A 57,671-nucleotide genomic window follows, 5' to 3' on the forward strand; every position below is an offset into this window, starting at 1 on the left:
GGACGTGCTCCGGGTGAAGCCGTCCTCGGCCAGCAGTCGGCCCATTGGACCGTCCTGCTCCAGCTGACCCATGTGCAGGAGTACGTCGGTCAGTCCCGCCGTACGGCCCAGCTCCGCAGCCTGTGCCGACGCCGTCGCCAGCAACCAGGCGGCGACCGCCGGATCCGCCGCGAACACGTCCAGGTCCACCTGTGCCCGGTTGCCGACCTTCACCGCTGTCGCACTGCCGACGAGCTCGTCGCCGTCGTGGACCAGCCAACTCCCGGTCGGCAGGTCGATCGCCGGGTCCCGCAGGTAGTCGGCGACGTTCTCGTAGCTGTGCTTGGGGAACCCGAGCAGGGGAGTGGTGTACGACGCCATCTGCGCGGTGATCGCAGGAGCGTCGGCGAGCTCGGCGGGCCGGACGGTGAGCCCGGAGGGCAACGCTGCGGTCATGCCCACATCGTCGGCACCCACGAGGTGCCTGTCCAACCGATTACTCCTCCGCCCTGGTCTGCAGGGCGGAGGAGCAGTCGACTACTTGGTCCACTCCGTGTCGGCGGTGACGGCCGAGCGCTTGCTCGACGGCGCGATCGCCGCCGGGGGCGCGGTGTCGGACCAGGAGGCGAGGGTGACGCCTACCGCGTCCTCCACCGGGCGTGGGCTGGTCAGGTAGTTGTTGCTGATCATCGAGAAGACCAGCTTGCGGTGGTCGGCGGTGGAGACGTACCCGGACAACGCCGTGACGCCGGTGAGCGAGCCGGTCTTGCCGTGCAGGTTGTTGGCGGCGGGAGTCCCGGCCATTCGCGAGCGCAGCGTGCCGCCGACGAAACGGTCCGGGTTGCCGGCGATCGGCAGAGCGTCGTACCACTGCTGGAACCACGGTTCCTTCTGCGCGGCGATCAGCAGATCAGTGACGCTCTTCGCGGTGACGTTGACCTTGCGAGACAGACCCGAGCCGTCCGACAAGCGGATCGTCGACGTGTCCACGCCGACGCTGGCGGCGTAGTCGGTGACCACGCCGAGCCCGGCCGACCACGTGCCACTGGCCTCGGCGACCGCGCCCATCGCCTTGACGAGCGTCTCGGCGTGCATGTTGTTGGAGAGCTTCAGGAACGGGTTCATCAGCTCGCCGACCGTCATCGACTCGTCCCGTGCGAGCCGCCGGGCCTGCGCCGGCGAGGCGGCGACCTTGATCCGCCCGTCGACCCGCACGCCCTCGGCGGCGAGTGCGCGCCGGAAGACGTCGGCGGCGTACACCTCGGGCTCCCACACGGTCACCCACTCCTGGCCGACGGACGCGCCGAGCGGAACCGATCCACTGACCCGGACGACGTTCGTCCCGTGGTCGCGCTCGATGGTCAACGTGTTCGCCGACCCCGCGGCGCCGGTCGTCGCGGTGCTGACCAGCTTGATCACGTTGGTGGCCGGGACCAGCTTCAACCCGACCGGCGCTCCGGCGGTGGCGCCCGGCCGGCTCTCGACGATCGCCGTCCCGGAGTCGTAGTCCGTGTTCGGCGCCAGCGTCAGCGCCGAGATCTGCGCGTTGTAGTAGAACGGCTCGTCGTCCCAGGCCCAGCTGTCGCCGAGCCGCACGTGGTCGAAGTAGGTGTCGTCGGCGACCAGGTCACCGGCGATCCGCCGTACGCCGGACTTGGCGACCTGCTTGGCCAGCGCCACGTAGTCGCCCTCGAGCGCGGTCGGGTCGCCGTACCCCTTCAGGTAGAGGTCGCCCCGCAGCTTGCCACCGCGCACCGGCGCGGTCGCCAGGACGTCGGTGTGGAACCGGTACGACGGCCCGAGCGTGTGCATCGCGGCGGTCGACGAGAACAGCTTGGTGTTGGACGCCGGCAGCAACCGGGTCGAGCCGTCGTGGTCGTACAGCGTCTCGCCGGTGGTCGCGTCGCGCACCACCAGCCCGACCAGCGAACCCTGGAAGCGCGCGTCGGACAGCAACGCGTCGAGCTGCTGCTGCAACCCGGTCGCCTGCACCTGCACCTGCGCCGGCCCGGCCACGGACTGACCGACCAGCCCGGCGGTCGCGGCGACCGCCGCGGCGGCGGCGAGCATCCCCCGCGGGGACACCTTTGGTAAGAACTTCACGGGAACTCCAACCCCTCTGGCGGAAAACAACTAAACGGAGTCAACACCCCGGCGCGGCCGGGGTCGAGGGATCACCGCAAACAAGCTCTCGCCAGCAAGGTGAATCGATGGAAAAGTAGCTGCCCACAGGTACCGCCCCACCTGAGGAGCCCAGAGATGCGCAGACGAGTCCTGGCCGCGCTGGTCGTCCTGACCGCGCTCGCCACCGCCATCAGCCCAGCCACCGCCGCCGAACAGCGAACGACCGCCGCGGTCTTCCCCGCCGAGGTGATCGGCGAGGACTTCCCCGATCCGGACGTCATCCAGGTCAACGGCACCTGGTACGCCTACTCCACCAACAACGGTCGCGGCCACGTCCCGACGGCCTCCGCCCCGAGCGCGAACGGCCCCTGGACGATCCGTGGCGACGCGATGCCCGGCGGCCCGTCCGCCGGCTGGGCCCAGTCCGGCCGCACCTGGGCCCCCGACGTCCACCCGAACCCCGACGGCAGCTTCACCCTCACCTACACCGCCTGGCACAAGGCCTCCGGCCGCCAGTGCATCGGCGTCGCGACCGCCAACTCACCGCTCGGCCCGTTCACCCCGGTCGGCAGCCAGCCGCTGATCTGCCCGCTCAATCTGGGCGGCGCGATCGACGCGAACACCTTCGTCGCGAACGACGGCACCCGGTACCTGCTCTGGAAGAACGACGGCAACGCGATCGGCGTCAACTCCACCCTCTGGCTCACCCGGACGACGAACAACGGCACCGCCCTGACCGGCGGCAACACCGCCCTGATCTCCTCCGGCGGCGTGATCGAGGCCCCCGACCTCGTCCAGCGCGGCAGCCAGTACGTGCTCTTCTACTCCGGCGGCAGCTACACCGGCTGCGAGTACCTCACCTCGTACGCCGTCGCGCCCAGCCTCAGCGGCCCGTGGACCACGGCGTACCGCCCGCTGATGACCACCGCCTCCTTCGACAACCACGTCTGCGGCCCCGGCGGCGCCGACTTCACCGGCGACAAGGTGTTCCTGCACGGCTGGGTCAACGGCTCCCGTCACCTGTACGTCGCCGATCTCGGCTGGGCCGGCGACTTCCCGGTCGTCCGCGGCAGCCGGGTCCGGACCGAGGCCGAGCGCGGCACCCTCAACAACTGCCGGGTCCGGACCGGCGCGGCCGGTGCCTCGCAGGGCGCGGTGGCGGCGTACATCGACTTCGCGGACTCCTGGGTCGAGAACACCTTCTACGCCCCGCGGGCGGGCAGCTACACGCTGTGGGTCGGGTACGCGAACGGCACCGGCAGTACCGCCACCCACGGTGTGGTTGTCAACGGCAACAGCCAGGGCGCGGTCAGCTACCCGGTCACCGGCTGGGACAACTGGCGCCAGTCGTCGGTGAACGTGACGCTGAACGCCGGCTGGAACACGATCCGGCTGACCAAGGGCAACTCCTACGCCGAGGTCGACTACTTCGAGCTGCAGTAGGGGTTCACCCCGCCGGGAGCTCAGGGACGACCCGGGAAGCACCCGTCCGTTGCGTGGCGCAGTGGGCGGGTCCCGGGCCGGGCCTCGTAGTCTCGTTCCAGTAGTGCAAGCGGTGAACTACTCGAACGGGGAGTCCGAAGGTTGGCCAAACCACCTGAGCAGGTCTCCGGCGACCGGCGCCGGCGACCGATCTGGCTCGACGTCCGCCGGACCACCCGCGGCCTGCAGGCGATGCTGCTGGGCGGTCTGGCGTCGCTGGTCTCGCTCGTCATCACCTTCTGGACCCTGCCGCAGATCAGCAGCGACGGGCCGCTGCCGGTGTTCCGCCTGGTCGTGCTGCTGGCCGTGATCGGGCTGCTGGTCAGGTGGGTGCTGGCCGGGCTCGCGATCCTGATCGGCTCGATCGGCGTGCTGGTCGGCGGGCTGCTGTCCCAGTTCGGAGTGGTCTACCTCGGCGTCACCCTCGACCCCGGCGTCAACCTGCACGGCGGCGTCGAGGCGCCGGTTCTGGTCTCGATCGTGATGTCGTCGATCAGCGCCTTCGTCGGCTGGGTCGCGTACGCCGGCAGTGACGACGCGTACGTCGCCGAGGTGATGCGCGGGGTCCGCCGCAAGGCCCGCCGGATCCAGCCCGCGCCGAAGACCGGGATGCTGATCATCCAGATCGACGGCCTGGCCGCGCCGCTGCTGAACTGGATGGTGATGTCGGGCAACCTGCCGCACCTCGGCGGCTGGATCCGCGACGGCAGCCACTCGATGCTCGGCTGGCACACCGGCGTACCGGCGACCACCCCGGCCAGCCAGGCGGGCATCCTGCACGGCGGCTCCGGGCAGATCCCGGCGTTTCGCTGGTACGAGAAGGAGACCGGCCGGGTGATGGTCACCAACCGGTCCCGCGACGCCGCCGAGATCGAGGCGCGGATGTCGACCGGCCGCGGCCTGCTCGCCGACGGCGGCGTCAGCATCAGCAACAACTGGTCCGGCGACGCCCCGAACTCGGTGCTCGTGTTCAGCCGGGCCGCGCTGCCGCCGACCCGCAGCCGCGGGTACGTCCGGTTCTTCACCAGCCCGCAGGGCGCCGCCCGCGGGCTGGTCCTGTGCGTCGGCGAGATGATCAAGGAGCTGCACCAGGCCCGGCGGCAGCGCCGGCGCAAGCTGGTCCCGCGGGTCAACCGCGGCGGCTCGTACATCTTCCTGCGCGCGATCTCGAACGTGCTGCTGCGCGACCTCAACGTCTCGCTGATCACCGACGAGCTGGTCAAGGGCACCCCGGTGATCTACTGCGACTTCGTCGACTACGACGAGGTCGCCCACCACGCCGGACCGACCCGGCCCGAGTCGCTGCAGACGCTGGAGGGTCTCGACCGGGTGCTCGGCGCGCTCGAGCGGATCATCGACACGCTGCCGCACTCGTACGAGATCGTCGTGCTGTCCGACCACGGCCAGAGCCAGGGATCGACGTTCCTCCAGCGGTACGGGCGGACGCTGACCCAGGTCGTCGACGACCTGGTCGACACCACCAAGGAGCCGGTCGCGGCGACCGGCCGGTCCGAGGGCTGGGGACCGGTCAACGCGTTCCTCACCGAGCTGAGCCTGCGCCGCAGCGTCGCCGGGTCGGTGACCCGGAAGGCGCTGCACGGCAAGGCCACCCGCGGCGAGGTCGAGCTCGGGCCGCGCGACTGCGAGCCGCCGGTCGCGGCCGACGAGCAGATGGTGGTCACCGCCTCGGGCAACCTCGCGCTGATCTACCTGGCGACCACGCCCGGCCGGGTCCCGCTGGAGGAGATCGAGCTGCTGCACCCACGGCTCGTTCCCGGCCTGGCGACGCACCCCGGCGTTGGTTTCGTCGTGATCGACTCGCTCGCCGAAGGGCCGGTCGCGATCGGCCGGGCCGGCGTGCACGTGCTGCGGAGCGGACGGGTCGAGGGCGAGGACCCGCTCACGCCGTACGGGCCGATGGCGCAGGCGTCGCTGCTGCGGCAGGCCGAGATGCCACACAACGGGGACCTCGTGGTGGTCAGCCGGCTCGACGAGTACACCCACGAGGTGGCGGCGTTCGAGGAGCTGGTCGGGTGCCACGGCGGGATCGGTGGCTGGCAGACCGAGGCCGTGCTGGTGCACCCGCGCCGCTGGGCGGTCGACGAGGCTCCCGTAGGCTCCGACGCGGTTCACGAGCTGCTGATCAGCTGGCTGGACCAGCTCGGCCAGCGCAAGCGCCCCGAGGTGGAGACCGTCGACGAGGACGCCGCCGGGGTCGCCGTGGCTCCGACGGACGCGAGTGTGGAGGCCTGAGGCGTGCGGATCACCTGGTGGGGGCACGCCACCACCACCATCGAGGACCGGGGCGCCAAGCTGCTCACCGATCCCGTGCTGACGGCCCGGATCGCGCACCTGCGCCGACGGCGCGGCCCGCTGCCGCTGCCCGAGGCGGGGGAGTGCGACGCCGTACTGATCTCGCACCTGCACGCCGACCACCTGCACCTGACGTCGCTGCCGCTGGTCTCGCCGGACGCCGCGCTGGTCGTCCCGCGCGGTGCGGCCCGGCTGATCCACGCCGAGGCGGGCAAGGCGTACTCGGACCGGTGCATCGAGGTTGCCCCGGGCAACCAGTTGAAGATCGGCGGGCTGGACATCACCGCGGTCACCGCCGACCACGACAGCCGCCGGCTGCCCTGGTCGCAGTACCGCGCCCAGGCCCTCGGGTACCGGATCGAAAGCTCGCCGAGCGTCTGGTTCGCCGGCGACACCGGCCTGTACGACGCGATGGCGGCCGAGGTCGGTCCGGTCGACCTGGCGCTGATCCCGGTCGGCGGCTGGGGACCGTCCCTCGGGGACGGACACCTGGATCCGGTTCGGGCTGCCGAGGCGGTTCGGCGGGTCGGCGCCCGGTACGCCGTACCGGTACATTTCGGGACGTTCTGGCCGATCGGCTGCGACTGGATGAAGCCCGACCTGTTCCTGCCGCCCGGCGACCGGTTCAAGGCGGAGATGGCGGCGGTGGACGCCGAGGTGAAGGTGGAGGTCCTGGTGCCGGGGGACTCGACGGAGGTGGTGCGGCCGTGAACGGTAGCGCCGATTTCGACCTCTGGTACCTGATCGTGCTGGCCGGTGCGGTGCTGATCGGCGCGGTGCTGCCCGTGCTGCCGACCGGCGCGGCGGTGTCGGCCGGGGCGGTGCTCGCCTCGCACAGCAACCCGATCGGCCTGGTCGGCGTACTGATCGCCGGTGCCGGCGGCGCGTACCTCGGTGACCTGATCGTGTACGCCGCCTGCCGTGCCGGCGGTGAACGGCTCGCCAAGCGGATCGGCTGGCTGCGCGAGAACGCGTCGCTCGACGCGTTGCGGGAGCGGCTGGCCAACCACGAGATCACCGTGCTGCTGACGTCCCGGCTGATCCCGGGCGGGCGGGTGCCGGTGCTGCTCGCGGCCGGACTGGCCGGGTACCGGTGGCACCGGTTCGCCGTCGTGGACCTGGCTGCGTCGTCGCTGTGGGCGGCGGTCTACATGGCGATCGGGCTGCTCGGGTACGCCCTGTTCGACAAGCCGTGGCAGGGCGTGGTGGCCGCGATCGTGCTGGTGCTGCTGACCACGGTGGTCAGCAGCCTGGTCCAGCGGCTGCGGAAGAAGAAGGCGGCCGCGGCGCAGCTAGAAACCGAATGACTTGGTCTGCAGCTGAGCGGTGATCTCCGGGTCGCCGTCGAGGTCGACCTGGGCGACGGACTGCCGGCCGAAGCAGAACAGCACCAGCTCGACCGGCGCGCCGGTCACGGTCACCGACCCCGCGGCGGTCGGCTTCTTCGCGACCGCTTCCCGCCCGTCCGGCAGCCGCAGCACGATGCCGCTCGGCGCCTTCCGGACCATCGACCGCGAGGCCAGCTTCAACCCCTTCCACAGGGCCTCCTGCTGCTCGGCCGGCAGCGCGCGGACCTGGAAGTCCGGGACCGCCCGGCGGACGTCCTCGTGGTGCACCAGGTACTCGGTCGTGTTCAGCTGGTGGCCGATCAGCGGCAGCGCGTAGATCGAGAACGACGGCGGCCCGCTGCGGATCTTGTCGACCAGCTCGGTGAAGGTCCACTTCGTCTTGACCGCGGCCATCCGCCGCTCGGTGGTGTCGGCCAGCGCGGGCAGCATGATGCCCGGCGCGGCGATCGGGTCCGACTCCCGCACGTACAGGTGAGCGGCCAGGTCGTGGGTCAGCCACCCCTCGCACAGAGTCGTCCGATCAGGCCCTACCTGATCGAAGAGGTCACACAGAGCGAGTCGTTCTGTCCGGCTGTAGTCGGTCACAACTCGATCGTAGTTGTCGGGACCCAATGGCAGAATGTCATTCGTTGTCAGCCTCGCCAGCTGCCTACACACCTGACACACCGTCGTGACGAAGGATGCCTCGTGCCGTTGCCGAAAGTCCCCAGCAAGGGGAGCGTGACCCGGCGCGGGTTCGCGGTCCTGCGCGTCGCGATCGCCGAGGAGCCGTGGGTCTTCGCGCTCTCGGTGCTGGCGAGCATGCTGTACGGCGCGATGACGGTCGCCGACGGCTGGGCGCTGGGCTGGGCCACCGACCACGTGATCCGCCCGGCCCTCGAGCGCGGCGACACCACCTTCGGCGCGCTGGCGTCACTGGTCTCGCTGTTCCTGGGCATCGCCGTGCTGCGCGCGATCGGCGTCGTCGGCCGGCGGGTCGGGGCGGGCGTGATGCAGTTCCGCCTGCAGGCGACGTACCGGCGCCGCGTCACCCGGCAGTACCTGAAGCTCCCGCTGGAGTGGCACCACCGGCACCCGACCGGCCAGCTGCTGTCCAACGCGAACGCCGACGTCGAGTCGACCTGGTACCCGATCGCACCGCTGCCGATGGCGGTCGGCGTGATCGCGATGCTCGCCTTCGCGACCGCCGCGATGTTCGCCGCCGACGTCTGGCTGGCGCTGGTCGGCTGCCTGGTCTTCCCGCTGGTGTTCGTCGCCAACGTGATCTTCCAGCGGGTGCTGCAGCCGCTCGCCACCCGCGCGCAGGAGCTGCGCGCTGACGTGTCCGAGGTGGCGCACGAGTCGTTCGACGGTGCGCTGGTGGTCAAGACGCTGGGCCGCGAGGCCGCCGAGACCGAGCGCTTCACCGGGCCGACGACGGCCCTGCGCGACGCGAACATCGCGGTCAACCGGGCCCGCGGCGCCTTCGACCCGGTGATCGAGGGCCTGCCGCGGATCGGCGTCCTGCTGGTCCTCCTGGTCGGCGTCGGCCGGGTGCGGTCGGGCGCCGCGGACGCCGGCGACGTCGTCCAGGTCGCGTTCCTGTTCACGCTGATCGGCTTCCCGATCCGGGCGCTCGGCTGGGTGCTCGGCGAGCTGCCGCGCTCGGTCGTCGGCTGGGACCGCGTCCAGCGCGTGCTCACCGCCGAGGGCGGGATGGAGTACGGCGACCAGAAGCTCACCTCGATCAAGGCCGCGCGCCTCGACGTCGAGAACCTCCGCTTCGGGTACCTGCCCGAGCGCGACGTCCTGGCCGGCGTCGACTTCACCGTCCAGCCCGGGCGGACGGTCGCGGTGGTGGGCCCGACCGGCGCCGGCAAGTCGACGCTGACCACGATGCTGACCCGGCTCGTCGACCCCGAGGAGGGCGCGGTCCGGATCGACGGCGTCGACCTGCGGACGCTGGCCCGCGACGAGCTGGCCGGGTCGGTCGCCCTGGTCGCGCAGACCGCGTTCCTGTTCGACGACACGGTCCGCGGCAACATCACGCTCGGCGGCGACTTCACCGACGACGACATCTGGGACGCGCTGCGGATCGCGCAGGGCGAGGGCTTCATCCGGTCGCTGCCCGACGGTCTCGACACCAAGGTCGGCGAACGCGGTACGACGCTGTCCGGCGGCCAGCGGCAGCGGATCGCGCTGGCCCGGGCACTCGTCCGGCGGCCGCGGCTGCTGATCCTCGACGACGCGACGAGCGCGGTCGACCCACAGGTCGAGGCCCGGATCCTGGCCGGCCTGCGCAGCGCCGTACAGGGTGGGCGGTCGGACACGACCGTGCTCGTGATCGCGTACCGGAAGGCGACGATCTCGCTCGCCGACGAGGTGCTGTTCCTGGCCGACGGGCGGATCGCGGCGCAGGGCACGCACCTGGAGCTGCAGGAGAAGTCGCTCGCGTACCGCGACCTGGTCGACGCCTACGAGAAGGACGCCGCGCGGCGCGAGGAAGAGGCCGAGCTGGCCGCCGAACTGGACGATCTGGACAGCGAAGGAGCAAGCGCGTGAGTGCCGCCGAGGCGACCCGGCTCGACGCCGGGGACAACGCCGGAGGACTGGAGACCCTGCGCCAGGGGATCCGGGTGTCGCCGGAGCTGGCCCGCGGGTGGTGGATCACCGGGCTGCTCGCGCTGACCATGACGGCCGGGCGGATCGTCGTACCGATCGCGGTCCAGCAGACCATCGACAAGGGGCTGTCCGGGCCGGGCGGTCCCGACATGTCGTTCGTGGCGTGGATGTGTGTGGCGTGCGCGGGCGGGATCCTGGTTACCGCCTTCGCGTCGTACCTGACCACCGTGCGGCTCGCGGTCAACTCCGAGAGCGGCCTGGCCACGATGCGGATCAAGGCGTTCCGGCACGTGCACGACCTGCCGGTGCTGACCCAGTCGACCGAGCGGCGCGGCGCGCTGGTGAGCCGCGTGACGTCCGACGTCGACACCGTGTCGCAGTTCCTGCAGTTCGGCGGGTTCATCTTCCTGGTCAGCATCGGGCAGATGCTGCTCGCGACCGTCGTCATGTTCGTCTACTCGTGGCAGCTCGCGCTGGTGGTGCTGATCTGCTTCATCCCGCTGTTCGCGAGCTTGAAGTCCCTGCAGCGGCTGATGTCCGCGGCGTACGGCGTGGTGCGGGCCAAGGTCGGCGAGATGCTGTCCGCGATCGCCGAGCCGGTGGTCGGCGCGCAGGTTGTCCGGGCCTACGCGATCGAGCGGCGCACCCAGCAGCGGATCGACGCGTCGATCGAGGACTACCGGCGGACGGCGACGCGGGCGCAGGCGATCACCGGGATCACGTTCTCGATCGGTGGTCTGGCGGCCGGCCTGGCGAACGCCGGTGTCCTGACGGCGGGCGTGCTGCTCGGCGTGGACGGGAACGCGACGCTGGGGGAGATCCTGGCCTTCATGTTCCTGGTCGCGCTGTTTTCCGACCCGGTGCAGATCGCCACGCAGGTGCTGACGGATGCGCAGAGCGCCTTCGCCGGATGGCGGCGGGTGCTCGGCGTGATCGCTACGCCGGCCGACGTGGTGGACCCGGGCGACGACGGGGTGACGCAGGCGCGCGGGCCGATCACGGTGGAGTTCGCGGACGTGAACTTCGCTTACCCGGAAGGGGAGCTGGTACTGCGCGACGTCAACGTGCGGCTGGAGCCGCACCGGCGGGTCGCGGTCGTGGGCGAGACGGGCTCGGGCAAGACGACGTTCGCGAAGTTGCTGACGCGGCTGATGGACCCGACGTCGGGCGCGGTGCTGCTGGACGGCGCGGACGCGCGGACGATCGCGTTCAGCTCGCTGCGGGAGCGGGTGGTGATGGTGCCCCAGGACGGGTACCTGTTCGACTCGTCGCTGGCGGACAACGTGCGGTTCGGGCGGCCCGACGTGACTGATGCCCAGCTGCTGGAGGCCTTCGAGTCGCTCGGGCTGACGGACTGGCTGGAGTCGCTGCCCGACGGGCTGAACTCGCCGGTGGGTCAGCGGGGTGAGTCCCTGTCGGCCGGTGAGCGGCAGCTCGTCGCGCTGGTGCGGGCGAACATCGCGGATCCGGACCTGCTGGTGCTCGACGAGGCGACGTCCGCTGTCGACCCAGGGACCGAGGTGCGGGTCAACGCCGCGCTCGAGCGGCTGATGGCCGGCCGTACGTCGGTGACGATCGCGCACCGGTTGTCGACCGCCGAAGCCGCCGACGAGGTGCTGGTGTTCGACGAGGGCCGCGTGGTGGAACGCGGTCCGCACGCGGAACTGCTGGTGCTGAACGGAATTTACTCCCGCCTGCACGCCAGCTGGATCGCCCAGCGTTCGGCCGGCTGACAGGGCCTGCGCTGATCCCGGCGGGCCGCCTCCTCCCTCGCTTTCCTTCCTTCCCTTCCTGAGACGTGCGACAGGGCGGTCCGGAGAGGGAGGAAAGAGGCTCCGGGACCGCCCTGTCGTTCAGGGGGCCGTGCTGTTGAGGCAGCACGCCCAGCTCATGGTGCTACGACGGCGTCGGCGCGGCGCCGTTCTCCTGCCCGGCCCCCGGCTGCGGCACCAGCAGGAACTCCACGCCACCCTTGTCGTCCACGGCGGCGTCCAGGATCTTGTCGTCCAGCGTGCTCGCCGCGTTCTGCTCCAGGAACACCCGCGCGCCGCTCTCCTCGACCACCTGGTCGCCCGGCGCCGGGGCCTCGGTCGTCGTCACCGCCAGGGAGGGGTCGGTCGGGTTCTCCTGGGAGATCCGCACGCCGGCACCCTCCGGCGCGCCGTCGACGCCGGTGATGGACTTGATGACCAGAGTCGCGTTCTCCGTCAAGGTCAGCACAACTACTCCTCGTTGTCGATCAACACGGTGAGCCCGCCCCGTGCCCGATGCCGAATTCACCAAACACGAGGGGTCCGCTGTGCGGACTCGCGCGGCCCGAACCGTCCGCAACGAGCCGAACCCTCCATCCCCCAGCCCCCTATCCCGCCACGCCCTCACCCCTCCGAATCGGACTTTGTGCACCGCCCAGCCGTCCGAATCGGACTTTGTGCACCGCTCGGCCACGAATTCCGCCGTACGGCGACTGGCTGGTGCACAAAGTGGCGTAGACGGCGAGGTCCGCCGTGGTGGTGGTCGGCGTGGGCGTGGGGGCGTTGCTACTGCGACTGGTGCGCGGATGGGGCAGACCAGACCGGAGGTTCGCCGGTACGGCGTTCGGCTCGGGTGAAGGCAGTTCTCAGGCGATGGATCAACCGGCCCGGGTCGCCGGCGACGTCCTCCCAGCCGAAGTGCACCAGCTCGACGTCGCGGTCGCTCAGCCGCTGGTCGCGGAGATGACCACGGCGTAGCTGCCAGCGGCGGTCCTCGGCTGTGGAACCGTCGTACTTGGCCAGCCCGTCCGCTTCGGCGACAGTGCGAAACTCCGGCCACCAGAAGTCGACCCGCTCGGGCATCCAAACGGAGCCGGTCCAGAAACTCGCCTGCAGGATCGGTGCCGGTAGCCCGCCGCTCGCGAAGGCAGCACGCGCGATGGATTCGAGTGCAGATTCGGATCTGGCGTCGGCGAAGGCGATCGTCTCGCGGGCACGCCGGACGCCCGGCCACTGGTGCTGGCGATCCAGGACGAGTTGCAATGCGTCTGGATCCACACCACGACGCAGGGCGTGGTCGGCGGTGACGACGGCCTCGCGGAACGGTAGCTCCCGGGCGAGGTCCACGACCGTCCTGGCGGTCGTCGTACGAGGAAAGTCGAGCGCGCCGAGCTGTTCGTCGCGGGGAAGGCCGGCCCGTCGTACGACGATGTCGCTGCGCCGTTGATTCCGGCGCGCTGCGGGCTGCCTCGTCAGCCAGATCGCGCCGACCGCTGGTGCACCGGGCCGCCGCTGATCGCACCAGACGGACAGACCGTCCAGCTCCGCTGCTGTGAAATGGCTGATCACCGAGCCGGAGTACGCGGCCTGGGCACACGCGGCGCGGGCGGTCAGTTCATCCCATCCGCCGTCCAGGTAGTGGTGGTGAAAGCGACGGAGTCGTTCGTTGCGCACCAGCCGTCTCAGGTCGTGATCCCGCAGCCCGAACTCCCACAGCGCGGCCCGCCCCTGCGGCACCGCCCGTACTTCGGCCAGCCGCGACCGAACTTCGTCTTTTAACCGTTCCATACCTACAAGCTGCCGGGCCGCCGTCACTGCACCCCGCCGACTTCCTCCACTGTGGACAACGTCGCGGCGGTGTTCGCCTACCCGCTCGGGTTCACTCGGTCGTCATCTCGACTTTGAGCACCCCTCAGCCACGTCTTACGTCGTACGGCGACCGAACCGTGCTCAAGGTGGGTTGAGAGGCAGGCCGCGCTGGGCGAGTTTGAGCACGACTCCGTCATGTCATCGGCGGTTTGGTGGCTGGCCGGTGCACAAAGTCGGGATGTGACGAGGAGCGGAGCGAGGCGAAGGGTGGTGAGGGTTCGGGGGGCGGGTTGTCGGCGAATCCGTGCAGATCTCCTCGGGCGGCTGGCGGACAGTCGCGTGCGTTTTGGGGACGCGTGGTGTGGGATCTGGGGATGACTATCGAGGTGGAGACTCCGGCGGTGGGTGGGCTGGAGCTGGTGGTGGCGCGGTTGGCGGAGTGGCAGGTGGACGGCGGGGCGGTGCAACTGCATCCGGGGGATCTCGGGTGGTTCTGGCGGTACGGCGCTGAGCAGACCGCGGCGGCGGTGCGGACGTGGGCCCGGGACGGGGAGTTGCTGGCGGTCGGGATGCTGGACGAGCCGGATCTGTTGCGGGTGGCAATCGCTCCGGGCGCGCAGGAGGACGAGGAGCTGGCGCGGCGGATCGCCGCGGATGTGGCCGACCCGGCGGCCGGCGTACTGGTCGAGGGGAAGGTGTACCTGGAGACGCCGAACGACTCCCGGGTGCGGGACCTGTTGTTCGTCGCGGGGTGGGAGCTGGATGATCCGTGGCAACCGTTGGAGCGGGACCTGGCCGAGCCGGTGGAGGACTCCGGGCTGGCGGTCGAGATCGTGACGGCCGAGACGGCGGCGGTGCGGGTGGGGGTTCAGCGGGCGTCGTTCGACGGGTCGACGTTCAGCGAGGAGCGGTGGCACGCGATGGCCGGCGGTACGCCGTACGCGCGGGCGCGGTGCCTGATCGGGCGGGACGCGGCCGGCGAGGCGGTCGGGGCGATCACGGTGTGGTCGGCGGGGAAGGGGCGGCCCGGGCTGATCGAGCCGTTGGGGGTCCACCGCAACCATCGCGGGCACGGGTACGGGCGGGCGATGACGCTCGCCGGGGCCGCGGCGCTGCGGGAGCTCGGCGCGTCGAGGGCGCAGGTGCTGACGCCGTGCTTCAACGAAGGGGCGATCGCGACCTACCGCAGCGCGGGCTTCGAGCTGCTCCCGCAGCGCCGGGACCAGTACCGGAAGGCCTAGCCGGAGACCTCGTCGGCCGCGCGCAGGACCCGCAGGATGTTGCCTCCAGCAAGCTTCGCCAGGTCCTGGTCGGACCAGCCGCGGTCGGCGAGGGCGTAGAACAGCGACGGGTACGACGCGACATCCGGCAGCCCGACCGGGAACTGCGGGCACCCGTCGTAGTCGCCGCCGAGACCGATGTGGTCGATCCCGGCCACCTCGCGCACGTGCTCGACGTGCGCGACCACGTCCTCCAGGGTCGCCTTCGGCGCCGGCTTCGGGTGGGCCGCCGCGATCTTCTTCTGGTCGGCCGGCTTCAGCGGGTCCAGGTCCATCGACTCGGCCAGCTCACGCGCCTCGGCGACCCAGTCGACGAAGGGCTGCGAGACGAAGTACGGCACGAAGGTGACCATGCAGACGCCCTCGTTCCCGGCCAGCGTGGTCAGGACGTCGTCCGGCACGTTGCGCGGGACGTCGCAGACCGCGCGTGCCGACGAGTGGCTGAAGATCACCGGCGCGGTGGTCACGCGCAGCGCGTGCCGCATGGTGTCGGCGGAGACGTGCGACAGGTCGACCAGCATGCCGATCCGGTTCATCTCGGCGACCACCTGCTCGCCGAACTCGTTCAGCCCGCCGAGCACCGGCTCGTCGGTGGCCGAGTCGGCCCAGGAGACGTTGTTGTTGTGCGTCAGCGTCATGTACCGGACGCCGAGCGCGCGCATCACCCGCAGGACGCCGAGCGACTCACCGATCGAGTGCCCGCCCTCCATCCCCATCAGCGACGCGATCCGGCGCTCCTTGAACGCGGCCTCGACCTCGTCCGCGGTCGGCGTCAGCGCCATCGACTCCGGGAACCGCGCGACCAGCCGGTGCACGAAGTCGAGCTGCTCGAACGTCCGCCGTACGGCGTCGTCGTCCTGCGGCACCCACAGCGACCAGAACTGCGCCGCCACCTGCCCGAGCCGCAGCCGCGGCAGGTCGGTGTTGAGCTTCGGCACCGAGACGCTGAGGTCGTAGGCGTCCAGGTCGTAGTCGCACAACTCGTAGAACGCGATCGGCAGATCGTTGTGCCCGTCGATCAGCGGATGGTTCTGCAACAGCGTCTGCACCCGCGCCACACTCGTCGTCATTCCCACATCCTGTCAGCCCGGCGCGCGGCTGTCAGGCCGACCTCGGCGTCCGGTCCTGACCTCCTGGTCAGGCTGCCACCCGGGCTGAGGGACAATGGGGCGGTGAGTATCGAGGAGCTGACCTTCGACGCGGCCGGGCTGATCCCGGCGGTGGTGCAGCAGTACGACACCCGCGAGGTGCTGATGGTCGGCTGGATGAACGCCGAAGCCGTCCGCCGGACCGCCGCGACCGGGCGGAGCACGTTCTGGTCGCGCAGCCGTCAGGAGTACTGGGTGAAGGGCGAGACCAGCGGGCATCGCCAGCACGTGAAGCAGATCCTCGTCGACTGCGACGCCGACACCCTGCTGGTGCTGGTCGACCAGGAAGGTCCCGCCTGCCACACCGGCACCCGCAGCTGCTTCGAGCACGGCGAGATCGAGGTCACGGCGTGAACACTCCGACCATCGAGACCTTCCGCGAGTACGCCAAGGACCGGCGCGTCATCCCGGTGACGCGCCGCCTGCTGGCCGACGCGGAGACGCCGATCGGTGTCTACGGCAAGCTCGCGGCCGAGCGCGAGGGCACGTTCCTGCTGGAGTCGGCGGAGAACGGCGGCGTCTGGTCGCGGTACTCGTTCATCGGCGTCCGCAGCGCCGCGACGCTGACCGAGCGCAACGGCGAGGCGATCTGGACCGGCAACCCGCCGGTCGGCCTGCCGGAGACCGGCGACCCGCTGCAGGCGCTCCGCGAGACCCTCGAGATCCTGCACACCCCGCGCCTGCCCGACCTGCCGCCGCTGACCGGCGGCATGGTCGGCTTCCTCGGGTACGACGCCGTGCGCCGGCTGGAGAAGTTGCCCGACACAACGGTCGACGACCTGGGCCTGCCCGAGCTGACGTTCCTGTTCGCCACCGACCTGGCCGCGCTCGACCACGAGACCGGCGAGATCTGGCTGATCGCGAACGCGGTCAACTGGGACGACTCCGACGAGCGCGTCGACGAGTCGTACGCCGACGCCGTCCGCCGCCTCGACGCGATGGAGCGCGACCTGGCGCGGCCGACGCCGTCGTACGTCGTCCGGGCCGATCGCAAGATTCAGGCGGACCCGCACCGGCAGCGCTCCAGCGCGGAGTACCGGGAGGCCGTCGAGCACGCCAAGGAGGAGATCCGGGCGGGCGAGGCGTTCCAGATCGTCGTGTCCCAGCGCTTCGAGCTGGAGACGACCGCGAGCGCGCTCGACATCTACCGGGTGCTGCGCCGCTCGAACCCGAGCCCCTACATGTACCTGGTCCGCCTGGACGGTTTCGACATCGTCGGCTCCAGCCCCGAGGCACTGGTCAAGGTCACCGACAACAAGGTGATCCTGCACCCGATCGCCGGCACCCGCCGCCGCGGTGTGACGCCGGAGGAGGACCACGCGCTGGAGGAGGAGCTGCGCGCGGACGCCAAGGAGCGCGCCGAGCACCTGATGCTGGTCGACCTGGGCCGCAACGACGTCGGCCGGGTCTGCGCGCCGGGCACGGTCGAGGTGGTCGACTTCATGGACGTCCGCCGGTACAGCCACGTGATGCACCTGGAGTCGACGGTGACCGGGCGGCTCGCGGCCGGCAAGACCGCGTTCGACGCGCTGACCGCGGCGTTCCCGGCCGGCACGTTGTCCGGGGCCCCCAAGCCGCGGGCGATGCAGATCATCGACAAGCTCGAGGTCACCCGCCGCGGCGTGTACGGCGGCGTCGTCGGCTACCTGGACTTCGCCGGTGACGTCGACACCGCGATCGCGATCCGTACGGCGGTGCTGCGCGGATCGACCGCCTACGTCCAGGCCGGCGCCGGCATCGTCGCCGACTCCGACCCGGCCGCCGAGGACGCCGAGTGCCGCACCAAGGCCGCGGCCGTCCTGAACGCGATCGCCGTCGCGGGAACCTTCACCGAGGTCTGATGCAGAAGCCGCAACGACTCGTCGACCTGCTCGCCGTCGTGGCGCTGGCGCTGCTCGCGCTGTCGGCGTACCTGACCTGGTCGACCGCCGACCCCGGTGGAGGCCGCCCGTCGGTCGACTTCAACGGGTACGCCGTCACCCGCGCTCCACTGACGATGGGACTGGCCGCCGTGGTCGCGGTGGTCGTCGTCAAGCTCGCCGGTACGGCGGTCCGCCGGATCCTGTCCGTCCTGGTGCTGCTGATGGGGGTCGCCGCCGTCTGGGTCGCGCTGCAGGTCCGGCCGAGCACGACCGAGCTGGGCCGCATCCGTCCCGAGCTCAGCCAGGCGGTCACCGACCACGTCGGACTGAGCACCGGACCGGCTCCCTGGCTGGCGCTGGCCGGGGGCGTGGCGCTGGTCGCGGCGGGGCTGGTCGGCGTACTGACGGCGCACCGGTGGCGGCGCCCGACCCGGCGCTACGAGCGTGATCCGGCCGCCACGCCCGCGGATCAGTGGAAGGCGATCGACGCGGGTGAGGACCCGACGATCTGATCGCGGCGGGCTACCGCCACAATAGGACGGGACGACGACGAGGAGTGGCGCAGGTGACGGATAAAACCAGCACGGAAGTACCGGCGACGTACGAGAGCGAGGACGCCCACGCGGGCGGCCTGCACGGCAGCACTCCGGCGGCCTGGACCGCCGTGGTGATCGTGCTGGTCGGTTTCACGCTCGGCGCCATCGCGATGGTGATGGGGCCGAACTGGGTGCTGTTCTGGATCTCCGCCGCGATCGCGGTGGCCGGCGGTCTGGTCGGCAAGGTGATGCAGTTGCTCGGCTTCGGTGCCAAGTCCAGCGACCACTCCTGACGGACGGACCACGACATGACTGTGCTTGACGACATCCTCGCCGGGGTCCGGGAGGACCTCGCGGAGCGCCAGGCGCTGGTCAGCCTGGACGACCTCAAGCTCGAGGCCCAGCGGATGCCCGACGCCAAGGACCCGATGCCGGTCTTCCGCGGCGACGGGATCGCGGTGATCGCCGAGGTGAAGCGGTCCAGCCCGTCCAAGGGCGAGCTGGCCGAGATCACCGACCCGGCCGCGCTGGCCGGGGAGTACGAGCAGGGCGGTGCGGCGGCGATCTCGGTGCTGACCGAGAAGCGGCGCTTCAACGGCAGCCTCGACGACCTGCGCGCGGTCCGTGGCCGGGTCGACGTACCGGTGCTGCGCAAGGACTTCGTGGTGTCCTCCTACCAGCTGTGGGAGGCCCGCGCGGCCGGTGCGGACATGGTGCTGCTGATCGTGGCGGCGCTGGAGCAGGAGGCGCTGGTCTCGTTGATCGAGCGGGCCCAGTCGATCGGCCTGTGCCCGCTGGTCGAGGTGCACGACGAGGAGGAGACCAAGCGCGCGGTGGACGCCGGGGCTCAGCTGATCGGCGTGAACAACCGCAACCTGAAGACCCTCGAGATCGACCGGGACACCTTCGCCCGGGTCGCGCCCGGCATCCCGGCCAACCTGGTCCGGGTGGCGGAGTCCGGTGTCCGCGGCCCGCGTGATGTAATCGAGTTCGCGCGCGCCGGGGCCGATGTCGTCCTCGTCGGTGAAACCCTGGTGACCGGCAGCGATCCCCGCTCCTCGGTCGCCGATCTGGTCGCTGCCGGATCGCACCCCGCCATCCAGCAGCGTCACTGAGACGTAGAACCCTGCTTCGGCAGGGTCCTGTGACCGTCCGCGGGCTCAACTCCGGTTGAGCCCGCGGCGCGGTTTCCGGGCCTTGGCCGACCCGGGGTCGGAAGGCGAAGAGATGACTGCACTGCTCCCCGACCAGCTCGGGCACTTCGGCCGCTTCGGCGGCCGGTTCATGCCGGAGGCCCTGATCGGCCCGCTGGACGAGCTGACGGCCGCGTGGCAGGGCGCCATGGCCGACAAGTCCTTCACCGACGAGTTCGAGCGGATGCTGCGCGAGTACGCCGGCACCCCGAGTCTGCTGTACGACGCGACCCGGCTGTCCGACGTCGCCGGCGCGCGGATCCTGCTCAAGCGCGAGGACCTCAACCACACCGGCGCCCACAAGGTCCGCAACGTGCTCGGCCAGGCGTTGCTGACCAAGCGGATGGGCAAGACCCGCGTGATCGCCGAGACCGGCGCCGGCCAGCACGGTGTCGCGACCGCGACCGCGTGCGCCTACCTGGACCTCGAGTGCGTGGTCTACATGGGCGAGGTCGACACCGAGCGCCAGGCGCTGAACGTGGCCCGGATGAAGCTGCTCGGCGCCGAGGTGATCCCGGTCAAGACCGGCTCCCGGACGCTGAAGGACGCGATCAACGAGGCCCTGCGCGACTGGGTCTCCAGCGTCGACAACACCCACTACCTGCTCGGTACGGCGGCCGGCGGCCACCCGTTCCCGGCGATGGTGCGCGACTTCGTGCGCGGCATCGGCGACGAGGCGCGGGCCCAGTCGCTCGAGCTGCTCGGCCGGCTGCCCGACGCGGCGATCGCCTGTGTCGGTGGCGGTTCGAACGCGATCGGCCTGTTCGCCGCGTTCGTCCCGGACACGGACGTGAAGCTGTACGGGATCGAAGCCGGCGGCGACGGGTACGAGACCGGCCGGCACGCCGCGACGATCACCGCCGGCCAGATCGGTGTGCTGCACGGCGCCCGGTCCTACCTGCTGCAGGACGACGACGGCCAGACGATCGAGTCGCACTCGATCTCGGCCGGTCTGGACTACCCGGGCGTCGGCCCGGAGCACGCGTGGCTCGCGGAGACCGGGCGGGCGTCGTACCGGCCGGTGACCGACGGGGCCGCGATGGAGGCGCTCAAGCTGCTGGCGCGGACCGAGGGCATCATCCCCGCGATCGAGTCGGCGCACGCGATCGCCGGCGCGCTGGAGATCGCCAAGGAGCTCGGCCCGGAGGCCGTGCTGCTGGTGAACCTGTCCGGCCGCGGCGACAAGGACATGGACACGGCCGGCGAGTGGTTCGGCCTGATCGAGAAGGGCCACCGGGCATGAGTGACGAGCTGGTTGCCCTGGGCAACGCGGGACGCGCGATCCGGAAGGCGCAGGACGCCGGGCGGACCGGACTGGTGGGGTATCTCCCCGCCGGCTACCCGACGATCGACCTGGCCGTCGATGCGGTGAAGGCGATGATCGACGGCGGGGTCGACGTGGTCGAGCTCGGCCTGCCGTACAGCGACCCGGTGATGGACGGCGTGACGATCCAGCGGGCCGCCGAGGCGGCGCTGTCCGCCGGGCTGCGCACGCGCGACGTGCTCGCGACGGTCGAGAAGCTCGCGGCGTACTCCGACGTACCGGTGCTGGTGATGACCTACTGGAACCCGATCGAGCGGTACGGCGTGGACCGGTTCGCCGCCGACTTCGCCGCGGCCGGGGGAGCGGGGCTGATCACGCCCGACCTCATCCCGGACGAGGGCGCCGAGTGGATCGCCGCGGCCGACAAGCACGAGCTGGACAAGGTGTTCCTGGTCTCGCCGTCGTCGACCGACGCGCGGATCGCGATGACCACGGCGAACTGCCGCGGTTTCGTCTACGCGACCGCCGTGATGGGCGTCACCGGGACCCGCGACCAGGCCTCGGACCTGGCCGCGCCGCTGGTGGCCCGGACCAAGGCGACCACGGCGATTCCGGTCGGTGTGGGGCTCGGGGTGTCCGACGGCGACCAGGCGGCCGAGGTCGCGACGTACGCGGACGCGGTGATCGTCGGGTCGGCGCTGGTGAAGGCGCTGACCGCGGGCGGGCCGGCCGGCGTACGGGAACTGACCGAAAGTCTGGCCGCGGGCGTCCGGCGGGAACCCACGGCTCCCGCCGCTCGTTAGTACGCCCGTGAGTCGAACCAGGAACGCGGCCGTTCTCCTCGCCGCGGTGACTCTGCTCACCCTCGCGGGGTGCAGCAGCGGGCAGAAGCAGCAGGCCGACAATCCGGGCGGGGCGGTGATCCGCACCGCCTCGGGCGACCCCAACGGGTTGCGCGGCGCGGTGCTGGAGCGGCCGTACGCGCTGCCGGCCAAGTCGCTGACCGACACCGCGGGCAACGAGTTCAACCTGCGGACGTCGACCAAGAAGCCGGTCACGCTGGTCTTCTTCGGCTACACCAACTGCCCGGACGTCTGCTCGACCGTGATGGCCGACGTCGCCTCCGCGCTGACCAAGCTCGACGAGCCGGTCCGCGACGACGTCCAGATGCTGTTCGTCACCACGGACCCGGCGCGCGACACCGGGCCGGTGATCCGCAAGTACCTGGACCGGTTCGACCCGTCGTTCGTCGGGCTGACCGGTTCGCTGACCTCGATCAAGGACATCGCGAAGGCCGTCGGCGTCCCGGTCGAGGGGATGAAGAAGCTGCCGTCCGGCGGGTACGAGGTCGGCCACGGCGCCCAGGTGCTCGGCTTCGGCAAGGACGAGAAGGCCACCGTGCTGTGGCTGGACAACGCCGCGATCGGTGACATGGCGCACGACTTCGGCAAGCTGGTGGAGGACAACCGGTGACTCCGCGGGCCTGGTTGCCCTGGGTGTCGACGGCGGCCCGGCTGACGCTGGGCGCCGTGATGCTGGTGGCCGGCGCGCTCAAGGTCGCCGACCCGGCGACGGCCGCGCAGGCCGTCCGGGCCTACGAGTTGTTGCCTGATGCACTGGTGACCCCGGTGGGGTGGGGTCTGCCGTTCCTCGAGATGGCGATCGGCCTGCTGCTGATCGTCGGCTTCGGAACCCGGCCGGCCGGAGCGGCCGCCGGGGTCTTCATGGTGGTGTTCATCGCCGCGGTCTCGTCCGCCTGGGCCCGCGGCCTCTCGATCGACTGCGGCTGCTTCGGCGGCGGCGGTGAGGTCGCGGCCGGCCCGACCAGGTACCTGCAGGAGATCCTGCGCGACACCGGTCTGCTGGTCCTCGCGGGCTGGCTGTTCGTCCGCCCGCTCAGCAAGTTCGCCCTCGAATCCGATCCCCACGTACCGACAGGAGCCACGGCGTCGTGAGCAAGAGCAAAACCCCGGTGAACCCACTGCTGGAGACCAAGAAGCGCCGGATCGGACCCGGCGTCGTCGTGGTGGTGATCCTGGTCCTCGCGCTCGGCGCGGGTGTCGGCGTCCAGTACTGGCGCAGCAACTCCGGCGTCGAGGTCAGCTCGACCGGCGGCCCGGAGCCGACCGTGATCACCGGTCCCGGGACCAACGGTCAGGGCGTCAAGGTCGGGAAGGCCGGCGCCAAGGTCAACATCGACCTGTACCTGGACTTCCGCTGCCCGCACTGCAAGGACTTCGAGGACGAGGCCGGCGACACGATCAACCAGCTCGTCGACGACGGCACGGTCACGCTGACCTACTGGCCGCTGATGTTCGTGAACCCGGACAACTCGCCGCGGCTGGCGAACGCCTTCGCGGCCGCCGCCGCCGAGGGCAAGGCCCGCAGCTACGCCGACGAGCTGTACGCCGACTTCGCGAAGTCGTGGACGCAGGACCAGCTGATCGAGCTCGGCAAGCAGTTGAAGATCGACGACGGTACCTTCGAGGCCGCCGTCAAGGACAACAAGTACGGCAGCTGGCTGGAGTCGGTCGGCCAGGAGGCCAACACCCGCAAGGTCGAGGGCACGCCGACGGTCTTCGTCAACGACAAGATGCTGCCGGCCGACGCGTTGACGCCGGAAGGCATCACCGCGGCCGTCAACGAGGCGAAGGGCTGATCCGGTCGCACTCCGAGTCCCCATCGTGACCGCCGGTCGGTGGTCGCGGTGGGGAGGGTCGAGTAGCGTTCGTCCTTGCCATGTCTAGTCTGCTGCCCGCCGTGATCGTGCCGGCCTTCATTCCCAGTCCCAGCCAGGGTGTCTGGCACCTGTTCGGTCTGCCGCTGCGTGCGTACGCGCTGTGCATCCTGGCCGGCATCTTCGTCGGCTACTGGCTCGGCCGGAAGCGCTGGGTCGCCCGCGGCGGCTCGGCGGAGGTGCTCGCCGACATCATCATGTGGGCGGTGCCGTTCGGCCTGGTCGGCGCGCGGATCTACCACGTCGTCACCGACGCCGGCCGGTACTTCGGCAAGGACTCGCCGCTGGACCCGATCGACGCGCTGAAGATCTGGAACGGCGGGCTCGGCATCTGGGGCGCGATCGCGTTCGGTGCCCTGGGCGCGTGGATCGCCTGCCGCCGGCACAAGGTGCCGTTCCTCGCCGTCGCCGACGCGATGGCGCCCGGGATCGCCTTGGCCCAGGTCCTGGGCCGGTTCGGCAACTACTGGAACCAGGAGCTCTACGGGCGCCCGACCACGCACTGGTTCGGCCTGGAGATCGACCCCGCGCACCGGGTCGCCGGCTTCGAGCAGTACGCGACCTTCCACCCGACGTTCCTGTACGAAGCCCTCTGGAACCTCGGCGTCGTGGCCCTGGTCATCCTCGCCGACCGTCGCTTCCGCCTCGGTCACGGGCGAGCCTTCGCGCTGTACGTCGCGGGCTACACCGTCGGGCGCGCCTGGATCGAGAACCTCCGCATCGACACGGCCGACCACGTCCTGGGCCTGCGCCTGAACGTCTGGACCTCGCTGATCGTCTTCGCCGCCGCGGTGGTCTTCTTCGTCATCAGCGCCCGCACGCGGCCGGGTCAGGAGGACATTCGCGTCACTCCGGCGGCCGCTGACGACACTCCGGGTGAGGCCCTTCCGGCCGACGCGCCGGAGGTCGTCGAAGGCACCACGCCGGATACCTCCTCCGACGACTCAGAGGACGCGGATCGCTCGCTGCCGGCCAAGGGCGAGGGGGCGAAGTCCGGCGGCGACCAGCCGGCTGGCAACGCGTCGCTCAACGCCGAAGGCGCGAGCGGGGCCGCCGGCAAGCAGCCGGAGGCTGCGAGCGTCCCCTCCGGTGGCGCCTCCCAGAGCGACTCGACCACGCCCGCCGACGGGTCTCGTGACTGACGAAAGCACAACCCCAGCAGGAGATGGAGTGCCGCGCACTTCGTCTCCTGCTGCTGTTTCCGCGGAGCACTCCGGGGACCACGTCCATCGGGACGTGACCGGCGGGTGGCTCCGGCCGGCGGTGTTCGGCGCGATGGACGGGCTGGTCAGCAACTTCGCGCTGATCGCGGGCATGGACGGCGGCACCGCGTCGGGCTCGCGGTTCATCGTGCTGGCAGGGCTGGCCGGACTGGCGGCGGGGGCGTTCTCGATGGCGGCGGGGGAGTACACCTCGGTCGCCTCCCAGCGCGAGCTGGCGCGGGCCGAGATCGAGGTCGAACGGCTGGAGATTCAGCGGCACCCCAGGGACGAGGAGCACGAGCTCGCCGACACCTACCGCGCCAAGGGCCTCGACCCCGAGCTCGCCGACCAAGTCGCCAAGCAGTTCCACGCCAACCCCGACCAGGCGCTCGAGGAGCACGTCCGCGAAGAGCTGGGCCTCGACCCGAACGACCTCCCGTCCCCGGTCGTCGCCGCCGCCTCGTCGTTCGTCTGCTTCGCCGTCGGCGCCCTGATCCCGCTCCTCCCGTACCTCCTCGGCGCCTCCAACGTCCTCCCCGCGCTGATCATGTCCCTCACCGCCCTCTTCGTCTGCGGCGCCGTCGTCAGCCGTGTCACCACCCGCTCCTGGTGGTACTCCGGCCTCCGCCAACTCCTCCTCGGCGGCACCGCCGCAGCCCTCACCTACTTCGTAGGCACCCTCGCCGGCCCCGGCCTCGGCTGAGCCCGACGCTCCACGGCGCCTGGTCGCAGGCGAGGTAGATGACCTCCTCCAGCTCCACCAGCCGCCGGACGTGCTCGCCAGGCTCCGGCTGGCTGAGCGACCAGGCTGCCCGCGAGGCAGCGGTGAAGGCGGCAACCAGTACGGCGCCACGCCGTACGCCGGGATCGCCGAAGGCGTCGACCAGGTCGTCCAAGGACCGCATCGACGCCAGCAACAGGTACCCGAGATCAAAGCCGAGCGGCCCGAGCCCGAACTGCTCCCAGTCGATCGCGATCACGTCGTCACCGTCACGACCGAGCAGGTTCACCGGATGCGCGTCCCCGTGCGTCGGCACCCGCGGCAAGGCCGCGAGTTCCGCGAGAGCGGCCTCGCGGTGCGTCCACAGCCAGTTGAGTGCCTTGAGCAACGAATCGCTCAGGCCGGCGTCACCCAGCGCAGACCACCCGCCACGCCGGGCAACAGTCTCCAACCGAGTCGGCAGGACGTCGCGAGCACCCCACGACGGCTCAGACAGCTCAACGCCGGCGAAGCGACCCAAGGCAGCTGCCACGAAGAGATCATCGAAGGTGACAGATTCCACCCACTCCGTCCACAACGTGATCCCCTCGGCGTCCTCCTCCACGCGCAGCGTCTCCGGCGCCCTCAGCCCCGACGTACGCCGTACGACCCCGGACTCGGCCACCAGCGCCTGCCGCCGCCAGTACGCGTGGTGACGGGGCTCCTCGGCCCCGCGCACGAGGCGCTTGACCACCGCGCCCTCCGACGTACGCCAAACACCGCCGTTGTGCTGGCCGGTGCCGAGCGTGAGCGGGGTCCACGAAGGATGCACACCGACCAGCCTGGACCAGAACACGCCGGATGTTCACCTGGTTTCGGGTGGTCGGGAGACGGTCCCACCTGCGAAGATAGAGCGACGGAGTGAGCGCTTGCTTACAGGGCGTGACACTCAACGGTGAAAGGGCGCCCGGGCGTGAAACGACTGTCCACCTGTCGGGCGTCATGAGGTAGTCTCGGGACTCCCGGCTTGGGCCAGTGTTGTCCCGCGGCCAGTTGTTGACCGTAGGACGACGGGAGCCCCTGAATGTTTGGTCGCCCCCCATTCCCGAGTGAGGGTCTGTACGACGGCAAGCACGAGCACGACGCGTGCGGTGTCGCCTTCGTCGCCACCCTCACCGGTGAACCGAGCCACGACATCGTGGCCAAGGCTTTGACCGCCCTGCGCAACCTCGAGCATCGTGGCGCCTCCGGTGCCGAGCCCGACTCCGGCGACGGTGCCGGCATCCTGATCCAGGTCCCGGACGCGTACTACCGCAAGGTGTGCGACTTCGAGCTGCCGGTCGCGCGCGCGTACGCGACCGGGATCGCGTTCCTGCCGCAGGACCCGGACGACGCCGCCAAGGCGGTGGCCCGGATCGAGGAGCTCGCCGACGAGGAGAACCTGACCGTCCTCGGCTGGCGCGACGTGCCGACCACGCCGGACCTGCTCGGCGCGACCGCGCGCTCGGTGATGCCGGTGTTCCGGCAGCTGTTCGTCGCGTCGAAGGCCGGCCGCGTGCTCGGCCTGGCGCTGGAGCGGATGGCGTTCCGGCTGCGCAAGCGCGCCGAGCGCGAGACCGCGACGTACTTCCCGTCGCTGTCGGGGCGGACCATCACCTACAAGGGGATGCTGACCACCGACCAGCTGGACAAGTTCTTCCCCGAGCTGACCGACCCCGACCTCGCCTCGGCGATCGGCGTCGTGCACAGCCGGTTCTCCACCAACACGTTCCCGTCCTGGCCGCTGGCCCACCCGTACCGGTACATCGCCCACAACGGTGAGATCAACACCGTCCAGGGCAACCGGAACTGGATGCGCGCCCGCGAGGCCCTGCTCGCGAGCGACCTGATCCCGGGCGACCTGGAGCAGCTGTACCCGATCTGTACGCCGGGTGCGTCCGACTCCGCGTCGTTCGACGAGGTGCTCGAGCTGCTGCACCTGGGCGGCCGGTCGCTGCCGCACGCGATGCTGATGATGATCCCGGAGGCGTGGGAGAACGCCACCACGATGGATCCGAAGCGGCGCGCGTTCTACGAGTTCCACTCCACGCTGATGGAGCCCTGGGACGGCCCCGCGAGCGTCGTGTTCTCCGACGGCACCAAGGTCGGCGCGGTCCTCGACCGCAACGGCCTGCGTCCCTCGCGGTACTGGGTCACCGAAGACGGCCTGGTCGTCCTGGCCTCCGAGGCCGGCGTCCTGGACATCGACCCGGCCACGGTCACCCAGAAGGGCCGGCTCGAGCCGGGCCGGATCTTCCTGGTCGACGTCGAGGCGCACCGGATCGTCACCGACGCCGAGGTGAAGTCCGCGCTGGCCGACGAGAACCCGTACGACGAGTGGCTGCACGCCGGCCTGATCCGCTTCGAGGACCTGCACGAGCGCGAGCACGTCGTCCACAGCCACGCGTCGGTGACGCGTCGCCAGCAGGTCTTCGGGTACACCGAGGAGGAGCTGCGGGTCCTGCTCACCCCGATGGCCAAGACCGGCGCCGAGCCGATCGGCTCGATGGGCACGGACACCCCGATCGCCGTCCTGAGCGACCGGCCGCGCCTGCTGTTCGACTACTTCGTGCAGCTGTTCGCCCAGGTGACGAACCCGCCGCTGGACGCGATCCGTGAGGAATTGGTGACCTCGCTGTCGTCGAGTCTCGGCCCGGAGGCGAACCTGCTCGACCCCGGCCCGGCGTCCTGCCGTCAGGTGGTGCTGCCGTTCCCGGTGATCACCAACGACGAGTTGGCCAAGCTGCGCCACATCAACCTGGACGGCGACATGCCGGGCCTGGCGACGATGGTGCTGCGCGGCGTGTACGACGTCGAGGGTGGCGGCGACGCGCTGAAGGACCGGCTGGACGAGATCTGCGCCGAGGCGTCGGCGGCGATCGCCGACGGCGCCCGGATCCTGGTCCTGTCCGACCGGCACTCCAACGCCGAGAAGGCGCCGATCCCGTCGCTGCTGCTCACCTCCGCGGTGCACCACCACCTGGTTCGGGAGAAGACCCGCACCCAGGTCGGCCTGGTCGTCGAGGCCGGTGACGTCCGCGAGGTGCACCACGTCGCGGTCCTGATGGGCTACGGCGCTGCCGCGGTCAACCCGTACCTGGCGCTGGAGTCCGCCGAGGACCTGGCCCGGCGCGGCACCTACCTGCCCGGGGTGGACCCCGAGCAGGCGGTCCGCAACGTGGTGAAGTCGCTCGGCAAGGGCGTGCTCAAGGTGATGTCCAAGATGGGCGTCAGCACCGTCGCGTCGTACACGGGAGCGCAGATCTTCGAGGCGACCGGCCTGTCCCCGGACCTGGTCGACGCCTACTTCACCGGTACGTCGAGCAAGCTCGGCGGCATCGGCCTGGACGTCGTCGCCGAGGAGGTCCGTCGGCGGCACCTGCGGGCCTACCCGGCCAGCGGGATCCTGCCGGCGCACCGCAAGCTCGAGATCGGTGGCGAGTACCAGTGGCGGCGCGAGGGCGAGCCGCACCTGTTCGACCCCGAGACCGTGTTCCGCCTGCAGCACTCCACGCGGACCGGCCGGTACGACATCTTCAAGCAGTACACGAGCCGCGTCGACGAGCAGTCCGAGCGGCTGATGACGCTGCGCGGTCTCTTCGGCTTCGACTCTGGCCGCGAGCCGATCTCGATCGACGAGGTCGAGCCGGTGTCGGAGATCGTCAAGCGGTTCAGCACCGGCGCGATGAGCTACGGCTCGATCAGCGCCGAGGCGCACACCACGCTGGCGATCGCGATGAACCGCCTCGGCGGCAAGTCGAACACCGGTGAGGGCGGCGAGGACGCCAACCGCCTGCACGACCCGGAGCTGCGCAGCTCGATCAAGCAGGTCGCGTCCGGCCGGTTCGGCGTGACCGCGGAGTACCTGACCAACTCCGACGACATCCAGATCAAGATGGCGCAGGGCGCGAAGCCCGGCGAGGGCGGGCAGTTGCCCGGCCACAAGGTGTACCCGTGGGTCGCCGGGACCAGGCACTCGACGCCGGGCGTCGGCCTGATCTCGCCGCCGCCGCACCACGACATCTACTCGATCGAGGACCTGGCCCAGCTGATCCACGACCTGAAGAACGCGAACCCGTCCGCACGGGTGCACGTAAAGCTGGTCTCGGAGGTCGGGGTCGGCACGATCGCCGCGGGCGTCAGCAAGGCGCACGCGGACGTCGTACTGATCTCCGGTCACGACGGTGGGACCGGTGCGGCTCCGCTGACCTCGCTGAAGCACGCCGGCGGTCCCTGGGAGCTCGGCCTGGCCGAGACCCAGCAGACCCTGCTGCTCAACGGGCTGCGCGACCGCATCGTCGTCCAGACCGACGGCCAGCTGAAGACCGGCCGGGACGTCGTCGTCGCGGCGCTGCTGGGTGCGGAGGAGTACGGCTTCGCCACCGCGCCGCTCGTCGTGTCGGGCTGCATCATGATGCGCGTCTGCCACCTGGACACCTGCCCGGTCGGCGTCGCCACGCAGAACCCGGTCCTGCGCGAGCGGTACGCCGGCAAGCCGGAGTTCGTGGTGAACTTCTTCGAGTTCATCGCCGAGGAGGTCCGCGAGTACCTGGCGGAGCTCGGGTTCCGCACGCTGGACGAGGCGATCGGCCACGCCGAGGTGCTGGACATCAAGCGCGCGGTCGACCACTGGAAGGCCGACGGGCTCGACCTGTCGCCGATCCTGCACGTGCCCGCCGTACCGGAGGGTGCGTCGTTGCACCAGACCGTGCCGCAGGACCACGGCCTGGACAAGGCACTCGACAACGAGCTGATCCGGATCTGCGCGCCGGCGATCGACAACGGCGAACCGGTCCGGGCCCAGCTCCCGATCCGGAACGTGAACCGGACGGTCGGCACGATGCTCGGCCACGAGATCACCAAGAAGTACCGCGCGGCCGGGCTGCCCGACGGCACCGTCGACCTGACCTTCACCGGGTCGGCCGGCAACTCGTTCGCGGCGTTCGTCCCGCGCGGGGTGACGCTGCGGCTGGAGGGCGACGCCAACGACTACGTCGGCAAGGGCCTGTCCGGTGGCCGCGTGGTGATCCGCCCGGACCGCGACGCGCGGTTCGACGCGGCCGACCAGATCATCGCCGGCAACGTCATCGCGTACGGCGCGACGTCCGGTGAGCTGTTCATCAACGGTGGCGCGGGGCAACGGTTCTGCGTCCGGAACTCCGGTGCCACCGCGGTCGTCGAAGCGGTCGGCGACCACGCCTGCGAGTACATGACCGGTGGCCGCGTCGTCGTGATCGGCGCCACCGGGCGGAACTTCGCGGCGGGCATGTCGGGCGGCGTGGCCCACGTGCTCGACCTGGACCCGTCGCTGGTGAACCCGGAGCTGGTCGACCTGCTTCCGCTCACCGGCGAGGAGTCCGACCTGTTGCAGGACCTGGTCCGCCGTCACCACGAGGAGACCGGTTCGGAGCGGGCGGCCAAGCTGCTCGCCGACTGGACCGCCGCCGAGGCCAGGTTCACCACGGTGATGCCCCGCGACTACGCCCGGGTGCTGGCGGCCAAGGCGGCCGCCGAGCGCGACGGGCTGGACGAGGACGCCACCACGCGAGCGATGATGGAGGCCATCTGATGGCTGACCCGAAGGGATTCCTGACCACCCCGCGGGAGGTGGCCGAGCGCCGCCCGGTCGAGGAACGCAAGCAGGACTGGAAAGAGGTCTACCCGGGCGGACCCGGCAAGGCGCTGCTGCCGATCATCGGCAAGCAGGCCGGCCGGTGCATGGACTGCGGGATTCCGTTCTGCCACTCCGGCTGCCCGCTGGGCAACCTGATCCCGGAGTGGAACGACCTGGTCTGGCGCGACGACTGGACCGGGGCGATCGAGCGGCTGCACGCGACCAACAACTTCCCCGAGTTCACCGGCCGGCTCTGCCCGGCGCCCTGCGAGCCGGCCTGCGTGCTCGGCATCAACCAGGAACCGGTGACGATCAAGAACGTCGAGGTCGCGATCATCGACAAGGCCTGGGAGGCCGGCGACGTCCGGCCCCAGCCGCCGGAGTGGCTGACCGGCAAGACGATCGCGGTCGTCGGCTCAGGCCCGGCCGGTCTGGCCGTCGCCCAGCAGCTGACCCGGGCGGGTCACACCGTCGCCGTGTACGAGCGCGCCTCGGCGCCGGGCGGGCTGCTCCGCTTCGGCATCCCCGAGTTCAAGATGGAGAAGATCCAGGTCGACCGCCGCATCCAGCAGATGAAGGAGGAGGGCACGGTCTTCCGCTCCGGCGTCAACGTCGGCGTGGACGTCACCGGGACCCAGCTCAAGCAGCGGTACGACGCCGTCGTGATCGCCACCGGCGCGACCGCCGCCCGGGACCTGCCGGTGCCCGGCCGTGAGTTCGGCGGGATCCACCAGGCGATGGAGTACCTGCCGCAGGCCAACCGGGTCGCGCTCGGCGAGACGGTCGAGAACCAGATCGTTGCCACCGACAAGGATGTTGTGATCATCGGCGGCGGTGACACCGGCGCGGACTGCCTCGGTACGGCGCACCGCCAGGGGGCGCGCAGCGTCACCCAGCTGGAGATCATGCCGCGCCCGTCGGACGAGCGGCCGGAGGCGCACCCCTGGCCGACGTACCCGATGATCTACCGGGTCGCCTCGGCGCACGAGGAGGGCGGCGAGCGGGTGTACGCCGTCTCGACGAACAACTTCGTGGCCGACGACAACGGTCAGGTCGCCGGGCTGGACCTGGTCGAGGTCGAGCTGGTCGACGGGCGGTTCACGCCCGTTCCCGGGAGTGAGCGGACGATCCCGGCGCAGCTGGTGCTGCTGGCGATGGGCTTCCTCGGGCCGGAGAAGGAAGGCTTCCTCGAGCAGCTCGACGTCGAGCTCGACGAGCGCGGCAACGTCAAGCGGGACAAGGCGTACCAGACCTCGGTCGACGGTGTCTTCGCCTGCGGTGACGCCGGTCGCGGCCAGTCGCTGATCGTCTGGGCGATCGCCGAAGGACGGTCCTGCGCGAACGGCGTGGACGCGTTCCTCACCGGATCGTCGACGTTGCCCACCCCGATCCCACCGACGGCGCGCCCGCTGGTGGTCTGACCCTGCTGACCGGGCGTGGTGGTCACCGAAACGCCGCGCCCGGTCAAGCGAGGGTTTGACTCCGACCCATAAGTTGGTGGTCGTGCCTCGACGACTCCTGACCCGCGCGCGGCTCCGCAAGGCGGTGCCGTGGGCGTTGCTGGTCGTGCTCTGGTTCGTCGTGTCGGTCGTGGTCGGGCTGCTCGGGTTCGCCAACGACTCCGAGCGCGTCACGATCGGCGCGCACACCGCGCAGGTCTCGCCGACCTTCGACTCGCACGCGACCCTCGACCTCGGCGCGGTGCTGCCGCGGCTGCGGCTGGACATGAACCTGCCGCTCGGGCTCGGCGTCAATCTCGACATCCAGGAGACCGACGCGACGAACCTGAACGACCTGCTGCAGCGGGACGCGTTGATCGCCTCCCAGCCCGACGGTGAGATCGCGCGGATCCGCGAGGTCGTGCAGCAGATGGCGGTCGACAACGCGGTCGCCGGGGCCGGGTCGGGGCTGCTGGTCACGGTGCTCGTCACGACGGTGTGGGCGATGCTCGGGCCGGCTCGGCGGCGCGAGTTGTTCGCGCTGGTGCACCGAGGCGAACGGCGGGTGCAGCACCGGGCGGTCGTCGTACTGGTGGCGCTGCTGGTGACGGTCGCGTCGGTGATCGGGCCCGCGCAAATGCGCCAGGCGCAGGCGCCGCCGACCGCGTGGCGGCCGTTGGGTGAGTTGCTGCCGGAGGTGTCGTTCGACGACCGGCTGAAGACCGTCGAGGTGGCGTCCGGGTTCTCCACCGACGGGGGAGTGGGCGTCATCCGTACGGCGTTCGAGACCTACGAGCGATCGACCGAGTTCTACGGGCAGTTGCGCGACCGGGTCAGCCGCGTGGGCGGGCGGATCCGTCCGGCCGGCGAGGGCGAGACCGTCGCGCTGCTGGTCTCGGACCGGCACGACAACATCGGGATGGACCCGTTCGCCGCCGAGGTCGCGAAGGTGGCCGGGGCGAAGATCCTGATCGACGCCGGCGACGACACGTCGTCGGGGCAGTCGTGGGAGGCGTTCAGCATCAACTCGCTGGCGCAGCACTTCAAGGACCTCAAGGTCGTCGCGGTGGCCGGCAACCACGACTCCGGCGGATTCGTCGAGGAGACGATGCGGCGGAACAAGTTCACCGTGCTCGACAGCAAACCGGTCGAGGTCGAGGGGATCCGCTTCCTCGGCGACAGCGACCCGACCCGGACCGGGCTCGGCAGCGCCGACACCCCCGGCGACGAGACCACCGGCGAGCAGTCGACCCGGCTCGCCGACGTCGCCTGCGCCCAGGCCGAGGACGAGCCGATCTCGACGATGGTGGTGCACGACCCGTCGTCGTACCAGGAGACCGCCGCGCGCGGCTGCGCCTCGCTGCTGGTGTCCGGGCATCTGCACCGGCAGGTCGGGCCGGACACGAAGACCGTCGACGGGCGGTCCGTCACGACGTACACGAACGGCACGACGGGCGGGGCGGCGTACGCGTTCGCCCTGGGCTACACGCTGCGGCGGCCGGGTGAGGTCACGCTGATCACGTACGCCGACGGGCAGCCGACCGGCCTGCAGACCGTCACCGCGGAGCTCACCGGCGAGGTGACCGTGGGGACCTACCGGCCGTTGCCCGCCTGAAATCCGCTGCCTGGTCAGGCGTTCTCACGCTGGTCACGCGATGTTGACCGGTCGGTAACGGGGGCGGACCAGCGGGCCAGTGGTCTTGTAGGAGTAGGGTTTTGTGACGTGCGTCGCGCAAAGATCGTTTGTACGCTCGGCCCGGCTACGGCCGCCCCGGAGCGCATCCTGGAACTTGTCCAAGCAGGTATGGACGTCGCTCGGCTGAACCTGAGCCACGGCGCCCACGCCGAGCATGAGCGCATCTACCACCGGATTCGCGCTGCAGCGGAGGAGACCGGCAAAAACGTCGGCATCCTCGTCGACCTGCAGGGCCCGAAGATCCGGCTGGCCGAGTTCGCCGAAGGCAAGGTCACGCTGACCTACGGCGAGCGCTTCACCATCACCACCCGTGAGGTCCCCGGTGACGTGACCATCTGCGGTACGACGTACGACGGCCTGCCCGGCGACGTCAGCCCGGGTGATCCGCTGCTCATCGACGACGGCCGCATCGCCCTGGTCGCCGAGGAGGTGACCGAGACCGACGTGATCTGCCGGGTCACCGTCGGCGGGCCGGTGTCCAACAACAAGGGCATCAACCTGCCCGGTGCCACGGTGAGCGTGCCGGCGATGTCGGAGAAGGACGTCGAGGACCTGCGCTGGGCCCTGCACCTGCCGGCCGACATGATCGCGATGTCCTTCGTCCAGCGGGCCTCCGACATCCAGATCGTGCACAAGATCATGGACGAGGAGGGCCACCGGGTCCCCGTCGTCGCCAAGATCGAGAAGCCGCAGGCGGTCGCCAACCTGGACGAGATCATCGAGGCCTTCGACGGCTTCATGGTCGCCCGTGGCGACCTCGGCGTGGAGCTCCCGCTGGAGGAGGTCCCGCTGGTCCAGAAGCTGATCATCGACCAGGCCCGGCTGAACGCGAAGCCGGTGATCGTCGCCACCCAGATGCTGGAGTCGATGATCTCCGCCCCGCGCCCGACCCGGGCCGAGGCCTCCGACGTCGCCAACGCCGTCCTCGACGGCGCCGACGCGGTGATGCTGTCCGGCGAGACCAGCGTCGGCCGGTTCCCGATCGAGACCGTCAAGACGATGGCCCGGATCGTGGAGTCCACCGAGGACCACGGCCTCGGCCGGGTCGCCGAGATCGACTGGGAGCCCCGCACCAAGGGCGGCGTGATCGCCAAGGCCGCCGCGGACGTCGCCGAGGCCCTGGACGCGAAGTACCTGGTCGCCTTCACCCAGTCCGGCGACACGGCGCTCCGCCTGGCCCGCTACCGCACCGAGATCCCGGTACTGGCCTTCACCCCCGTCCCGTCCGTCAGCGCCTGGCTGAGCGTCGTCTGGGGCATCGAGACCCACATCGTCCCCACGGTCGACCACACCGACGAGATGGTCCGCCAGGTCGACCAGCGCCTGCTGGAGCTGGGCAAGCTGGAGAAGGGCGACCTGGTCGTCATCGTCGCCGGCAGCCCACCCAGCATCCCGGGCTCCACCAACGCCCTCCGCGTCCACCGCATGGGCGACGCCATCGCCGGCATCGCCCCGGCGTACCGGGAGTAGGAGCAGGTACCGAGAGAGTTGCTGCGGCCGGTCGACTGACCGGCCGCAGTTGTTCGTCAGGCCTTCGGGCCTACGATCCGGTCGAGTGCTGCTACGCCTTCGCGGCGGGCTACCGAGAGAGCGTTGGGGCGGGGCATCCGCCAGGGGACGCCGAGCAGGTCCAGAGCCCACTGGCACAACCGCATGATGTCGGCGGACTCGTTGGAGAACAGGTAGCGGGTGTACTCGTACCGGCGGACCTCACCGCGCGCTCGGTGGGTCGTCCAGTTCGCGACCCGGCAGCCGTCGGACAGGAACAGACCGCGGAGGAACGATTCGGGGCGCTGGGCAACTATCTCCCGCTGCCAGTCGGCCAGCTCGATCCGCCGCTGGTGCTTTCGCCCCGGACCGTGCTGAGGGAACAAGCACGGCCAGTGCTTCCAGTACGACACCAGTTGAGTGCATCCGGGCGCCCGCACCCTGTGCACCGGCCGTCCTGGGTTCACCGCGGTGATGACCTCCGCAACCTCGGAAACGATGCCGGGGTAGGCGACGTCGCACGCTATGCGCAGCGCGAAGACCGCCCTCCGATGCTCGGACAGGCAGCCGTCACCCAGGTAGAAACCGAGCAACAGCGCGTACTCCGGACCCGCGAGCGGGGAGTCGGCGCACCGCGGGCAGGCGGTGGGATCGACCGCAGGCGGCGGATCGTCCCGCCAGGCACGGATCGCGCTGCGACTGACGGAAAGCCGGCGGCTGACCGAGCTCAGGGTTTCGCCCGCGGCCAGTGACTCCAGCGCGGATCGTCGGGTGCGGGCGTCGTACACGAGGACAGCCTCGCAGCCGGGACCGACAGATCTGGGAAGTTGAGGTGCCCTGGGTGGGACTCGAACCCACACTGGATGCTGTTTGAGAGCACGGCCTCTGCCGATTGGGCTACCAGGGCAATTTGCGCTCGACGATCGTAGCCTACCCGGCCGCCCGATCAGAAAATTGTCGGCGGCAGGTCGGATCATCTGGCATGGGTCGGTTCAGGTCACGGGAGACGGTCGAGTCGGCGTTGCGGATGTCTGACGACGGCGTGCTCGATCGGGTCAACGCCGAGATTCACGGCGTGGCGTTGCGAACGATCAGAACGTGGCGACGGCGATACCGGCTCGAGGGGCGGGTCCGCACCGATGGACCCGGCACCCCGTGCCCGAGGTGCGACGGGGCCGAGCTGGACGAACCGGCGTACGCGTTGCTCCTGGGGTGGTATCTGGGGGACGGGCACATCGTCGCGGCCAGACGTGGGGTCTACACGTTGCAGATTGCGAACGACCAGAAGTACCCGGTGCTCGACCAGGAGATCGCGGCAACGATCCGGCGGGTGAAGGCGACGGCGAGTCCTTGTCTGCGGGGTGGGTCGGCGGCGGTGCGGATCGAGGCGCGGTGGAAGCACTGGCCGTGCGTGTTCCCGCAGCACGGGCCCGGGCGGAAGCACCAGCGGCGGATCGAGTTGCGCGGGTGGCAGCGGGAGATCGTCCGGCGGGAGCCGGAGTTGCTGCTGCGCGGGCTGTTCCACTCCGACGGCTGCCGGTTCGTCAACTGGGCGACCAAGCCGACCCGCGACGGAGGGCGCAAGCGGTACGAGTACCTGCGCTACGTGTTCTCCAACGAGTCCGCGGACATCCGTTTGATCCTCACCGACGCACTGGACCAGCTGGGCATTCCTTGGCGGTGCCCGCGGCCGAACGTGGTCGCGGTGAGTCGGCGGGAGGCGGTTGTGGCGCTCGACGGGTTCGTCGGGCCGAAGAGCTGAGTGCGGGGTCGATATGGTGTCGGGTGTGACTGCTAAGCGTGTGGTGATCGCTGAGGACGAGGCTCTGATCCGGATGGATCTGGCCGAGATGCTGGCTGAGGAGGGGTACGACGTCGTCGGGCAGGCCGGGGACGGGGAGGAGGCCATTCGGCTGGCGGTCGAGCATCGGCCGGATCTGGTGATCCTGGACGTGAAGATGCCGAAGCTGGACGGGCTCAGCGCGGCGGAGAAGATCGCGGGGGAGCGGATCGCGCCGGTGCTGATGCTGACGGCGTTCTCGCAGCGGGAGCTGGTCGAGCGGGCCCGCGACGCCGGAGCGATGGCGTACCTGGTGAAGCCGTTCTCCAAGGCCGACCTGCTGCCGGCGATCGAGATCGCGGCCAGCCGGTACGTCGAGCTCGCGGAGCTGGAGCGCGAGGTCGCCGACCTGTCGGAGCGGCTGGAGACCCGCAAGCTGGTCGACCGGGCCAAGTCGGTGCTGCAGACCAAGTTCGGGCTGTCCGAGCCGGACTCGTTCCGCTGGATCCAGAAGACCGCGATGGACAAGCGCGTCTCGATGCGCCAGGTCGCCGAACTGGTGGTCGACGAAGCCGGTTCCTGAGGCCGGTCCCAGCCCCGGGCACATGCCACGAAAGGCAGGCTTTCGCCACCTGTACGGCGTGGCGCCAGCGCCCGTCCGTCCGAGGAACGAGACGGCCGTCACACAGCGTAAAACCCGGCCGAATACCGGTGGCACCCGTTGGTTGTCAATGTGGCTCTCAGTACGCCGCACCATCACAGCAGGTGACGACGCTGAGCAAAGCCAGTCGTGTCCGATCATGATGGTGCTTACAGCGGTAACGACCTCACAACACACGCTGGGTCACGTTCGCCTTGACTGCTCGGCGGGGTCTAACCTGCGGGTGCTCGCGGCAATCGCGGGGGTCCGGGGATCGCTCGGACTATCCAGACATGGGAGGAACAGTGCACCAGCGTTCCGTAGTACGGGTCGGCGCGTCGCTGATCGTTGCGTCGTTGGCCCTGACTGCCTGCGGTTCACGCAGCGACGACAACGGTGGCGGGGGCTCCGGCGATGAGACGAAGACCGCCAAGATCGGCGTGATCGCACCGCTGTCGGGCGACCTGTCCGCGCTTGGTCTGGGTATCCAGCACTCGGTCGAGCTGGCCGTGAAGCAGGCCAACGACTCCAACGCCGTTCCGGGCTGGAAGTTCGAGGTCTCGGCCAAGGACGACGAGGGCAAGACGGACCCGGCCAAGAACGCGGCCACCGCGCTCGCCGGTGACAAGGACGTGATCGGTGTCGTCGGCACCCTGAACACCAGCACGAGCCTGCAGGTTCAGCCGGTGCTCGCGCCGAAGAACATCGTCCAGGTCTCGCCGGCCAACACCGGCCCCGCCCTGACCCAGGGCGCGGACTGGCAGAAGAGCCCGAAGCGGCCGTACCCGACGTACTTCCGCACCTGCACCACGGACGCCGTCCAGGGGCCGTTCGCGGCGCGCTACCTGTACAACACCGCGAAGATCACCAAGGTCGCGACGATCCACGACAAGAAGGCCTACGGCCAGGGCCTGGTCGGCACCTTCACCGACGAGTTCAAGAAGCTCGGCGGTACGGTGACCGCGGCCGAGACGATCACCGCGGACGAGTCGAACTACACCGCGGTCGTGTCCGCGATCAAGCCGTCCGCCCCGCAGGCGGTCTACTACGGCGGTGAGTACCCGCAGGCCGGGCCGCTGTCGCAGCAGATGAAGGCGGCCGGTCTGAACGTCCCGCTGATGGGCGGCGACGGCATCTTCGACCCGAAGTACATCTCCCTGGGTGGCAAGAGCTCCACCGGCGACCTGGCCACCTCGGTCGGCGCGCCGACCGACGCGCTGCCGTCGGCCAAGAAGTTCGTCGAGGACTACAAGGCGGCGAACTTCCCGGAGCCGTACGCCGCCTACGGCGGTTACTCCTACGACGCGGCGAACGCGATCATCAACGCGCTGAAGGAGTCCCTGAAGGACGCCTCCGACGTCGAGTCGGCCCGTCCGAAGACCGTCGAGGCGCTCGGCAAGGTCTCGTTCGACGGCGTCACCGGCAAGGTCTCCTTCGACCAGTACGGCGACACCACCTCCAAGGTCCTGACCGTCTACAAGGTCGACGCCGGTAAGTGGGCGACCGTGGAGACCAAGGACTTCGTAGCCAACTAGTCGGCCTCGTGTCCGGGGGTGGGAGTGAACGTTTCTCCCACCCCCGTGGCATGTCGGCACAGAGGTAGTTAGGAGGTCGACGTGGACCAGTTCTTCCAGCAGCTCGTGAACGGGCTGACTCTCGGGTCGTTGTACGCCCTGATCGCGGTCGGGTACACCGTCGTCTACGGCATCGTGCAGCTGATCAACTTCGCGCACGGCGAGATCTTCATGATCGGCGCGTTCGGCGCGCTGACGACGTACCTGTTGTTCTTCGACGGGCACACCAGTGTGTGGATCCTGCCGGTGATGATCATCGGGGCGATCATCGCCTCGACCGCCACCGCGGTGGCGATGGAACGTGTCGCGTACCGTCCCCTGCGGAACGCGCCACGACTCGCACCGCTGATCACCGCGATCGGGATCTCGGTGTTCCTGCAGGAGTTCATCCGGCTCCTGTACGACCGGCCGCAGTGGACGCTGGTCGTGATCGCGCCGACCGTGGTGTGGGTCGCGTACGTCGCGGCCACCCGCGGGCTGAAGCTCAACCTGAATCACCCCGTGACCAAGTGGCAGGACCGGACGCCGCTGATCGGCGCCGGTGTCGGTGCGCTGCTGGTCTGGATCGTGGTCCGGCGGCTCGTCGACCCCGGCTACGCGTTCACGCCCGTCGTACTGATCGCCGGCGTGGCCGTCGGTGTGGGCGTCGCGTGGTTGCTGGCCCGGTTCGGGTCCGGCAGCGAGCGCGCGAAGCTCCTGCTCATGCCGTCCCTGCAGCTGGCCGGCGGGGCGGTCGTCCTGCTCGAGCTCCTCTGGGTCGTCTACCGCGAGATCCTCAGCTCGATCGAGTGGCCGAGCGCGAAGCAGCGCATCCCGTTCCCGCAGATCGACGTGGTCACCGGGTCGGCGCTGCAGCTCGGTGGCGTGACCATCCAGCGGTCGGCGATCTTCACCGTCGCCGCGCTGGTCGTCTGTACGGCGATCCTGTGGTACTTCATCAACCGGACCCGGCTGGGCCGCGGCATGCTCGCGGTCTCCCAGGACCCCGACACCGCCCGCCTGATGGGCATCAACGTCGACCGGATCATCGTGGTCGCGTTCGCGCTCGGCGCCGTACTGGCCGCCGTCGCCGGTGTCTCGCAGGGCCTGCAGAACAACAACATCGAGTTCCGGATGGGCTTCCTGGCCGGTCTGAAGGCGTTCACCGCCGCGGTGCTCGGTGGAATCGGCAACATCTACGGTGCGGTCGCCGGTGGTCTGGTGCTCGGCGTCGTCGAGGCGATGGCCACCCAGTACATCCCCGGCCAGTTCGGTGGTAGTACCTGGAAGGACGTCTGGGCGTTCGTCATCCTGATTCTGGTACTGGTCTTCAGGCCGCAGGGCCTGCTCGGGGCGAGGGTGGTGGATCGCGCATGACGCAGGTCGACACGACAACCGGTACGACGGAACCGGCGGCGACGCCGCCGTCGAAGGCCGCCTGGCCGCTCGGCCTGGCAGGTGTGCTCCTGGTGGTCGTCGGCTCCTTCCTGTCCTGGAGCTACGACGGCTCGATCCTGGGCGACCTGTCGATCAACTTCTACCCCGGCGGGCTGCAGATCCTGGCGATCATCGCCGCCGTGCTCGCGCTGGTGCTGCTGCTGGCCGAGCAGGGTCCGCTCAGCCGGCTCAACGCCTGGCTCGACACCACCCTGGGCCTGCGGGCGCTGGGGATCGGCCTGACGTTCTACATGCTGCTGGTGCTGATCGCGATCTCCGTCGAGTCCGACGGCCTGATCAACGTCAACCCCGGCGGCTGGATCTCCTTCGTCGGCGCGGTCGCCCTCCTGGTCTCCTCCCGGATGCTGCCGCTGCGGACGCTGAACGACATGAGCCGGGCCAAGCTCCCGGGCTGGTCGGAGATCGTCGCGATCGCCGTCCTGATGGCGTCGGTGCTGTTCGTCTCGGCGTACGCGCTGGGGCTGGACGACGCCTGGGCGTTCGTGCTGTGCCTGGTGTTCATCGCGGCCGTCGTGGCCGTGCTGTTCCGGACCGGCACGATGAGCTGGGTCGGGCACGCCGCGCAGCGGCACAAGAAGGTCCTGACGCTGTCGTCGTTCGTCGTCGCGTTCCTGTTCCCGTTCACCCAGAACGGTTCGGACGCGAACATGTCGATCGCGACCCAGGTGCTGGTCTTCGCCGCCACCGCGATGGGCCTGAACATCGTGGTCGGCCTGGCCGGCCTGCTGGACCTCGGGTACATCGCGTTCCTCGGCTCCGGCGCGTACGTCGCGGCGATGCTGTCGAACTCGGCGTTCGCGACGATCGGCTGGACCCCGCCGTTCCTGGTCGTGGTCCTGGTCGGCGCCTGCGTCGCGGCGACCTTCGGCCTGATCATCGGTTCACCGACGCTGCGGGTCTCCGGCGACTACCTGGCGATCGTGACGCTCGGGTTCGGTGAGATCTTCCGGCTCGCGATGGCCAACCTGGACGGCAACAACGGCCCGAACCTGACCAACGGCCCGAACGGCATCCCGGGCATCCCGGACCTGCAGGTCGGCAGCTTCAACTTCGGCGACGAGCACAACGTCGCCGGGATCGACCTCGGGCGCTTCTCGAACTACTACTTCCTGCTGCTGGTCCTGATCGGCGGCATCATCCTGGTCTTCGCCCGGCTGAACAACAGCCGGATCGGGCGCGGCTGGGTGGCGATCCGGGAGGACGAGAAGGCCGCCGAGGCGATGGGTGTGAACGTCTTCGGCCTGAAGCTGCTGGCGTTCGCGGTCGGCGCCTTCCTGGCCGGTCTGGCCGGCACCATCAAGGCGCACCAGGACGGCGCGGTCAGTCCCGACCAGTACGTCTTCCTGGAGTCGGCCTTCCTGCTGGCGGCCATCGTGCTGGGCGGTATGGGCACCATCGCCGGTGTGTTGCTCGGTGCAACGATCCTGAAGCTGCTGCCGGAGAAGCTGCGGTTCTTCTCGGAGTACCGGCTGCTGCTGTTCGGTCTGCTGCTGGTGCTGATGATGCGGTTCCGCCCCGAGGGCCTGGTGGCCAGCCGCAGACGGCAGTTGGAGTTCCACGAAGAGGACGAGGAGCTGGCCGTCGCGGTCGAGCAGGAACTCGTCGAGGAGGCGAAATGACCGTCACGGAACCGGCGCCGAGCGCGCCGACCACCGGCCGGCCGGTGCTGGAGGCCTCCGGCGTGACCATGCGCTTCGGTGGTCTGTTGGCCGTCAACGACGTCAACCTGACCGTCCGCGAGGGCGAGATCGTCGGGCTGATCGGCCCGAACGGCGCCGGCAAGACGACGTTCTTCAACTGCCTGACCGGGCTGTACAAGCCGACCAGCGGTCAGGTCCGGTTCGAGGGCACGCCGTTGCCGCCCAAGCCGCGGGCCGTGGTCAAGGCGGGGATGGCGCGGACGTTCCAGAACATCCGCCTGTTCGCCAACATGACCGCGCTGGAGAACGTGATGGTGGGCCGGTACTGCCGGACGTCGGCCGGTGCGCTGACGTCGGTGCTGCACGGCCCGAAGTACCGTCGCGAGGAGGCGGCCACCCGGGCCCGTGCCCAGGAGCTGCTGGAGTTCGTCGGCCTCGGCAAGTCCACCGAGCACCTGGCCCGGAACATGCCGTACGGCGACCAGCGGCGGCTCGAGATCGCCCGCGCGCTGGCCACCGACCCGAAGCTCATCCTGCTGGACGAGCCGACGGCCGGGATGAACCCGCAGGAGACCAAGCAGGCCAGCGACCTGATCTTCAAGATCCGGGACTCGGGCCTGTCGGTGGTCGTGATCGAGCACGACATGCGGTTCATCTTCAACCTGTGCGACCGGGTGCTGTGCCTGGTCCGCGGCGAGACGCTGATCGAGGGCTCGCCCGGCGAGGTGCAGTCGGACCCGCGGGTGATCGAGGCCTACATCGGCACCGGCGAGGACGACGAGGACGACGACCGTCCGCAGGACGTTCCGGAGGAGGGACGATGACCGCGATGCTGGAGGTCCGCGACCTCGAGGTTGCCTACGGCAAGATCGTCGCGGTGAAGAGGATCAGCTTCTCCGTCGAGCAGGGGCAGGTGGTGTCGCTGATCGGCACCAACGGCGCCGGCAAGACGACCACGCTGCGGACGATCTCGGGGCTGCTGCGCCCGACGTCGGGCGAGATCCTGTTCCAGGGGCAGCGGATCGACGACGTACCGGCCCACGACATCGTCACGATGGGGCTGGCACACTCGCCCGAGGGCCGGCGGATCTTCCCCCGGCTGTCGGTCGAGGAGAACCTGCTGCTCGGCGCGTTCACCCGCAACGACCAGTCGGCGATCCGGACCGACCTCGAGGCGGCGTACGCGCTGTTCCCGATCCTGGGGGAGCGCCGCAAGCAGCCGGCCGGGACGTTCTCCGGCGGTGAGCAGCAGATGCTGGCGATGGGCCGGGCGATGATGAGCCGTCCCAAGCTGCTGATGCTCGACGAGCCGTCGATGGGCCTGTCGCCGATCATGATGAAGCGGATCATGACGACCGTCACCGAGCTGCAGAAGCAGGGCACGACGATCCTGCTGGTCGAGCAGAACGCCCAGGCGGCGCTCAAGCGGGCCGACTACGGCTACGTCCTGGAGGTCGGCAAGATCGTCGTCGAGGGCACCGGCCGCGAGCTGCTGGTCAACGACGACGTGCGCAAGGCGTACCTCGGCGAGGACTGACCCGTACGACGAAGAGCCCCGGTCCCCGCGTGGGAGCCGGGGCTCTTTGCTGTCGGCAACCGCTCAGTTGCGGACGACAACCAGCAGGTGGACCAGCAGCGGCGCGACGATCAGCGCCGGCAGGAGATCGGCGACGGCGACCTGCTTGATCTTCAGCAGCCGCAGCGCCACACCGATCAGCAGCAGGCCGCCGGTGGCGCCCAGAGCCGTCACGTGGGCCTCGGGCAGTACGTCGCCGAGCAGGGCGCCGACGGCCGTCATCAGGCCCTGGACGACCAGTACGACGAGCGCGGACGCCGCGACGCCCCAGCCGAGCGAAGCGGCGAAGGCGATCGAGGCGAAGCCGTCCAGGACCGCCTTCAGGAACAGCTGGTCGGCGCCGCGGCCCACACCGTCGGACAGCGCACCCAGGAAGGTGAGCGGCCCGACGCAGAAGACCATCGACGCGGTGACGAAGCCCTCCACGAACGTGCTCTCGCCGTCCCCGCGGCTGAACCGGTGCTGGAGCCAGCTGCCGAAGCCCTCGAGGCGTTGCTCGATCCGCAGCAGCGAACCCGCGATACCGCCGATCAGCATCGCGCCGAGCACGATCAGCACCGGCGCGCTGTCGCCGACCGCGTCGCTGAGGGCGGCATCGCCGACCGTGAGTGCCGACGTGATCGCGATCAGCAGTGTGACCAGACCCAGTGCGTCGGTGACGAGGTCGCGGGTCCGGCCGGGCAGGCGGTGCCCGATCAGCACGCCGAGGACCGAGCCGACGAGGACCGTCGCGACGTTCACGACGGTGCCGATTCCGATGAACAAGCGTGCTCTCCGATCGCCGGCGATCACAGCCGGTGTGGGGGTGGTCGCGTCGCTTTGCAAGCGACCTCCGAAGCCCTACTGTTGCGCGGGGACGAGCGTATCCGCCCAGTCCTGTTCACCTCGGGGGTGGATCAAGACCAGGAGGCCGACGTGGCAGCAGCCATCGAGGTGCGCGACGCACGGCCCGACGACGCCGCGGCCCTGGTGACGCTGTGGGGCGAGATGTCGATCGGCACCGGTCACCAGCGCGCGCTGGCGGCGCCGACGCCGGCGTCGGTCCGGGCCTCGATCGCCCGGCTCGGCCAGGATCCCGGCGCCCGGCTGGTGGTCGGCGAGCTCGACGGCCACGTCAGCGGGATGGTCTACCTGCGCCGGACGCCGATCTCCCCGCTGCACGCCGAGGAGACGATGACGGTCGAGTACCTGCACGTCACCGACCACGCCCGCCGGCACGGTCTGGGCAAGGCGCTGGTCGCCGAGTCCGCCGCGTGGGCCGAGCACGAGAACTGCCCGTACCTCGGGGTCGTCGCGCCCGCCCTGGCCCGGGAGGCGAACCGGTTCCTCGCCCGGCTCGGGCTCGGCCAGGCCGCCGTACTGCGGTTCGCCGGCACGCACACGGTCCGTCGCCGGCTCGCCGCCGAGCACGCGCCCAACCTGCTGGCGATGCTGTCGTCACGCCGGTCGGTGATCGCCCGGCGCGCCCAGCTCGGCCGGCACCCCGATCTCACTTCTCCGGCGGAGCCTGAATCAGCTGGCAGGTGATCCGGGCGGTGCACACCCGCTTGTCCCGCTCGTCGGTGACGACGATCTCGTACGACGTGGTGGTGCGGCCCAGGTAGATCGGCGTGGCCACGCCGGTCACGGTCCCTTCCCGGACGGCCCGGTGGTGGGTCGCGTTGATGTCGACGCCGACCGCGACCTTCCCGTACTGCGCCGCGTGCAGGGCCGACCCGATCGACCCGAGGCTCTCGGCGAGCACGCAGGACGCGCCACCGTGCAGCAGCCCGTACGGCTGGGTGTTGCCCTTGACGGGCATGGTCGCCACGACCCTTTCGGGGGACGCCTCGCTGACCGCGATGCCCATCACGCTGAGCAAAGTGCCCGCGACGTCCATGCCCGGCGGCAGCGCCGTCCCTTCACTGCTCTGATCAGTCACAGGGCGCACCCTACCTTCGCCCGGCGTGAGAGAAACTGTCCCTGCCAACCACTAGAGTCGGTACGTGGCTCCAGAAACTGACACGACTACGACGACCAAGGACCCCGAGCCGGTGACGGGCGACTCGCCCCGGCCGCGGATCCTGCTGCTGGACGGGCATTCGCTCGCGTACCGGGCGTTCTTCGCGCTGCCGGTGGAGAACTTCTCCACCACCACGGGTCAGCACACCAACGCGGTGTACGGGTTCACCTCGATGCTGATCAACATGCTGCGCGACGAGCAGCCGACGCACATCTGCGTCGCCTTCGACGTGTCCCGCAAGACCTTCCGCTCCGAGCAGTACACGGAGTACAAGGCCGGCCGGTCGAAGTCGCCGGACGAGTTCAAGGGGCAGGTCTCGCTGGTCAAGGAGGTGCTGGAGGCGCTCCGGATCCCGACCACCGAGATCGACGGCTGGGAGGCCGACGACATCATCGCCACGCTCGCGACGCAGGCCGACGAGCAGGGCTTCGAGGTGCTGATCAGCTCCGGCGACCGCGACTCCTTCCAGCTGATCAACGACAACATCACCGTGCTGTACCCCAAGCGGGGCGTCTCCGAGATCGCCCGGATGGACCCGGCCGCGGTCGAGGCGAAGTACGGCATCCCCCCGCGGCTGTACCCCGACCTCGCCGCGCTGGTCGGCGAGAAGAGCGACAACCTGCCCGGCGTACCGGGGGTCGGTGACAAGACCGCGGCGAAGTGGCTGAACCAGTTCGGCTCGCTCAACGACGTGATCGACCGGGTCAACGAGATCAAGGGCAAGGCCGGTGAGTCGCTGCGCGAGCACCTGTCCGACGTGATCCGGAACCGCCAGATCAACGAGCTGGTCCGCGACCTGACGCTGGACGTCTCGGTCGACGACCTGGTCCGGCACCCCTGGGACCGCGACAAGGTGCACACGCTGTTCGACAGCCTGGAGTTCCGGGTGCTGCGCGAGCGGCTGGTCGCCGAGCACGAGCAGGTCGAGGAGACGATCGAGGAAGGCTTCGACCTCGAGGGCACGCAGCTCAAGCCGGGCGAGGTCGCGGCCTGGATCAAGGAGCACGTGTCGACCGGCGCGCGCACCGGCGTGGCCGTGCAGGGCAGCTGGGGCCGGGGGACCGGCGAGATCACCGGGCTCGCGCTGGCGACGTCGACCGGTGCGGCGGCCTGGTTCGACCCGGCGACGCTGACGCCGGACGACGACGCGGCCTGGCAGGCCTGGCTCGCCGACGCCGCGCAGCCGAAGGCGCTGCACGACGCGAAGGGTCCGCTGCTCGGGTTCCTCGAGCGCGGCTGGACGCTGGCCGGGCTGACGTCCGACACCCAGCTGAGCGCGTACCTGGCCCGTCCGGACCAGCGGTCGTACGACCTGTCCGACCTGACCGTGCGGTACCTCAAGCGCGAGCTGCGCACCGAGGAGGCCGACAACGGGCAGCTCAGCTTCGACGACGTTGAGGGCGGCCCGGCCGCCGACGCGACGATGCTGCGCGCGCGGGCGATCGCGGACCTCGCGGACACGCTCGACGTGGAGCTGGAGAAGCAAGCCGGTACAGCGCTGCTGGCCGACGTCGAGCTGCCGCTGATCGACGTGATCGCGGCGATGGAGCGCGACGGGATCGCGGTCGACCGGCCGTACCTGGAGCAGCTCGAGGAGCGGTTCGCGACCGGTGTCCGGGACGCGGCGGCGTCGGCGTACGAGGTGATCGGCAAGGAGATCAACCTCGGGTCGCCCAAGCAGCTGCAGGTGGTGCTGTTCGACGAGCTGCAGATGCCGAAGACCAAGCGCACCAAGACCGGGTACACGACCGACGCGGACTCGCTGCAGTCGCTGTTCGAGAAGACCGAGCACCCGTTCCTGGCGTACCTGCTCGCGCACCGCGACGCGACCCGGCTGCGGCAGACCGTCGAGGGGCTGCTGAAGACGATCAGCCCGAGGGACGCCCGGATCCACACCACGTTCAACCAGACGATCGCGGCGACCGGGCGACTCAGCTCGACCGACCCGAACCTGCAGAACATCCCGATCCGGACCGAGGAGGGCCGCCGGATCCGCGAGGCGTTCGTCGTCGGCGAAGGCTTCGAGGCCTTGATGTCGGCCGACTACAGCCAGATCGAGATGCGGATCATGGCGCACGTGTCGGAGGACGAGGGGCTGATCTCGGCGTTCAACTCCGGCGAGGACTTCCACTCGGTGACCGCCGCGCGGGTGTTCTCGGTCGACGCGAGCGAGGTGACGCAGGAGCAGCGCGCCAAGATCAAGGCGATGAACTACGGCCTGGCGTACGGGCTGTCGGCGTACGGGCTGAGCCAGCAGCTGAAGATCGGCGTGGACGAGGCCAAGGGCCTGATGGACGAGTACTTCGAGCGCTTCGGTGGGGTGCGGGACTACCTGCGCAGCATCGTGCTCGAGGCCGGCAAGAGCGGGTACACCGAGACCATCCTCGGCCGCCGCCGCTACCTGCCCGACCTGACCAGCGACAACCGCCAGCGCCGCGAGATGGCCGAGCGGATGGCGCTGAACGCTCCGATCCAGGGCTCGGCCGCCGACGTCATCAAGATGGCGATGCTCAAGGTCGACGCGTCCCTGCGCGCCTCCGGCCTCAAGTCCCGGATGCTCCTCCAGGTCCACGACGAACTGGTCTTCGAGATCGCCCCGGGCGAGCGCGAAGCCCTGGAAGCCCTTGTCCGCAAGGACATGGGCGCCGCGGTCGAGATGGCCGTCCCGCTGGATGTCTCGGTCGGCGTAGGCCGTACCTGGCACGAAGCCGCGCACTGATCTGCTGAAGGCAACAACAGGCTCCCCATCGTGAGGTGGGGAGCCTGTTGCCGTTCAGCGCCGGAGCAAGCCCGTGGCGGCCGGTCTCCGACGTGCTCCGGGACCGTCTGTTGCAGCAGGGCCCGGCTGAGGAGTGAAGCGACTTCAGGAGCCGGTCAAGGCGGCTCGGCGTTGGAGCAGGTGGATTCGTTCGGCTTCGTTGGCGCAGGCGAGCAGGGCGGTGTCGTAGGCGGCCGCGGCTTCGTCGAGGCGGCCTGCGCGGGTGAGGAGTTCGGCGCGTACGGCGGGGAGTCGGTGACCGGGGAGATCCAGCCCCTGCAGGAGGGTGAGGCCGGCGGTGGGGCCCTCGGCCTCGGCGACCGCGACTGCGCGGTTCAGGGTGACGATCGGTGAACCGGTCAGGGCCTCCAGTTCCTCGTACCAGCTGGCGATGCGGTGCCAGTCGGTGTCGACGGCGCGGAGAGTGATCGAGTGCTCGGCCGCGATGAGTGCCTGCAGCAAGTAAGCACTCGACGGAGCCCGCTGCGCCAACGGGGTCAGCAGGGCGAGGGCCTCGGCGATCTCGTTGGTGTGCCAGCGGGTGCGGTCCTGGTCGGGGAGGAGGACCAGCCGTCCGCGGTCGACGCGGGCGTCGCGCCGCGAGTGCTGCAACAGCATCAGCGCCAGCAGCGCGTCGACATCGTCGTACGACGACGCCGGGCAGACCTCGCGGAGGACCCGGACCAACCGGATCACCTCGCCGGCCTCGGCCGCGCGTACGACGTCGTCGCCCGAGCCGGGTGCGTACGCCGCGGTGAACGCCAGGTAGGCGATCTCCGCGACCGCCGAGATCCGCGCTTGGAGCGCCGGTCCGGTCGGGATTTCGAACGTCGCGCCGGCCAGCCGCTTCCGGGCCCGCGTGAGTCGGGCGCCCATCGTCGTCGCCGGGACGAGGAACAGCCGCGCGATGTCCGCGGTCGGCACCCCCAGGACGAGCCGTAACGTCAGTGCCGCCGCGGCGTCCTGGTCGAGCGACGGATGGGCGCACAGCAGAATCAACCGCAGCCGCTCGTCCACCACCCCGTCCTCACCGGACCCCGAGGCGTCGACCATCACGCGCCGAGCGTTCGCGGCGACGCCCGCCTCGACGGCCAGCATCGGCAACGCCTTGGCCGCCACGGCTTCCGCGCGCAACCGATCGAGCGCGCGCCGCCGAGCCGCCGTCAGCAACCACGCCGGCGGGTTGCTAGGTACGCCGTCTTGCGGCCAGGTCCGCGCCGCAGCCTCGAACGCTTCGGCCAACGAGTCCTCGGCAAGGTCAAGACGCCGAAACCGCGCCACAAGCAAGGCCAGCAACCGCCCCCACTCGTCCCGCAGAACGCTCTCCAACACGCTCGACACCCCGTCGCCCGGCGTGCCCGCCCCGCTCACGAACCGCAACCCGACGGCACAGTCCCCGCCGGCCCGCCCGCAGATCTCATCGGCGCCTCACCACCGACAGTTTGGCTGCTCGGCGATCCACCACGAGCGGCGCCGCCCGTCCGTGGAACGGGACGTCGGCGCTGAGGCGCTCGCGGGGGAGCAGCACGGCGACCCGTGGATCGGCGCCGCGCAACCGACACTTCGCCGCTCGCCGCTCGCCGCTCGCCGCTCGCCGCTCGCCGCTCGGCGGTCGACGGCCCGCGGCGCCGCCCGGCCCGGGTGCAGGACGCCCGCGCCGAGGCGCTCGCGGGGAGGAGCACTGCGACTCGTGGATCGGCGTCGTGCCGCGGTCGCAGCACTGGCGGACCAGCCGGTGAGTTGCCAGGACAAGGCGCTGCCCCCGGCGTGGTGGGGCCGCACCGTGCGCGAGAGCCTCGCCGACCGGCCACCGACACTTGGTGGCTCGGCGGCCGGCGGCGCCGCTCGTCCCGTCGGGGACGTTCGCGCCGAGGCGCTCCGAGGGAGCAGCAACGTGACCCATGGATCGGCGCCGCGCCCATCACTCGTCCGGGACGCCGACGTCGAGGCACTGGCGGACCTCGACGTGGTACTCGCGGGGGAGCAGTGCCGCGACTTCCAGCGCGGTGGCGAAGTCCGGCAGCTCGACCAGGTAGAACCCACCGAGCTGCTCGACAGTCTCGGCGTACGGGCCTTCGGTGACCCGGCGGCCCTCGCCGTCGGGCCGTAACGTGCGAGCGTCCCGCGGATGGGCCAGCGCTTCGCCGCCGCGGAAGCGGCCGCGCTCGCGGACCGCCGCGGTGAACGCCCGGTACGCGGCGAAGACTCTCTCCTGTTCCGCGTCGTCGGCGGCGTCCCAGCGGGCGAAGTGGTCGGGTTCGGCCAGCAGGATCAGGAAGCGGGTCAGGTCGGAGGTGAACATCGGTCCCCTTTCGCGGGGTGAGAACAAGTGCTGTCATCACCATGACTCCGATCGACCACCGGATTCGACAGCGGGCGGCGCCGACTCCTGCAGCCTCGCCGTCACCCGCGCCGGCGAACGCGCCGTCGGACTAATCGATCGGGACGGCGGAGGGATGACGGCCGACGCGGCTCAGCCGGTGACCAGGAGGCCGGCGCGGCTCAGCTCGTGACCAGGACGGGTGCCGGGTCGTCCGTGAGGGCGTTGGCGATGCAGAGCTCCTCGCGGGGGTGGAGCTCGGGGTGGTCGGTGAGCGGGAACCATCCGACCTCGAGGGACTCGTCGTCGTTGACCGCGGCCTCACCGCTGATCGGGTGGCAGCGAAAACAGAGGTCGAGGTACTGGACCTGGTCGCCGTTGGGGTAGGCGGTCGGGGGGAGGGACTCGACGCGGACCAGGCGGTCGACGACGGTCCGTACGGCGGTTTCCTCGTGGATCTCGCGGACGATCGCCTCGACGGGCTGCTCGCCGGGCTCGAGGATGCCGGCGGGGAGGCTCCAGCGGCCGTTGTCGGCGCGGCGTACGAGGAGAAGCTGGTCGGACTCGTCGAGAACGACCGCGGTGATCCCGGGCATCCACAACAGATCGTGACCGATCTTCTCGCGCAGGGCGAGGATGAACTTCGGCGTCGTCATCCTCCGAGCCTAGTCAGGACACAGTTACTTGACGCAAGAAATCGAAACGTTTCGGCGTATGAGGTGAACGTTTCATTGAAAATCACCGAAGGTGGACATCGAATCGACGGGGAGTGACCGCTACCCCTTTCGGCCACCGGGGATCTGTGCCATCCTCACCTGCCAAAGATCCTGGATCCTATCGGATATCTCATGAAGCCTCGGAGGGCTTCGACTGGGAGGCGGCATGCAACCAGCAGTGAGGACGGGTGGAATCCGGCGGCGCAGCTTCGTCGCCGGCGCGATGGGCCTGACCGCGGCGACCACCAGCGGTCTGCTCAGCGGCTGCGGTCCGGACGAGGCGGTCGGGGCGAGTCCGGAGAGTCTCGCGGCTCCGCCGGTCACGCCCGGCCCGAAGACCGGCGGCATCCCGTACCCGGACGGCTACGTCGGTCCGGTGGCCCGCAAGCTCGGACCGATCGTCACCGAGCCGACGAAGTTCGTCGTCGTGGTCCCGCAGGACCTGACCGTCGGCGACTGGGCCAAGAACAAGTTCACGAAGTGGCTCGAGCAGCGCACCGGCATCACGATCGAGTTCCGCCAGATCGCCGGCGCCGACGAGGACGTGATGATCAAGGTGAACGCGATGATCGCGGCCGGTGACATCCCGGACGCGTTCATGGGCGTGAACTTCAGCAAGTCCCAGCTCTACCTGTACGGCGCGCAGAACCTGTTCGTCGACCAGGCGCCGTACACCGACAAGTACGCGCCGAACCTCCAGCAGATGTTCCACGACTACCCGCTGGCCAAGAAGCTGTCGACGTCCCCGGACGGCAACGTGTACGTCTACCCGTCGTTCAACGACTGCTACCACTGCCGGGCCGGCAAGTCGCGGACCTGGATCAACACCCGCTGGCTCAAGCAGGTGGGCCTGGCGATGCCGAAGACCACCGACGAGTTTCGCGAAGTCCTGCAGGCGTTCAAGAAAGCCGACCCGGCCGGCCGCGGACGGACCCTGCCGTTCGTCGGCTACAAGGAGGACGGCAGCAACCAGGTCACCGTCGACAAGTTCGTGATGAACGCGTTCCTCTACAACCCGACCTCGCCCTGGCTGGTGGTCGACGGCGGCAAGGTCAAGGCGGCGTACTCGCAGGACGGCTGGCGCGAGGGACTGAAGTACCTCAGGACCCTGTACGCCGAAGGCCTGCTGAACCGCGACGCGTTCAGCATGACCGCGGAGCAGTTGCAGCGCGCCGGCAACAACAAGGACGGTTCCCTGCTCGGCGTGTTCCAGGGCAACTACTGGGGCAGCGCGATGGACGTCGACGTCGAGGACCCGAACGCGCGCTGGCACGACTACGAAGCCCTGGCGCCGCTGGAAGGCCCCGACGGTTTCCGGGTCGCCAACTGGGACCACTACACCGGCTTCGATCCGCGGCTGGTGATCACCCGCAAGTGCCGCCGCCCTGACCTGCTGGTGAAGTGGGCGGACTTCCAGCTCGACCTCGAGGTCATGATGGCGGCGTACGCCGGGCCCGGCAGCTGGAGCTTCGCCAAGCGCGGCGACAAGGCGATCAGCGGCAAGCAGGCGCTGTTCGGGATCTCCGGGACGTGGGCGCCGGACAAGACCAAGGACACCTGGGCGCAGCGCAACCCGAACTACCGGTCCGGCGACTTCCGGCTGTCCGAGCGCGTCGACCCGACCAAGCCGACGTTCGAGAAGCCGCTGTACGAGCAGACCCGCGACCGGTACTTCCCGTACCGCGAACCGATCGAGCAGCAGTTCCCGCCGGTCGCACTGGAAGGCGACCAGGCCGCGCTCGACGCGTCGCTGATGCTCGACCTGAGTGGCGAGGTGGTGCAGACGATGGCCCGCTTCGTCACCGGCAAGGCCGACCCGGCCGACGACGGGCAGTGGAACGACTACCTGGGCCGGCTCGACAAGATCGGGCTGCGTCCGTACCTCGACATCCAGCAGGCCGCCTACGAGAGCTTCCAGGGGTGAGCGCGATGACGACGACCCAGGCCGCACCGGAGCGCGATTCCGACGACTACCTGCCGGCCGCGGTCAAGGAGACCCGCGCCGACCGGGTCGTGCTGATCTGCAACTACACCGCGCTCGGGCTGTTCTCGCTCGCGGTCCTCTACCCGCTGGTCTACGTGCTCAGCGCGGCGTTCAGTGAACCGAAGAACGTCCAGTCCGGCGAGGTCTGGCTGTGGCCGGTCGGGCTCAGCCTGGAGTCGTTCCGGTCGATCTTCGACTACGACGGGATCGTCCGCGGCTTCGGCAACTCGGTGGTCTACGCCATCGGCGGCGCGTTGCTGGCGACCGTGCTGACCCTGCTGGCGGCGTACCCGCTGTCACGGCGGGACCTGCCGGGCAAGGGGCTGATCCTCGGGCTGTTCCTGTTCACGATGATGTTCAACGGTGGGCTGATCCCGAACTACCTGGTGGTCGATCGGACCGGGCTGCTGGACACCCGCTGGGCGATGATCCTGCCGACCGCGATGGCGGTCTGGAACGTGATCATCACCCGGACCTACTTCCAGACCACGATCCCCGAGGAGCTGCACGAGTCGGCCCGGGTTGACGGCTGCAGCGACATCGGCTTCTTCTGGCGGGTCGTCCTGCCGCTGAGCAAGCCGATCATCGCGGTGAACCTGCTCTTCTACGCCGTCGCGCAGTGGAACTCGTGGTTCAACGCGCTGATCTACCTGACCAGCGAGCACTTGTTCCCGTTGCAGCTGGTGCTGCGGCAGATCCTGGTCCAGAGCAACGTCGACCCGTCGCAGGTCCGCGACGTCGCCGAGCTGCTGCGGATGAAGGAGCTGCAGGAGCAGCTGAAGTTCTCGCTGATCGTGATCGCCACCATCCCACCCCTGCTGGTCTACCCCTTTGTGCAGAAGCACTTCGTCAAGGGGGCCATGGTCGGCTCGCTGAAGGGATAACCCATGGCCACCTCAACCATCGAGCGGCCTCGGGTCGCGACCACGACCGCCTCCAAGCCCCGCAAGCACGCGCAGGGGCTCGGCGCGCGGATGAAGAAGAACTGGCAGCTGTACGCGATGCTGGCGCTGCCGCTGATCTGGCTGGCGATCTTCGCCTACTGGCCGATGTACGGCGCGATCATCGCGTTCAAGGACTACAACGTCATCGACGGGATCATCGGCAGCCGCTGGGTCGGGCTCAAGCACTTCGAGCGGTTCGCCGAGTCGTACCAGTTCTGGCGGCTGATCAAGAACACGCTGGTCCTGCACGGGTACGAGCTGCTGGTCACGTTCCCGCTGCCGATCATCCTTGCCCTCGGCCTCAATCTCGCGCGGCGCCGTTGGTACCGGCGGTCGGTGCAGATGATCACCTACGCGCCGCACTTCATCTCCACCGTCGTGGTGGTCGGGCTGATCGTCGTCCTGGTCGACCCGAACACCGGCGTGCTCAACCAGTTCCTCGGGCTGTTCGGCGTCGGGCCGGTCGAGGTGCTGAGCAACCCGGACTGGTTCCGGCACCTGTACGTGTGGTCGGCGGCGTGGCAGACGATGGGCTTCTCGGCGATCATCTACTTGGCCGCGCTGACCTCGGTCTCGCCCGAGCAGCACGAGGCCGCGATCGTCGACGGCGCCTCCCGGCTGCGCCGCGTCTGGCACGTCGACCTGCCGGCGATCCGCCCGGTCGCGGTGATCCTGCTGATCCTCAACATCGGCTCGATCCTGTCGGTCGGCTTCGAGAAGGTCCTGCTGCTGCAGAACCCGCTGAACCTGCAGACCTCGGAGGTGATCGACACCTACGTGTACAAGCTGGGCTTCGTCTCCCAGATCCCGCAGTTCAGCTACGCCGCCGCGATCGGCCTCTTCCGCTCACTGGTCGGCCTGGTCCTGCTCGTCGTCGCCAACACCCTCGCCCGCCGCTTCGCCAAGTCCAGCCTCTGGTGAGTAGGTAGCCAGCAGCCGGTCCCGGGCGGCCGCCTTCTCGGCCGCCCAGTCCGAGCTCCAACTGACGTTGCCGAAGTGGATCACGCCCTGGTCCGACAGGGTCCAGTGCCGCCCGTGCGTCTTCATCACCTGCGTCAGCAGGCCGAGCGTGTCCCACCACTTGCCGCCACGCTCGGCCTGCACGACAGCGGGGGACAGGCCCACGTGCTCGACCGTACGGCGGAACGCCTCGTCATTGCGGATCAGAGCGCAGAAGGGGTGAACCCGATCGGTGAGCTGCAGCGTGACGGAGTACTCGACCGGGTCGGACCAGTCGTCGTCGGGCGATCGGCGCACGGACTCACGGACGTACGACGTCGGGTGGAAGTCCTCACCCGACGCGGGCAGCTCACCACCGTCGTGCGTCAACCACCGAGCCTGTACGGCGAACGCCTCCGGATCGGCGGCGAGTGCTGCGGCCAGCGCATCGATGGTGCCATCGGCAACGAAGCACACGACGAAAAGGTAGGTGTCCGCATCCGGCAAAGCTAGCTAGTTGCCGGATGCGGATCTGGTTGGTGGCTAAGAAGGAGTGCTCTCGGCCGCACTGCTCTGCCTGTGCAGACCCGAGGCCAGGGCGATGGACAGTGCCAGGGCGCAGGTGCTGGTCATGGCTACGAGGACCTTGACGCCGGTCATGCCGGTGGCGAGGTCGGCTCCGAGGATGATCAGGGTGGCGATCGCGAGGCTGGCCAGGCCGATCCAGATCAGGAGGGCGGCGCGCTTCTCCTGCTGGGCGATCGCGGCGTACACGACCAGCTGCAGTACGGCGTACGACGAACCGGCCAGGGCGAACAGCCACGCGATCGGGCCGACGGGCGCGTAGTCGGGGCCGCCGACGATCTTGACGACCAGGTCGGGCAGGACGAGGGCGCCTAGGACGGTGCAAACACCGAGGGCGGCGACGGCCTGGATCGCGCGGCGCAGGCGCAACGTGTCGCCGGGACTGGTCGCCAGGGAGGGGAACACGACGACGATCACGAACTGCGGCAGGAACAGGCACGCCTTCGCCACGATCACGCCGGCCGCGTAGTACCCGCTGTCCTTGGAGTCGAGCAGACCGCGCGCGAGCAGCACGTCGGCGTTCGCGATCACGAAGAACGCGAGCAGCGTGTGGGTGCCGTGCACGGTCTCGCGCAGCACTTCCTTGACCTGCTCGATGCTCCCGCCGGTCGATCCCCGCAGCAGGAACGTCCCGAGCAGAGCCGGTACGGCGGCGCCGAGCGCCAGGCCGATCATCGCCGACGCCACGCTCGGGTGGATGAACAGCGCGCCGCCGCCGAACACCAACCGGCCCACTCCGGTCGACGTGTAGACGGCCGCCAGTTCGGTCCAGTTCTGGCCGCCCTGGAGCACGCCCAGCTGCGAGCCCATCACGGTCAGAAAACCCAGTGTCGGTGCGACCATCACAGCGGCGATGATCGAGTCGATGTGCAGCAGCCACATGATCAGCGGCGTCGCCACCAGGCAGACCGCGGTCAGTCCCACCGCGGCCCGGCGGCCGGCCTTCAGCATGCTGTCGGCCAGCGCGGCCTCGCCCGGACCCGTGTGGGTGGCGATCCGGCGGGCGCCGGACGCCTGCAGCCCCAAGGAGGCGACGTTGCCGATCAGCAGCAGTCCGAGCAGGGCCGTGACGGCTCCGAACTGCTCCGGGATCAGCCGGTGGACCGCAATCAAGGTGAAACCGTAGGCGGCCACGTTCATGATGGCCATACCGACGGCGACCACCGTGGC

At 70.0% G+C, this 57,671-nt stretch carries 50 protein-coding genes and 1 tRNA gene (2 of these 51 only partly in view); 35 read left to right on the forward strand and 16 right to left on the reverse strand.

The genetic code is table 11. The features are described from left to right. Both ABD235_RS04980 and dacB read right to left on the reverse strand, forming a co-directional pair. Positions 1–435, reverse strand: the beginning of a protein-coding gene (locus tag ABD235_RS04980) for a GNAT family N-acetyltransferase (protein WP_344170043.1). 519 nt of this gene lie to the left of the window's left edge; 435 of the gene's 954 nt are visible here — the first part of the coding sequence; its start codon is at positions 433–435; its stop codon lies beyond the left edge, outside the window. A gap of 81 nt (positions 436–516) precedes the next feature. After that, on the reverse strand, positions 517–2,082 hold the full coding sequence (dacB, locus tag ABD235_RS04985; protein ID WP_344170046.1) for a D-alanyl-D-alanine carboxypeptidase/D-alanyl-D-alanine endopeptidase: 1,566 nt from the start codon (positions 2,080–2,082) through the stop codon (positions 517–519). Positions 2,083–2,238: 156 nt separating this feature from the next. On the opposite strand from dacB, the gene ABD235_RS04990 reads away from it, so the two are divergent. The 4 genes from ABD235_RS04990 to ABD235_RS05005 all read left to right on the forward strand — a co-directional run bounded on the left by ABD235_RS04990 (position 2,239) and on the right by ABD235_RS05005 (position 7,205). After that, the gene (locus ABD235_RS04990; RefSeq protein ID WP_344170049.1) at positions 2,239–3,546 is read left to right on the forward strand and encodes a family 43 glycosylhydrolase; all 1,308 of its coding nucleotides are present in this window, start codon (positions 2,239–2,241) and stop codon (positions 3,544–3,546) included. Positions 3,547–3,687: 141 nt separating this feature from the next. Then, positions 3,688–5,838 (forward strand): alkaline phosphatase family protein, encoded by a 2,151-nt coding sequence (locus ABD235_RS04995; protein WP_344170051.1) that lies wholly within the window; start codon positions 3,688–3,690, stop codon positions 5,836–5,838. A 3-nt stretch (positions 5,839–5,841) separates the two neighbouring features. Further along, positions 5,842–6,609: an MBL fold metallo-hydrolase gene (locus ABD235_RS05000; protein WP_344170054.1), complete on the forward strand. Its 768-nt coding sequence runs from the start codon at positions 5,842–5,844 to the stop codon at positions 6,607–6,609. Beyond that, entirely contained in the window at positions 6,606–7,205 is a 600-nt protein-coding gene (locus ABD235_RS05005; protein WP_344170057.1) for a DedA family protein, read from the forward strand. The genes ABD235_RS05000 and ABD235_RS05005 overlap by 4 nt, the downstream gene beginning before the upstream one ends. Here ABD235_RS05005 and ABD235_RS05010 read toward each other — a convergent pair. Beyond that, positions 7,191–7,832 carry a TIGR03085 family metal-binding protein gene (locus ABD235_RS05010; protein WP_344170060.1) on the reverse strand — a complete coding sequence of 214 codons (642 nt, stop codon included), beginning with the start codon at positions 7,830–7,832 and terminating at the stop codon, positions 7,191–7,193. The genes ABD235_RS05005 and ABD235_RS05010 overlap by 15 nt on opposite strands. 102 nt (positions 7,833–7,934) lie before the next feature. On the opposite strand from ABD235_RS05010, the gene ABD235_RS05015 reads away from it, so the two are divergent. Continuing rightward, positions 7,935–9,788, forward strand: a complete 1,854-nt coding sequence (locus tag ABD235_RS05015) for an ABC transporter ATP-binding protein (RefSeq protein WP_344170063.1) — start codon at positions 7,935–7,937, stop codon at positions 9,786–9,788. Further along, the gene (locus tag ABD235_RS05020) at positions 9,785–11,581 is read left to right on the forward strand and encodes an ABC transporter ATP-binding protein (protein WP_344170066.1); all 1,797 of its coding nucleotides are present in this window, start codon (positions 9,785–9,787) and stop codon (positions 11,579–11,581) included. The genes ABD235_RS05015 and ABD235_RS05020 overlap by 4 nt, the downstream gene beginning before the upstream one ends. A 163-nt stretch (positions 11,582–11,744) precedes the next feature. On the opposite strand, the gene ABD235_RS05025 is transcribed toward ABD235_RS05020, so the two are convergent. Both ABD235_RS05025 and ABD235_RS05030 read right to left on the reverse strand, forming a co-directional pair. After that, the gene (locus ABD235_RS05025; RefSeq protein ID WP_344170069.1) at positions 11,745–12,068 is read right to left on the reverse strand and encodes a Fe-S cluster assembly protein HesB; all 324 of its coding nucleotides are present in this window, start codon (positions 12,066–12,068) and stop codon (positions 11,745–11,747) included. A gap of 317 nt (positions 12,069–12,385) precedes the next feature. Then, positions 12,386–13,414 (reverse strand): hypothetical protein, encoded by a 1,029-nt coding sequence (locus ABD235_RS05030; RefSeq protein WP_344170072.1) that lies wholly within the window; start codon positions 13,412–13,414, stop codon positions 12,386–12,388. 368 nt (positions 13,415–13,782) lie between these two features. Here ABD235_RS05030 and ABD235_RS05035 point away from each other — a divergent pair, with 368 nt between their 5' ends. Then, a complete protein-coding gene (locus ABD235_RS05035; protein ID WP_344170075.1) occupies positions 13,783–14,649 on the forward strand; it encodes a GNAT family N-acetyltransferase in 867 nt (288 codons plus the stop codon). Here ABD235_RS05035 and ABD235_RS05040 read toward each other — a convergent pair. Further along, entirely contained in the window at positions 14,646–15,758 is a 1,113-nt protein-coding gene (locus ABD235_RS05040) for a dipeptidase (protein WP_344170078.1), read from the reverse strand. The genes ABD235_RS05035 and ABD235_RS05040 overlap by 4 nt on opposite strands. 102 nt (positions 15,759–15,860) lie before the next feature. On the opposite strand from ABD235_RS05040, the gene hisI reads away from it, so the two are divergent. The 12 genes from hisI (at position 15,861) to ABD235_RS05100 (ending at position 25,333) form a co-directional block, all read left to right on the forward strand. Then, positions 15,861–16,190 (forward strand): phosphoribosyl-AMP cyclohydrolase, encoded by a 330-nt coding sequence (hisI, locus tag ABD235_RS05045; protein WP_344170081.1) that lies wholly within the window; start codon positions 15,861–15,863, stop codon positions 16,188–16,190. Then, the gene (locus tag ABD235_RS05050; protein ID WP_344170084.1) at positions 16,187–17,677 is read left to right on the forward strand and encodes an anthranilate synthase component I; all 1,491 of its coding nucleotides are present in this window, start codon (positions 16,187–16,189) and stop codon (positions 17,675–17,677) included. Before hisI ends, ABD235_RS05050 begins: the two co-directional genes overlap by 4 nt. Further along, positions 17,677–18,210, forward strand: coding sequence for a Trp biosynthesis-associated membrane protein (locus tag ABD235_RS05055; protein ID WP_344170087.1), 534 nt, complete (start codon positions 17,677–17,679; stop codon positions 18,208–18,210). The genes ABD235_RS05050 and ABD235_RS05055 overlap by 1 nt, the downstream gene beginning before the upstream one ends. Positions 18,211–18,263: 53 nt before the next feature. After that, on the forward strand, positions 18,264–18,527 hold the full coding sequence (locus ABD235_RS05060; protein WP_344170090.1) for an HGxxPAAW family protein: 264 nt from the start codon (positions 18,264–18,266) through the stop codon (positions 18,525–18,527). Positions 18,528–18,542: 15 nt separating this feature from the next. Beyond that, positions 18,543–19,349, forward strand: a complete 807-nt coding sequence (gene trpC, locus ABD235_RS05065; protein ID WP_344170093.1) for an indole-3-glycerol phosphate synthase TrpC — start codon at positions 18,543–18,545, stop codon at positions 19,347–19,349. A gap of 112 nt (positions 19,350–19,461) precedes the next feature. Further along, on the forward strand, positions 19,462–20,670 hold the full coding sequence (gene trpB / locus ABD235_RS05070) for a tryptophan synthase subunit beta (RefSeq protein ID WP_344170095.1): 1,209 nt from the start codon (positions 19,462–19,464) through the stop codon (positions 20,668–20,670). Then, positions 20,667–21,494 carry a tryptophan synthase subunit alpha gene (gene trpA, locus ABD235_RS05075; RefSeq protein WP_344170098.1) on the forward strand — a complete coding sequence of 276 codons (828 nt, stop codon included), beginning with the start codon at positions 20,667–20,669 and terminating at the stop codon, positions 21,492–21,494. The genes trpB and trpA overlap by 4 nt, the downstream gene beginning before the upstream one ends. Before the next feature lie 7 nt (positions 21,495–21,501). Beyond that, on the forward strand, positions 21,502–22,164 hold the full coding sequence (locus ABD235_RS05080) for an SCO family protein (protein WP_344170102.1): 663 nt from the start codon (positions 21,502–21,504) through the stop codon (positions 22,162–22,164). Then, positions 22,161–22,646: a MauE/DoxX family redox-associated membrane protein gene (locus ABD235_RS05085; protein ID WP_344170105.1), complete on the forward strand. Its 486-nt coding sequence runs from the start codon at positions 22,161–22,163 to the stop codon at positions 22,644–22,646. Before ABD235_RS05080 ends, ABD235_RS05085 begins: the two co-directional genes overlap by 4 nt. Continuing rightward, positions 22,643–23,350 (forward strand): DsbA family protein, encoded by a 708-nt coding sequence (locus ABD235_RS05090; protein ID WP_344170108.1) that lies wholly within the window; start codon positions 22,643–22,645, stop codon positions 23,348–23,350. The genes ABD235_RS05085 and ABD235_RS05090 overlap by 4 nt, the downstream gene beginning before the upstream one ends. Positions 23,351–23,430: 80 nt before the next feature. Further along, complete coding sequence (gene lgt / locus ABD235_RS05095) at positions 23,431–24,570, forward strand: prolipoprotein diacylglyceryl transferase (protein WP_344170111.1); 1,140 nt, start codon at positions 23,431–23,433, stop codon at positions 24,568–24,570. 28 nt (positions 24,571–24,598) lie between these two features. Next, the gene (locus ABD235_RS05100) at positions 24,599–25,333 is read left to right on the forward strand and encodes a VIT1/CCC1 transporter family protein (protein ID WP_344170114.1); all 735 of its coding nucleotides are present in this window, start codon (positions 24,599–24,601) and stop codon (positions 25,331–25,333) included. On the opposite strand, the gene ABD235_RS05105 is transcribed toward ABD235_RS05100, so the two are convergent. Then, on the reverse strand, positions 25,290–26,162 hold the full coding sequence (locus ABD235_RS05105) for a phosphotransferase (RefSeq protein WP_344170117.1): 873 nt from the start codon (positions 26,160–26,162) through the stop codon (positions 25,290–25,292). The two genes, ABD235_RS05100 and ABD235_RS05105, sit on opposite strands and share 44 nt — an antisense overlap. Positions 26,163–26,414: 252 nt before the next feature. On the opposite strand from ABD235_RS05105, the gene gltB reads away from it, so the two are divergent. The 4 genes from gltB to pyk all read left to right on the forward strand — a co-directional run bounded on the left by gltB (position 26,415) and on the right by pyk (position 35,588). After that, positions 26,415–30,938 carry a glutamate synthase large subunit gene (gene gltB, locus ABD235_RS05110; protein ID WP_344170120.1) on the forward strand — a complete coding sequence of 1,508 codons (4,524 nt, stop codon included), beginning with the start codon at positions 26,415–26,417 and terminating at the stop codon, positions 30,936–30,938. Continuing rightward, on the forward strand, positions 30,938–32,404 hold the full coding sequence (locus ABD235_RS05115; protein ID WP_344170123.1) for a glutamate synthase subunit beta: 1,467 nt from the start codon (positions 30,938–30,940) through the stop codon (positions 32,402–32,404). Before gltB ends, ABD235_RS05115 begins: the two co-directional genes overlap by 1 nt. Positions 32,405–32,486: 82 nt before the next feature. Then, entirely contained in the window at positions 32,487–34,037 is a 1,551-nt protein-coding gene (locus tag ABD235_RS05120; protein ID WP_344170126.1) for a metallophosphoesterase family protein, read from the forward strand. A gap of 108 nt (positions 34,038–34,145) precedes the next feature. Further along, complete coding sequence (pyk, locus tag ABD235_RS05125; protein WP_344170129.1) at positions 34,146–35,588, forward strand: pyruvate kinase; 1,443 nt, start codon at positions 34,146–34,148, stop codon at positions 35,586–35,588. A gap of 56 nt (positions 35,589–35,644) precedes the next feature. On the opposite strand, the gene ABD235_RS05130 is transcribed toward pyk, so the two are convergent. Together ABD235_RS05130 and ABD235_RS05135 are read right to left on the reverse strand one after the other, a co-directional pair. Next, positions 35,645–36,394: a transcriptional regulator gene (locus tag ABD235_RS05130; protein ID WP_344170132.1), complete on the reverse strand. Its 750-nt coding sequence runs from the start codon at positions 36,392–36,394 to the stop codon at positions 35,645–35,647. 45 nt (positions 36,395–36,439) lie between these two features. Beyond that, a tRNA-Leu gene (locus ABD235_RS05135) sits at positions 36,440–36,513 on the reverse strand. 75 nt (positions 36,514–36,588) lie between these two features. Between ABD235_RS05135 and ABD235_RS05140 the strand changes: the two genes are divergently transcribed. The 7 genes from ABD235_RS05140 (at position 36,589) to ABD235_RS05170 (ending at position 44,214) form a co-directional block, all read left to right on the forward strand. Further along, positions 36,589–37,368 (forward strand): transcriptional regulator, encoded by a 780-nt coding sequence (locus ABD235_RS05140; RefSeq protein ID WP_344170135.1) that lies wholly within the window; start codon positions 36,589–36,591, stop codon positions 37,366–37,368. A 13-nt stretch (positions 37,369–37,381) separates the two neighbouring features. Then, a complete protein-coding gene (locus ABD235_RS05145; protein ID WP_344170138.1) occupies positions 37,382–37,969 on the forward strand; it encodes an ANTAR domain-containing response regulator in 588 nt (195 codons plus the stop codon). A 350-nt stretch (positions 37,970–38,319) separates the two neighbouring features. Then, a complete protein-coding gene (locus ABD235_RS05150; RefSeq protein ID WP_344170141.1) occupies positions 38,320–39,561 on the forward strand; it encodes a branched-chain amino acid ABC transporter substrate-binding protein in 1,242 nt (413 codons plus the stop codon). An 81-nt stretch (positions 39,562–39,642) separates the two neighbouring features. Then, on the forward strand, positions 39,643–40,956 hold the full coding sequence (locus ABD235_RS05155) for a branched-chain amino acid ABC transporter permease (protein WP_344170144.1): 1,314 nt from the start codon (positions 39,643–39,645) through the stop codon (positions 40,954–40,956). Continuing rightward, positions 40,953–42,656, forward strand: coding sequence for a branched-chain amino acid ABC transporter permease (locus ABD235_RS05160; RefSeq protein ID WP_344170147.1), 1,704 nt, complete (start codon positions 40,953–40,955; stop codon positions 42,654–42,656). Before ABD235_RS05155 ends, ABD235_RS05160 begins: the two co-directional genes overlap by 4 nt. Continuing rightward, complete coding sequence (locus tag ABD235_RS05165; RefSeq protein WP_344170150.1) at positions 42,653–43,501, forward strand: ABC transporter ATP-binding protein; 849 nt, start codon at positions 42,653–42,655, stop codon at positions 43,499–43,501. The genes ABD235_RS05160 and ABD235_RS05165 overlap by 4 nt, the downstream gene beginning before the upstream one ends. After that, positions 43,498–44,214, forward strand: coding sequence for an ABC transporter ATP-binding protein (locus tag ABD235_RS05170; RefSeq protein WP_344170153.1), 717 nt, complete (start codon positions 43,498–43,500; stop codon positions 44,212–44,214). The genes ABD235_RS05165 and ABD235_RS05170 overlap by 4 nt, the downstream gene beginning before the upstream one ends. Before the next feature lie 63 nt (positions 44,215–44,277). Here ABD235_RS05170 and ABD235_RS05175 read toward each other — a convergent pair whose 3' ends face one another. Further along, a complete protein-coding gene (locus tag ABD235_RS05175; protein ID WP_344170156.1) occupies positions 44,278–45,018 on the reverse strand; it encodes a DUF554 domain-containing protein in 741 nt (246 codons plus the stop codon). 150 nt (positions 45,019–45,168) lie between these two features. On the opposite strand from ABD235_RS05175, the gene ABD235_RS05180 reads away from it, so the two are divergent. Continuing rightward, positions 45,169–45,780 carry a GNAT family N-acetyltransferase gene (locus tag ABD235_RS05180; RefSeq protein WP_344170159.1) on the forward strand — a complete coding sequence of 204 codons (612 nt, stop codon included), beginning with the start codon at positions 45,169–45,171 and terminating at the stop codon, positions 45,778–45,780. Here the strand turns inward: ABD235_RS05180 and ABD235_RS05185 are convergent. Beyond that, the gene (locus tag ABD235_RS05185; protein WP_425553105.1) at positions 45,743–46,132 is read right to left on the reverse strand and encodes a hotdog fold thioesterase; all 390 of its coding nucleotides are present in this window, start codon (positions 46,130–46,132) and stop codon (positions 45,743–45,745) included. The genes ABD235_RS05180 and ABD235_RS05185 overlap by 38 nt on opposite strands. A 154-nt stretch (positions 46,133–46,286) precedes the next feature. Here ABD235_RS05185 and polA point away from each other — a divergent pair, with 154 nt between their 5' ends. Next, complete coding sequence (polA, locus tag ABD235_RS05190; RefSeq protein ID WP_344173658.1) at positions 46,287–48,974, forward strand: DNA polymerase I; 2,688 nt, start codon at positions 46,287–46,289, stop codon at positions 48,972–48,974. A 144-nt stretch (positions 48,975–49,118) separates the two neighbouring features. On the opposite strand, the gene ABD235_RS05195 is transcribed toward polA, so the two are convergent. The 3 genes from ABD235_RS05195 to ABD235_RS05205 all read right to left on the reverse strand — a co-directional run bounded on the left by ABD235_RS05195 (position 49,119) and on the right by ABD235_RS05205 (position 51,989). After that, positions 49,119–50,345, reverse strand: coding sequence for an RNA polymerase sigma factor (locus ABD235_RS05195; RefSeq protein ID WP_344170165.1), 1,227 nt, complete (start codon positions 50,343–50,345; stop codon positions 49,119–49,121). 589 nt (positions 50,346–50,934) lie between these two features. Beyond that, positions 50,935–51,315: a YciI family protein gene (locus ABD235_RS05200; protein WP_344170168.1), complete on the reverse strand. Its 381-nt coding sequence runs from the start codon at positions 51,313–51,315 to the stop codon at positions 50,935–50,937. 200 nt (positions 51,316–51,515) lie between these two features. After that, on the reverse strand, positions 51,516–51,989 hold the full coding sequence (locus ABD235_RS05205) for an NUDIX hydrolase (protein ID WP_344170171.1): 474 nt from the start codon (positions 51,987–51,989) through the stop codon (positions 51,516–51,518). 226 nt (positions 51,990–52,215) lie between these two features. On the opposite strand from ABD235_RS05205, the gene ABD235_RS05210 reads away from it, so the two are divergent. From ABD235_RS05210 to ABD235_RS05220, 3 genes are read left to right on the forward strand one after another with little or no spacing between them, the layout of a single operon-like run. Then, positions 52,216–53,973, forward strand: a complete 1,758-nt coding sequence (locus ABD235_RS05210; protein WP_344170174.1) for an extracellular solute-binding protein — start codon at positions 52,216–52,218, stop codon at positions 53,971–53,973. A gap of 5 nt (positions 53,974–53,978) precedes the next feature. Then, complete coding sequence (locus ABD235_RS05215) at positions 53,979–54,917, forward strand: carbohydrate ABC transporter permease (protein ID WP_344170177.1); 939 nt, start codon at positions 53,979–53,981, stop codon at positions 54,915–54,917. Positions 54,918–54,920: 3 nt separating this feature from the next. Further along, entirely contained in the window at positions 54,921–55,898 is a 978-nt protein-coding gene (locus ABD235_RS05220) for an ABC transporter permease (protein WP_344170180.1), read from the forward strand. On the opposite strand, the gene ABD235_RS05225 is transcribed toward ABD235_RS05220, so the two are convergent. Beyond that, positions 55,824–56,393 (reverse strand): hypothetical protein, encoded by a 570-nt coding sequence (locus tag ABD235_RS05225; RefSeq protein WP_344170183.1) that lies wholly within the window; start codon positions 56,391–56,393, stop codon positions 55,824–55,826. The genes ABD235_RS05220 and ABD235_RS05225 overlap by 75 nt on opposite strands. 66 nt (positions 56,394–56,459) lie before the next feature. Next, positions 56,460–57,671: the 3' portion of an MATE family efflux transporter gene (locus ABD235_RS05230; protein ID WP_344170219.1), read on the reverse strand. It continues 63 nt past the right edge of the window; only the last 1,212 of its 1,275 coding nucleotides appear in the window; its start codon lies beyond the right edge, outside the window; the stop codon is at positions 56,460–56,462.

It is taken from the genome of Kribbella lupini (genome assembly GCF_039529595.1).
Lineage (GTDB): Bacteria > Actinomycetota > Actinomycetes > Propionibacteriales > Kribbellaceae > Kribbella > Kribbella lupini.

Bases quoted from the DNA above. Each gene is read 5' to 3' on its own strand.
- ABD235_RS04990 (WP_344170049.1), top strand. From the start codon at position 2,239: ATGCGCAGACGAGTCCTGGCCGCGCTGGTCGTCCTGACCGCGCTCGCC.
- ABD235_RS05035 (WP_344170075.1), top strand. From the start codon at position 13,783: ATGACTATCGAGGTGGAGACTCCGGCGGTGGGTGGGCTGGAGCTGGTG.
- ABD235_RS05040 (WP_344170078.1), bottom strand. From the start codon at position 15,758: ATGACGACGAGTGTGGCGCGGGTGCAGACGCTGTTGCAGAACCATCCG.
- ABD235_RS05055 (WP_344170087.1), top strand. From the start codon at position 17,677: ATGCAGAAGCCGCAACGACTCGTCGACCTGCTCGCCGTCGTGGCGCTG.
- trpC (WP_344170093.1), top strand. From the start codon at position 18,543: ATGACTGTGCTTGACGACATCCTCGCCGGGGTCCGGGAGGACCTCGCG.
- trpB (WP_344170095.1), top strand. From the start codon at position 19,462: ATGACTGCACTGCTCCCCGACCAGCTCGGGCACTTCGGCCGCTTCGGC.
- trpA (WP_344170098.1), top strand. From the start codon at position 20,667: ATGAGTGACGAGCTGGTTGCCCTGGGCAACGCGGGACGCGCGATCCGG.
- lgt (WP_344170111.1), top strand. From the start codon at position 23,431: ATGTCTAGTCTGCTGCCCGCCGTGATCGTGCCGGCCTTCATTCCCAGT.
- gltB (WP_344170120.1), top strand. From the start codon at position 26,415: ATGTTTGGTCGCCCCCCATTCCCGAGTGAGGGTCTGTACGACGGCAAG.
- ABD235_RS05115 (WP_344170123.1), top strand. From the start codon at position 30,938: ATGGCTGACCCGAAGGGATTCCTGACCACCCCGCGGGAGGTGGCCGAG.
- ABD235_RS05140 (WP_344170135.1), top strand. From the start codon at position 36,589: ATGGGTCGGTTCAGGTCACGGGAGACGGTCGAGTCGGCGTTGCGGATG.
- ABD235_RS05145 (WP_344170138.1), top strand. From the start codon at position 37,382: ATGGTGTCGGGTGTGACTGCTAAGCGTGTGGTGATCGCTGAGGACGAG.
- ABD235_RS05150 (WP_344170141.1), top strand. From the start codon at position 38,320: ATGGGAGGAACAGTGCACCAGCGTTCCGTAGTACGGGTCGGCGCGTCG.
- ABD235_RS05160 (WP_344170147.1), top strand. From the start codon at position 40,953: ATGACGCAGGTCGACACGACAACCGGTACGACGGAACCGGCGGCGACG.
- ABD235_RS05165 (WP_344170150.1), top strand. From the start codon at position 42,653: ATGACCGTCACGGAACCGGCGCCGAGCGCGCCGACCACCGGCCGGCCG.
- ABD235_RS05170 (WP_344170153.1), top strand. From the start codon at position 43,498: ATGACCGCGATGCTGGAGGTCCGCGACCTCGAGGTTGCCTACGGCAAG.
- ABD235_RS05185 (WP_425553105.1), bottom strand. From the start codon at position 46,132: ATGGACGTCGCGGGCACTTTGCTCAGCGTGATGGGCATCGCGGTCAGC.
- ABD235_RS05200 (WP_344170168.1), bottom strand. From the start codon at position 51,315: ATGTTCACCTCCGACCTGACCCGCTTCCTGATCCTGCTGGCCGAACCC.
- ABD235_RS05205 (WP_344170171.1), bottom strand. From the start codon at position 51,989: ATGACGACGCCGAAGTTCATCCTCGCCCTGCGCGAGAAGATCGGTCAC.
- ABD235_RS05210 (WP_344170174.1), top strand. From the start codon at position 52,216: ATGCAACCAGCAGTGAGGACGGGTGGAATCCGGCGGCGCAGCTTCGTC.
- ABD235_RS05215 (WP_344170177.1), top strand. From the start codon at position 53,979: ATGACGACGACCCAGGCCGCACCGGAGCGCGATTCCGACGACTACCTG.
- ABD235_RS05220 (WP_344170180.1), top strand. From the start codon at position 54,921: ATGGCCACCTCAACCATCGAGCGGCCTCGGGTCGCGACCACGACCGCC.